General features: G+C 42.1%; 57 protein-coding genes and 6 pseudogenes (1 of these 63 running past the window's edge). 19 read left to right on the top strand and 44 right to left on the bottom strand.

The annotated features are described in order from the left end of the window. The 3 genes from B6A27_RS00785 to spoIIID form a co-directional block, all read right to left on the bottom strand. Nucleotides 1–720, bottom strand: partial view of a flagellar hook-basal body protein gene (locus tag B6A27_RS00785; protein ID WP_080859587.1) — the 5' portion only. It extends 117 nt beyond the left edge of the window; the window shows 720 of its 837 coding nt (coding positions 1–720); the start codon lies at nt 718–720; its stop codon lies off the left edge, out of view. A gap of 116 nt (nt 721–836) precedes the next feature. Next, the gene (gene mreB / locus B6A27_RS00780) at nt 837–1,838 is read right to left on the bottom strand and encodes a rod shape-determining protein (protein WP_066150848.1); all 1,002 of its coding nucleotides are present in this window, start codon (nt 1,836–1,838) and stop codon (nt 837–839) included. A gap of 116 nt (nt 1,839–1,954) precedes the next feature. Next, nucleotides 1,955–2,212, bottom strand: coding sequence for a sporulation transcriptional regulator SpoIIID (gene spoIIID / locus B6A27_RS00775; RefSeq protein ID WP_027407999.1), 258 nt, complete (start codon nt 2,210–2,212; stop codon nt 1,955–1,957). Nucleotides 2,213–2,469: 257 nt separating this feature from the next. Here spoIIID and B6A27_RS00770 point away from each other — a divergent pair, with 257 nt between their 5' ends. Beyond that, the gene (locus tag B6A27_RS00770; RefSeq protein WP_080859585.1) at nt 2,470–2,943 is read left to right on the top strand and encodes a BsuPI-related putative proteinase inhibitor; all 474 of its coding nucleotides are present in this window, start codon (nt 2,470–2,472) and stop codon (nt 2,941–2,943) included. A gap of 122 nt (nt 2,944–3,065) precedes the next feature. Here the strand turns inward: B6A27_RS00770 and spoIIQ are convergent, their stop codons facing one another. The 27 genes from spoIIQ to upp all read right to left on the bottom strand — a co-directional run bounded on the left by spoIIQ (nt 3,066) and on the right by upp (nt 27,214). Further along, entirely contained in the window at nt 3,066–3,992 is a 927-nt protein-coding gene (gene spoIIQ, locus B6A27_RS00765; protein ID WP_044741570.1) for a stage II sporulation protein SpoIIQ, read from the bottom strand. A 238-nt stretch (nt 3,993–4,230) separates the two neighbouring features. Next, complete coding sequence (gene spoIID / locus B6A27_RS00760) at nt 4,231–5,265, bottom strand: stage II sporulation protein D (RefSeq protein ID WP_066150580.1); 1,035 nt, start codon at nt 5,263–5,265, stop codon at nt 4,231–4,233. Between the two features lie 196 nt (nt 5,266–5,461). Further along, the gene (gene murA / locus B6A27_RS00755; protein ID WP_044741568.1) at nt 5,462–6,766 is read right to left on the bottom strand and encodes a UDP-N-acetylglucosamine 1-carboxyvinyltransferase; all 1,305 of its coding nucleotides are present in this window, start codon (nt 6,764–6,766) and stop codon (nt 5,462–5,464) included. A gap of 31 nt (nt 6,767–6,797) precedes the next feature. Next, complete coding sequence (locus tag B6A27_RS00750; protein WP_044741567.1) at nt 6,798–7,550, bottom strand: YwmB family TATA-box binding protein; 753 nt, start codon at nt 7,548–7,550, stop codon at nt 6,798–6,800. Between the two features lie 123 nt (nt 7,551–7,673). After that, nucleotides 7,674–7,910, bottom strand: a complete 237-nt coding sequence (locus tag B6A27_RS00745) for a DUF1146 family protein (protein WP_044741566.1) — start codon at nt 7,908–7,910, stop codon at nt 7,674–7,676. 279 nt (nt 7,911–8,189) lie between these two features. Continuing rightward, nucleotides 8,190–9,698 (bottom strand): NADH-quinone oxidoreductase subunit NuoN, encoded by a 1,509-nt coding sequence (nuoN, locus tag B6A27_RS00740; RefSeq protein ID WP_080859583.1) that lies wholly within the window; start codon nt 9,696–9,698, stop codon nt 8,190–8,192. Nucleotides 9,699–9,703: 5 nt separating this feature from the next. Further along, entirely contained in the window at nt 9,704–11,236 is a 1,533-nt protein-coding gene (locus B6A27_RS00735) for an NADH-quinone oxidoreductase subunit M (RefSeq protein WP_080859580.1), read from the bottom strand. Next, the gene (gene nuoL / locus B6A27_RS00730; RefSeq protein WP_080859578.1) at nt 11,236–13,092 is read right to left on the bottom strand and encodes an NADH-quinone oxidoreductase subunit L; all 1,857 of its coding nucleotides are present in this window, start codon (nt 13,090–13,092) and stop codon (nt 11,236–11,238) included. The genes B6A27_RS00735 and nuoL overlap by 1 nt, the downstream gene beginning before the upstream one ends. A 95-nt stretch (nt 13,093–13,187) precedes the next feature. Then, complete coding sequence (nuoK, locus tag B6A27_RS00725; protein ID WP_044741562.1) at nt 13,188–13,502, bottom strand: NADH-quinone oxidoreductase subunit NuoK; 315 nt, start codon at nt 13,500–13,502, stop codon at nt 13,188–13,190. Then, nucleotides 13,499–14,011 (bottom strand): NADH-quinone oxidoreductase subunit J, encoded by a 513-nt coding sequence (locus B6A27_RS00720; protein ID WP_080859569.1) that lies wholly within the window; start codon nt 14,009–14,011, stop codon nt 13,499–13,501. Before B6A27_RS00720 ends, nuoK begins: the two co-directional genes overlap by 4 nt. After that, the gene (nuoI, locus tag B6A27_RS00715; RefSeq protein ID WP_044741560.1) at nt 14,008–14,427 is read right to left on the bottom strand and encodes an NADH-quinone oxidoreductase subunit NuoI; all 420 of its coding nucleotides are present in this window, start codon (nt 14,425–14,427) and stop codon (nt 14,008–14,010) included. The genes B6A27_RS00720 and nuoI overlap by 4 nt, the downstream gene beginning before the upstream one ends. 30 nt (nt 14,428–14,457) lie before the next feature. Next, complete coding sequence (gene nuoH, locus B6A27_RS00710; RefSeq protein ID WP_066150594.1) at nt 14,458–15,462, bottom strand: NADH-quinone oxidoreductase subunit NuoH; 1,005 nt, start codon at nt 15,460–15,462, stop codon at nt 14,458–14,460. Next, entirely contained in the window at nt 15,459–16,559 is a 1,101-nt protein-coding gene (locus B6A27_RS00705; RefSeq protein ID WP_080859566.1) for an NADH-quinone oxidoreductase subunit D, read from the bottom strand. The genes nuoH and B6A27_RS00705 overlap by 4 nt, the downstream gene beginning before the upstream one ends. A gap of 3 nt (nt 16,560–16,562) precedes the next feature. Next, on the bottom strand, nt 16,563–17,552 hold the full coding sequence (locus tag B6A27_RS00700) for an NADH-quinone oxidoreductase subunit C (RefSeq protein WP_080859564.1): 990 nt from the start codon (nt 17,550–17,552) through the stop codon (nt 16,563–16,565). Nucleotides 17,553–17,555: 3 nt separating this feature from the next. Next, nucleotides 17,556–18,068 (bottom strand): NuoB/complex I 20 kDa subunit family protein, encoded by a 513-nt coding sequence (locus B6A27_RS00695; protein WP_080859562.1) that lies wholly within the window; start codon nt 18,066–18,068, stop codon nt 17,556–17,558. Further along, nucleotides 18,059–18,427: an NADH-quinone oxidoreductase subunit A gene (locus B6A27_RS00690; protein WP_044741595.1), complete on the bottom strand. Its 369-nt coding sequence runs from the start codon at nt 18,425–18,427 to the stop codon at nt 18,059–18,061. The genes B6A27_RS00695 and B6A27_RS00690 overlap by 10 nt, the downstream gene beginning before the upstream one ends. 386 nt (nt 18,428–18,813) lie before the next feature. Continuing rightward, nucleotides 18,814–19,215 carry a F0F1 ATP synthase subunit epsilon gene (locus B6A27_RS00685; protein ID WP_044741555.1) on the bottom strand — a complete coding sequence of 134 codons (402 nt, stop codon included), beginning with the start codon at nt 19,213–19,215 and terminating at the stop codon, nt 18,814–18,816. 25 nt (nt 19,216–19,240) lie between these two features. After that, nucleotides 19,241–20,662, bottom strand: a complete 1,422-nt coding sequence (atpD, locus tag B6A27_RS00680; protein ID WP_044741554.1) for a F0F1 ATP synthase subunit beta — start codon at nt 20,660–20,662, stop codon at nt 19,241–19,243. Nucleotides 20,663–20,723: 61 nt separating this feature from the next. Next, the gene (locus B6A27_RS00675) at nt 20,724–21,578 is read right to left on the bottom strand and encodes a F0F1 ATP synthase subunit gamma (protein ID WP_066150606.1); all 855 of its coding nucleotides are present in this window, start codon (nt 21,576–21,578) and stop codon (nt 20,724–20,726) included. 85 nt (nt 21,579–21,663) lie between these two features. After that, nucleotides 21,664–23,172 carry a F0F1 ATP synthase subunit alpha gene (atpA, locus tag B6A27_RS00670; protein ID WP_066150609.1) on the bottom strand — a complete coding sequence of 503 codons (1,509 nt, stop codon included), beginning with the start codon at nt 23,170–23,172 and terminating at the stop codon, nt 21,664–21,666. A gap of 25 nt (nt 23,173–23,197) precedes the next feature. Next, entirely contained in the window at nt 23,198–23,734 is a 537-nt protein-coding gene (locus B6A27_RS00665; protein ID WP_044741551.1) for a F0F1 ATP synthase subunit delta, read from the bottom strand. Next, nucleotides 23,731–24,252 (bottom strand): F0F1 ATP synthase subunit B, encoded by a 522-nt coding sequence (gene atpF / locus B6A27_RS00660; RefSeq protein ID WP_066150851.1) that lies wholly within the window; start codon nt 24,250–24,252, stop codon nt 23,731–23,733. The genes B6A27_RS00665 and atpF overlap by 4 nt, the downstream gene beginning before the upstream one ends. Nucleotides 24,253–24,389: 137 nt before the next feature. Beyond that, the gene (gene atpE / locus B6A27_RS00655; protein WP_017436872.1) at nt 24,390–24,602 is read right to left on the bottom strand and encodes a F0F1 ATP synthase subunit C; all 213 of its coding nucleotides are present in this window, start codon (nt 24,600–24,602) and stop codon (nt 24,390–24,392) included. Nucleotides 24,603–24,658: 56 nt separating this feature from the next. Beyond that, complete coding sequence (gene atpB, locus B6A27_RS00650) at nt 24,659–25,372, bottom strand: F0F1 ATP synthase subunit A (RefSeq protein WP_066150612.1); 714 nt, start codon at nt 25,370–25,372, stop codon at nt 24,659–24,661. Nucleotides 25,373–25,399: 27 nt separating this feature from the next. Next, entirely contained in the window at nt 25,400–25,756 is a 357-nt protein-coding gene (locus B6A27_RS00645) for an ATP synthase subunit I (protein ID WP_066150614.1), read from the bottom strand. A gap of 4 nt (nt 25,757–25,760) precedes the next feature. Then, on the bottom strand, nt 25,761–25,982 hold the full coding sequence (locus B6A27_RS00640) for an AtpZ/AtpI family protein (RefSeq protein ID WP_044741546.1): 222 nt from the start codon (nt 25,980–25,982) through the stop codon (nt 25,761–25,763). Nucleotides 25,983–26,584: 602 nt separating this feature from the next. Continuing rightward, nucleotides 26,585–27,214, bottom strand: a complete 630-nt coding sequence (gene upp, locus B6A27_RS00635) for a uracil phosphoribosyltransferase (RefSeq protein ID WP_044741545.1) — start codon at nt 27,212–27,214, stop codon at nt 26,585–26,587. 275 nt (nt 27,215–27,489) lie between these two features. Between upp and B6A27_RS00630 the strand changes: the two are divergent. The 3 genes and pseudogenes from B6A27_RS00630 (at nt 27,490) to istA (ending at nt 32,812) form a co-directional block, all read left to right on the top strand. Then, nucleotides 27,490–29,176 (top strand): annotated as a pseudogene (locus tag B6A27_RS00630) (IS1182 family transposase). A gap of 724 nt (nt 29,177–29,900) precedes the next feature. After that, nucleotides 29,901–31,072: pseudogene (locus B6A27_RS19315) on the top strand (ISL3 family transposase). A gap of 849 nt (nt 31,073–31,921) precedes the next feature. Further along, on the top strand, nt 31,922–32,812 hold the full coding sequence (gene istA, locus B6A27_RS18935) for an IS21 family transposase (protein ID WP_080859558.1): 891 nt from the start codon (nt 31,922–31,924) through the stop codon (nt 32,810–32,812). A 530-nt stretch (nt 32,813–33,342) separates the two neighbouring features. On the opposite strand, the pseudogene B6A27_RS00610 reads toward istA, so the two are convergent. From B6A27_RS00610 to B6A27_RS00600, 3 genes and pseudogenes are all read right to left on the bottom strand, one after another. Next, nucleotides 33,343–33,761: pseudogene (locus B6A27_RS00610) on the bottom strand (transposase). A gap of 625 nt (nt 33,762–34,386) precedes the next feature. Next, nucleotides 34,387–35,236 (bottom strand): annotated as a pseudogene (locus tag B6A27_RS00605) (tyrosine-type recombinase/integrase). 716 nt (nt 35,237–35,952) lie between these two features. Continuing rightward, nucleotides 35,953–36,576 carry a YhcN/YlaJ family sporulation lipoprotein gene (locus tag B6A27_RS00600; protein ID WP_369824116.1) on the bottom strand — a complete coding sequence of 208 codons (624 nt, stop codon included), beginning with the start codon at nt 36,574–36,576 and terminating at the stop codon, nt 35,953–35,955. 167 nt (nt 36,577–36,743) lie between these two features. Between B6A27_RS00600 and B6A27_RS00595 the strand changes: the two genes are divergently transcribed. Beyond that, nucleotides 36,744–37,019 carry a YutD family protein gene (locus tag B6A27_RS00595; protein WP_044742343.1) on the top strand — a complete coding sequence of 92 codons (276 nt, stop codon included), beginning with the start codon at nt 36,744–36,746 and terminating at the stop codon, nt 37,017–37,019. Between the two features lie 317 nt (nt 37,020–37,336). On the opposite strand, the gene B6A27_RS00585 is transcribed toward B6A27_RS00595, so the two are convergent. Then, on the bottom strand, nt 37,337–37,612 hold the full coding sequence (locus B6A27_RS00585; RefSeq protein ID WP_369815525.1) for a cytosolic protein: 276 nt from the start codon (nt 37,610–37,612) through the stop codon (nt 37,337–37,339). 128 nt (nt 37,613–37,740) lie between these two features. Beyond that, a complete protein-coding gene (locus B6A27_RS00580; RefSeq protein WP_066148842.1) occupies nt 37,741–38,007 on the bottom strand; it encodes a DUF3055 domain-containing protein in 267 nt (88 codons plus the stop codon). A 115-nt stretch (nt 38,008–38,122) separates the two neighbouring features. Between B6A27_RS00580 and B6A27_RS00575 the strand changes: the two genes are divergently transcribed. From B6A27_RS00575 to B6A27_RS00560, 3 genes are all read left to right on the top strand, one after another. After that, nucleotides 38,123–38,560: a DUF86 domain-containing protein gene (locus tag B6A27_RS00575; RefSeq protein WP_080859552.1), complete on the top strand. Its 438-nt coding sequence runs from the start codon at nt 38,123–38,125 to the stop codon at nt 38,558–38,560. 83 nt (nt 38,561–38,643) lie between these two features. Then, entirely contained in the window at nt 38,644–39,282 is a 639-nt protein-coding gene (locus B6A27_RS00570; protein ID WP_236631753.1) for a helix-turn-helix transcriptional regulator, read from the top strand. Between the two features lie 332 nt (nt 39,283–39,614). Further along, nucleotides 39,615–40,385 (top strand): TIGR01457 family HAD-type hydrolase, encoded by a 771-nt coding sequence (locus B6A27_RS00560; protein WP_080859609.1) that lies wholly within the window; start codon nt 39,615–39,617, stop codon nt 40,383–40,385. Between the two features lie 252 nt (nt 40,386–40,637). On the opposite strand, the gene B6A27_RS00555 is transcribed toward B6A27_RS00560, so the two are convergent. Then, on the bottom strand, nt 40,638–41,123 hold the full coding sequence (locus tag B6A27_RS00555; RefSeq protein ID WP_066148845.1) for a phosphatidylglycerophosphatase A family protein: 486 nt from the start codon (nt 41,121–41,123) through the stop codon (nt 40,638–40,640). 438 nt (nt 41,124–41,561) lie between these two features. On the opposite strand from B6A27_RS00555, the gene yutH reads away from it, so the two are divergent. The 5 genes from yutH (at nt 41,562) to thrB (ending at nt 47,291) form a co-directional block, all read left to right on the top strand. Next, nucleotides 41,562–42,566, top strand: a complete 1,005-nt coding sequence (gene yutH / locus B6A27_RS00550; protein ID WP_080859541.1) for a spore coat putative kinase YutH — start codon at nt 41,562–41,564, stop codon at nt 42,564–42,566. 267 nt (nt 42,567–42,833) lie between these two features. Next, nucleotides 42,834–43,829 (top strand): 2-hydroxyacid dehydrogenase, encoded by a 996-nt coding sequence (locus tag B6A27_RS00545; RefSeq protein WP_066148848.1) that lies wholly within the window; start codon nt 42,834–42,836, stop codon nt 43,827–43,829. A 176-nt stretch (nt 43,830–44,005) separates the two neighbouring features. Further along, the gene (locus tag B6A27_RS00540) at nt 44,006–45,304 is read left to right on the top strand and encodes a homoserine dehydrogenase (RefSeq protein ID WP_066148924.1); all 1,299 of its coding nucleotides are present in this window, start codon (nt 44,006–44,008) and stop codon (nt 45,302–45,304) included. Continuing rightward, entirely contained in the window at nt 45,304–46,365 is a 1,062-nt protein-coding gene (gene thrC / locus B6A27_RS00535; protein ID WP_066148851.1) for a threonine synthase, read from the top strand. Before B6A27_RS00540 ends, thrC begins: the two co-directional genes overlap by 1 nt. Continuing rightward, nucleotides 46,362–47,291: a homoserine kinase gene (gene thrB, locus B6A27_RS00530; RefSeq protein ID WP_080859538.1), complete on the top strand. Its 930-nt coding sequence runs from the start codon at nt 46,362–46,364 to the stop codon at nt 47,289–47,291. The genes thrC and thrB overlap by 4 nt, the downstream gene beginning before the upstream one ends. 44 nt (nt 47,292–47,335) lie before the next feature. On the opposite strand, the pseudogene B6A27_RS00525 reads toward thrB, so the two are convergent. Then, a pseudogene (locus tag B6A27_RS00525) lies at nt 47,336–47,637 on the bottom strand (NifU family protein). A gap of 28 nt (nt 47,638–47,665) precedes the next feature. On the opposite strand from B6A27_RS00525, the gene B6A27_RS00520 reads away from it, so the two are divergent. Continuing rightward, nucleotides 47,666–48,001: a YuzD family protein gene (locus B6A27_RS00520; RefSeq protein WP_066148855.1), complete on the top strand. Its 336-nt coding sequence runs from the start codon at nt 47,666–47,668 to the stop codon at nt 47,999–48,001. A 167-nt stretch (nt 48,002–48,168) separates the two neighbouring features. Here B6A27_RS00520 and B6A27_RS00515 read toward each other — a convergent pair whose 3' ends face one another. Further along, on the bottom strand, nt 48,169–49,143 hold the full coding sequence (locus B6A27_RS00515) for a DMT family transporter (protein WP_236631751.1): 975 nt from the start codon (nt 49,141–49,143) through the stop codon (nt 48,169–48,171). Between the two features lie 449 nt (nt 49,144–49,592). On the opposite strand from B6A27_RS00515, the pseudogene B6A27_RS00510 reads away from it, so the two are divergent. The 3 genes and pseudogenes from B6A27_RS00510 to B6A27_RS00500 all read left to right on the top strand — a co-directional run. Next, nucleotides 49,593–50,008 (top strand): annotated as a pseudogene (locus B6A27_RS00510) (tyrosine-type recombinase/integrase); the annotation flags it as partial. Between the two features lie 245 nt (nt 50,009–50,253). Further along, nucleotides 50,254–50,646 carry a GntR family transcriptional regulator gene (locus B6A27_RS00505; RefSeq protein ID WP_080859534.1) on the top strand — a complete coding sequence of 131 codons (393 nt, stop codon included), beginning with the start codon at nt 50,254–50,256 and terminating at the stop codon, nt 50,644–50,646. Further along, nucleotides 50,639–51,733, top strand: coding sequence for a DUF1648 domain-containing protein (locus B6A27_RS00500; protein ID WP_080859532.1), 1,095 nt, complete (start codon nt 50,639–50,641; stop codon nt 51,731–51,733). The genes B6A27_RS00505 and B6A27_RS00500 overlap by 8 nt, the downstream gene beginning before the upstream one ends. 180 nt (nt 51,734–51,913) lie before the next feature. Here B6A27_RS00500 and B6A27_RS18370 read toward each other — a convergent pair whose 3' ends face one another. The 6 genes from B6A27_RS18370 to B6A27_RS00475 all read right to left on the bottom strand — a co-directional run bounded on the left by B6A27_RS18370 (nt 51,914) and on the right by B6A27_RS00475 (nt 55,947). Next, entirely contained in the window at nt 51,914–52,162 is a 249-nt protein-coding gene (locus tag B6A27_RS18370; protein WP_161491011.1) for a transposase, read from the bottom strand. Nucleotides 52,163–52,562: 400 nt separating this feature from the next. Continuing rightward, nucleotides 52,563–52,928 (bottom strand): transposase, encoded by a 366-nt coding sequence (locus tag B6A27_RS18365; protein ID WP_139788025.1) that lies wholly within the window; start codon nt 52,926–52,928, stop codon nt 52,563–52,565. Between the two features lie 142 nt (nt 52,929–53,070). After that, on the bottom strand, nt 53,071–53,415 hold the full coding sequence (locus B6A27_RS00490; protein ID WP_236631750.1) for a transposase family protein: 345 nt from the start codon (nt 53,413–53,415) through the stop codon (nt 53,071–53,073). Nucleotides 53,416–53,638: 223 nt separating this feature from the next. After that, nucleotides 53,639–54,268 carry a sporulation delaying protein family toxin gene (locus tag B6A27_RS00485; RefSeq protein ID WP_080859529.1) on the bottom strand — a complete coding sequence of 210 codons (630 nt, stop codon included), beginning with the start codon at nt 54,266–54,268 and terminating at the stop codon, nt 53,639–53,641. Between the two features lie 162 nt (nt 54,269–54,430). After that, nucleotides 54,431–55,408 (bottom strand): sporulation-delaying protein SdpB family protein, encoded by a 978-nt coding sequence (locus B6A27_RS00480; protein WP_080859527.1) that lies wholly within the window; start codon nt 55,406–55,408, stop codon nt 54,431–54,433. Continuing rightward, nucleotides 55,393–55,947: an SdpA family antimicrobial peptide system protein gene (locus B6A27_RS00475; RefSeq protein WP_236631749.1), complete on the bottom strand. Its 555-nt coding sequence runs from the start codon at nt 55,945–55,947 to the stop codon at nt 55,393–55,395. Before B6A27_RS00475 ends, B6A27_RS00480 begins: the two co-directional genes overlap by 16 nt. Before the next feature lie 457 nt (nt 55,948–56,404). On the opposite strand from B6A27_RS00475, the gene B6A27_RS00470 reads away from it, so the two are divergent. Further along, nucleotides 56,405–56,797, top strand: coding sequence for a thiol-disulfide oxidoreductase DCC family protein (locus B6A27_RS00470; protein WP_161491010.1), 393 nt, complete (start codon nt 56,405–56,407; stop codon nt 56,795–56,797). Between the two features lie 220 nt (nt 56,798–57,017). After that, entirely contained in the window at nt 57,018–57,344 is a 327-nt protein-coding gene (locus B6A27_RS19310; RefSeq protein ID WP_080859523.1) for a YolD-like family protein, read from the top strand. The last annotated feature ends 327 nt before the right edge of the window (nt 57,345–57,671 follow it).

Here is a 57,671-nt window from a genome sequence, read left to right as displayed (position 1 = left end):
AGTGACATCAACATTTGACCGTTCGAGGAAACGTTGCTTCAGTTCATATGTAACATTGGGATTGTCGACAGCGCTTGGCAGCGGTCCATTATCGTTGCGGAATAATCCGTTTCCTTCTTTCACAACCGTATTCGGATTAGCAGCAAAGGCCACATTCAAGCGAGCGACACGAGCATTATTTTCCGTAATCGTTCCATCGGGAGCGACTGCAAAATCCGTTCCGTTTAAACGAATACGCTGATTATTTTCACCAAGAACATAATAGCCTTCATTTGTCGTTAAATAGCCTTCGGCATCAAGCGTAAAATTGCCGTTTCTTGTATAACGGATGTCGCCATTGGCGTTTTGAACAACGAAAAAGAGCGCACCCTTCATCCCCGTTTGCGCATCGATCGGAACCGTCCCATCCACTAACGCGATATCGGTAGGCTGCCCCGTTTCTTTCACATCCCCTTGCAAAAAATTCGGAATGAGTTCCTGCATATAGACGCCTGTATGAATAGAGCCGACCGGAGAACGATGAAGCCGTGAAGCGGGATCGCTTGTTGGCGTCGTCGTTTCCTGCACCCGTGAAAGCAACAGCTCTGGAAAAGCGCGCAATGCGGCCTCGTCTTCCTTGTACCCCGGCGTATTGGCATTGGCGATATTGTTTGTTAGCATCTCCACTCGACGCTGCTCAGCTAGCATGCCGGCAGCGGCTGTATAAAATCCGCGCAACAACGATTGTCACCTCATTTGTTCAATGTCCATACTTACCTCCTATTATACGCCAAACCAATGAAAAAGCGAATAGGTACCGTGAAGAAAAACACTACCTATTCGCGTATAGCATGCCGTTATACAAAGTTTCGCTTCGGCACGCGATCGATATTGTCGAGCATAATACCGGTTCCGATGGCTACACAATCCATCGGATTTTCGGCCACTAATACCGGTATCTTTAATTCTTCGGATAACAGCTGATCGATTCCGTGTAAAAGCGCGCCTCCGCCCGTTAAAATCACTCCGCGGTCGATAATGTCCGCCGACAATTCAGGCGGCGTACGCTCTAAAACACTTTTGGCCGCTTGGACAATGACAGCAACCGGCTCATGCAGCGCCTTTTCAATTTCAGCTGAACGAACCGTAATCGTACGCGGCAATCCTGTAACAAGATCACGGCCGCGAATATCGATTTCTTCTGCGCGTGCACCTGGGAATACAGTTGCTACTTTCATTTTAATTTCTTCAGCCGTGCGCTCTCCGATTAATAGCTTGTACGTCCGTTTGATATAGTTTAAAATTTCGATATCAAACTTGTCCCCCGCCATCTTAATCGAAGAGGCGGTGACGATATCTCCCATCGAAAGAACGGCGATATCGGTTGTGCCACCGCCAATATCGACGACCATATTGCCGTACGGCTGGAAAATATCCATGCCGGCGCCAATCGCCGCGACTTTTGGTTCCTCTTCCAAATACACTTTTTTGCCGCCGCTTTTTTCTGCCGCTTCTTTAATGGCCTTTCGTTCGACAGAAGTAATATTCGTCGGGCAGCAAATTAAAATGCGCGGCTTCGAAAAAAATCCTTTTAAATCAAGCTTGTTTAAGAAATGTTTTAGCATCGCCTCGGTAATGTCAAAATCGGCAATGACACCGTCTTTGAGCGGCCGAATGGCAACGATATTCCCAGGGGTACGCCCTACCATTCGTCGTGCTTCCTCCCCAACCGCCAATACCTTGTTCGTATTCGTATCAATTGCCACAACGGACGGCTCGTTCAGCACGATCCCTTTGCCCTTTACGTAAATTAATACGTTCGCTGTACCGAGATCAATACCGATATCTCTCGCAAACATCATTAGGTTCCTCCTTGCTTCAATCCATCGAATTGCTCCTAATTGATTATTTTATCATAGGAAGATAGGAAACTGATACTATTTTTACGAAATTTGAAAGCAAGGAAGACCCAGATTTATTGAATCGTTTCTTTCTTATATTTTTTCTTCGTTGCTTCCCCCCCACGCAAATGACGAATCGATTTATGATAATCGAGAATTTCTTTGACTTCATTGGCAAGCTCCGGATTAATTTCTGGAAGCCGCTCCGTTAAGTCTTTATGAACAGTACTTTTGGAAACGCCAAATTCTTTCGCGATGACGCGAACGGTTTTTCTCGTCTCCACGATATACTTTCCAATCTTGATAGTACGCTCTTTGATGTAATCGTGCACACCACTCGCCCTCCCTAAATTGGATGTGAGAAGTGTGAAATGAGACTCGCTTCGTGGTTGATCAAAAGCACTTCTTCTTGTTCAATTCGAAAGCATCCTAGGCTTTATTCCTGCTGTTATGGACGATCCCCACCTCAAACACTCCCGTTAGTTGATAAGTTTGTAACATTTTATTAAGGAAATGGTACAGATATGCTATTTTTTTGCAATAAGATGGGGAATAACATAATTAAATCAACTAAAAAGGCGGTGAAAAGATGAATCTGCAGAAAAAAGCCGTTGGTGTGCTGCTGTCCATCCTGATCCTAAGCATCGCATGGACGCCTTGGAATGAGACAATCCCCTCTATCGCCAAACAGCGAGAGGAAAGTCCACAGCATCGCATCGTCGCCGGCACACTTGAGCCATCGTTGACTTATCAAAAACAAAACGGGCGTTATCTTTTCATATTTAGCGTCAAAAATCAAACAGAGCGTGAACAAAAGGTGACCTTTACAAGCAGCCAAACATATGATTATATCTTGTATCGCAACGGAAAAAAATTTTTCCAATTCAGTGATAGGAAAATGTTTACTCCCGTATATGAGGAACGCATTCTCAAGCAAGGGGAAGAACTATCATTTCGCAACCTATTGCCTCCGCTTCCAAAAGGACAGTATACCATTACGTGGTGGCTGACTGACCCGCAATGGCCTGAGGCGAAAGCGACCATGTCTTTTTCTGTCAACTAAAAAGCGGTACGGCGATTTCATCGCTCGTACCGCTTATTTCGTGCCATCTGCTCGCTTCCTCTTCGACGCCCATGATCGTGGTTTCATAGAATCAAAAGAGAGCGGTTCAGACGGCCTTTCCCTTATGTTCGCGCCATTCCGATTGAGGAATCAGGCGTTTTGTAAGAAGAATCTTGATTCGTGCTATTCTCATCTGTTGTTGATTGGTCATTAGATTGTGATTGTTCGCTTTGGTTTTGTTCACTTGGTGCCTGATTATTTTGCTGGTCGCTTTGAGATTGGTTATTTAGTTGATTGTTTTCCGATTGATTTTCTGTTTGCTGTTTGTCATTTTGTTCCGCTGCGTTGGATTCCGTTAAGGATGTCACAGGCTTGTCTACATAGTCAAGCGGATTAACCGTTTTTCCATCTTTACGAATTTCGAAATGAACGTGAGTGCCCGCTTCTTGGTTAAACTGGCTTTGTCCGGCCTTCCCAATCACTTCACCTTGCTTCACGGTGTCGCCTTCTTTTACTTGTAGATCGGCTAATGATTGATAAACCGTTACCACGCCATTATCATGATCGATTTCTACCACATAGCCTAAAATCGGATCCTTTTTCGCTGTTGTCACTGTCCCGCTTAAAGAAGCGGTCACCTCAAACTCTTTTCCGTCTTTCATTACAAGGTCAATGCCGTGGTTTGGATAATACGTATTATTATAAAAGACGAGAGCTGCTTCTTGTTCTTCTTTCGATGCGGCATAATCATAAAAAGGCGTTTTGACTTCGACAGCGTTCGGATCAAGGACTGGCATTGAGATGTGTTCGACAGATTCGTTGACCGGAATGGAGTCGTTCTCGTTATAAGAAGTTCCTGGAGCATCTTGGCTGTATTCATATTCATCTTTTTGCGACTGCTCATCATGATTGCTTTGGAACCAAAGCACTCCGGCTAGAATCACTGCGGCACTCGTTAAATATACAGCAGGAAATACCCAACGCTTGCGCAACACGCGTTTTAAACTTGGTTTCATTGGAGAAGGTTGTTTCTTTTCTTCCTCTCTCATTGTTCATCACCTCAGCAACCATTTTGAACAGAAAGAGGAAAATCTATACATCAAAAAACATTTTTTTCGTTTATTTTTTGAAAAGAATCGCTTTTTATACATAAAAAAAGAAGCTCTGTAAACCTGAAGCTGAAACCGTTTCGGCTATGCGATCAACCCCAAAAAGAAAAGACCCATTCACCCATGAATGAGTCGCAAATGAATGGATCTTTTTAGGCTTTGAATGCGAATCGATGGTTTATTTTTTCGCGGTTAATTTGTTTAAAAAGGCAGTCGCAGAAGAAATGCTTACCCCGCGGTAGTAATATTTGATAATTTCATCATATGTTTTCCCTGTTTTCGCCATAAAATTAGCCCCATATTGGCTCATGCCTACTCCATGTCCATACCCTTTCGTGGTAATGATAATCTCGTTTCCTTTGCGCATCCACGTAAAGTCGGTTGATTTTAATCCTAATCTCTCTCGCACTTCTCTTCCTGTCAGTTTTTTTCCATTGATTTGAACAGCCTCGACTCGCTTTCCTGGTGTACGTCCTAGCAAATTACCGACTGAACCGTCTTTCGGAAGCGTCACACCTAGCTTTTGTTCAAATTCGGAAACGGACATCGCTGTTTGATTATAAAATTTTGGAGAATCTTTATCCCAGGGACTCGCTACGCTCTTTAAGTACGGAAAAGCATTCCCCCAATAGGCTTCTGAGTTTTCTGTATACCCGTTACTTGTGGAAAAAAAAGACGCCTCGATAGGAACGTTATTGTACGTGACAATCTGTCCTTCTGTCGCTTGAACAGCTTCTGTGATTTTCTTGATTTTCCAATTATAATCGGCTCCCCATAGCCGTTTAAGTTCATCGTCGCTGTAATAAACTTGGTGCATCACCGTGTCCGTCACATTTGCTCCCTTTGGCAGGCTAATCGGCTGATCGTTCAACATCTGCTTGACAATATACGTTCTTGCTGCCAACGCCTGCGCCTTGAGTGCTTCTAATTCAAAATCAGCAGGCATTTCAGCTGCGACAACACCGATGACATACTGTTCAAGCGGAATATGCTCGATTTGTTTCTCCTTGCTCCGATATACCGCTACCTCCACATGAGGACCTGTTGTACCTTTCGGCTTTTCTTGCTCTGTAGAAATGGACTGCTTTCGAAGCTCCTCCGCCAACGTTCCGTCTACCTTGTCGGTAAATGGAATGACGAGCAGTGTCGGGATCAGCAGAACCACAATCAATAATAGAGAAGCTAGTACGATTAGTAGTTTTACACGTTTCATTTTCCCGAGCCCTCCAATATCCAATTTTCAAGCGCAAGCAGCTGCTTGCGTGCTCGTTATTACATAATGTATGGGCTTGGACAAGTATATATGACAAATTGTTTGAACGAAGCTGACAACAGTCCGATGTCGATTTCCGTCAAAAATAAAAACGACCTTTCACTACGTAAGCTGTAGCTGACGGTCGTTTTTTGCTTCAAATATTCAAGTCCGTTAGCTTCTCTTCATTCACTGTGGACTCCTGTTCACGAACACGCTCGATGTCTGCGCCAAGAGCCGCCAGCTTTTCATGGAAACGGACATAGCCGCGGTCTAAATGCTTTAACTCCGTCACACGCGTATACCCTTCAGCCGCAAGTCCTGCCAAAATCAACGCAGCGGCAGCGCGCAAATCAGTCGCCGCTACTTCTGCCCCTTGCAAGCGGCAAGGGCCATTCATAATGACCGAGCGTCCTTCAATTTTGATGTCCGCATTCATCCGGCGAAATTCTTCTACATGCATAAAACGATTTTCGAATACCGTTTCGGTAATCATGCTCGTGCCTTCGGCTTTCAATAATAAGGCCATCATTTGCGATTGCATATCGGTCGGGAAACCTGGGTGCGGCATGGTTTTAATATCAACTGCTTTCAGCTTTTCGGGACCGATCACACGAAGGCCATTTTCTTCTTCGATAATGGTCACACCCATTTCTTCCATTTTCGCTATTAATGAGCTTAAATGCTCTGGAACAGCTCCTTGCACCAAAACATTTCCACCTGTAATCGCAGCAGCAACCATAAACGTACCTGCTTCAATCCGATCCGGAATCACTGTATGCACAGCCCCTTGCAATTCAGAAACTCCTTCAATTCGAATCGTTCCGGTACCGGCTCCTCTTACCTTTGCGCCCATCGCATTCAAAAAGTTAGCTAAATCGACGATTTCCGGTTCCTTCGCACAGTTTTCAATCACTGTGGTTCCTTCAGCCAATACGGCGGCCATCATGATATTTTCCGTCGCTCCAACGCTCGGAAAATCCAAGTAAATTTTCGCTCCGCGCAGCCGCCCGGTTACCTCTGCATCAATAAAGCCATTGCCAACCTTGACAGAAGCGCCCATCGCTTCAAATCCTTTTAGATGCTGATCAATCGGGCGCGAACCAATCGCACAGCCGCCCGGCAACGCGACGCGAGCCCGGCCGTTTCGCGCAAGCAGCGGTCCCATCACAAGAACAGAGGCTCGCATTTTACGCACATATTCAAACGGGGCTTCTAACTTGAGCTCTCGGGATGCATCTACAGTCACTTGATTTCCTTCCATGCTGACTTCTGCGTTTAAGTAACGCAGCACCTCATTGATTGTATATACATCGGAGAGAGCAGGAACATCATGAATTACACTTTTGCCTTCACTTGCTAATAAAGTTGCAGCGATAACAGGCAAAACGGCATTTTTTGCTCCTTCTACTCGCACAGTGCCGCTCAACCGGTTCCCGCCACGGACGATGATTTTTTCCAAGGTATTCCCCTCCGCGTCCAATTTCTCTATATTAATATTCAATTGTAATAATTGGGGTTCCAACGACAACAGTCGTCTGACCGCCCAATCCTGTCTGTCTGAGAGCTAGCTGAATATTCATTGGATGTGTTTTGGTTGGAAGAACGTTCTCCCACTGCCCAGTATATGCAGATACGGAAACAAACGTCCCTTCCTTAAGCGCCTCAACAGGCGTTGCGTTGAATTCATGTAAAAGATGGTAAGCTTGTTTTAACAAAACACCTTCCATCTTATCATTGAATTCCCCTTTTACACAAGAGAAAAATACCGGCTGTTTCATAAAGAGTTTAGATGACTTTTGTCTGATGCTGCTACTGATTTTTTCCCATACTTGTTCGCTCCAACCAAATCCTTTTAGCTCATAGAGGATATACGTTTGGGGCTTTTCATTTGCAACGGTAGTAACGAGTTGAATTTTTTCTTGCATGGAGGAATGTTCATACGTGCCTGTCACTTTCTGAACATGCTGATCTGATTCCATCACCCAGCGAAACGCTGGGAATTTTCGCTTTAATTCATTGGCTTTTTTTAAAAACGCTGAATCATTTTCAATAACTTGGGCATACTCCCTTGTGTAAATGGTCCACTGTTGGATCGACGCACCATTTTCTTGTAAAACATGAGCCATTGTTCTTATTTCTTGTAGCGGCTCATTCCCCTTTGCTTCACCGATAGAATATTGATACATGATCATGAGTACGGCAAATGCCATTGCCAGCATGATCATATTTTTTCTCTTTATCATCCCGTTTCACTTCCTCTCCTTAGCTTTTATTGTTGCCAGATTGGAAGTGAACATACACAAAAACGGTCGACAAAATCACAAAGAGATTTTTTCCTTTTTGACAAAAAACGCAACGCCTCTTCTTTATTGAAAAAGGAATGGCAGTTGCTTCGACCAAAGAAAATAATCAAGGAAAAAATTGCTGACAGTCGAACCGATCGCAATGGTCAATAGTATGTAAAATAAGCGAGCTTGAATGATGCGATTCGGCTTCAAGAGCTTTTCAATATGTACTCCTTGCAGTACCCACCATGTAATAGCCATAAACACAAGATGGGAAATAATGCTTAACAAAGCTTGTTGTCCTACTCCTACCATCATCTCCAGTTACTCCTTTCTCATATATAAAAGCGAAAAGCGCCCGCCTGTGCGTGTAAAGCTTGACAGTTCCTTACTTCTAACCTCTCCAGACTTGTTGACAAACGCTTTTATCCTGCGTCATAGGCCGCGATCGTCCGCTCATGAACTCCCCTTCTTCACTCAGCTGCGTTCCTTGCCTGTCAAGCGTTCCATCCATGAAGAAGATTAAAATGATTGTAGACAAAGTCTATGTTGACTTTGTCTACAATCTCAGGGAGTACATCCTCCTTTATTGTAATATTAATGCAAAAAATCATCAAAATGTTGAAACTGGTCTAAAAAGTGATAGACCATCCCCGGCAGCACGCCAAAAACGAGCGTGCCAACCGCGCAAATAAGGGCGACAAGAGCAGCGCCAATCGGCAGCTTGATCGGTTCGTGAACAGCAGCCGGGCGAAAGAAGATTTGTGTAAATAAACCGAAATAATACACGTAGGAAACAACCGTGGCCGCCACCATCACGGATGCTAAAACATAGTGAGCAGGATCCGTCGCAAATGCTCCTAAAAAGATATGCACTTTTCCAATGAAGCCGGCCGTTCCAGGGATTCCAGCCAGAGATAGAATAAAAATCCCCATCAATACCGCCAAAAGCGGATGACGCCGATATAAGCCCGCAAACTGGCTAATATCTTCCGATCCCGATTGATCTGTAATGATCTGCAACACGGCAAACGCCCCTAAATTCATCAGCAAATAAGCAGCTAAATAAAACCAAATCGAGTCAATCATCACCCAAGACATGGAAGCAAACCCCACTAATATATAACCTGCATGGGCGATGCTTGAGTAAGCAAATAACCGTTTGATATTACGCTGTTTTAAAGCGATCACATTGCCAATCACCATGGTCGCTCCCGCCAAAAAAGCGATATAATCCTGCATCGACAACAGCATAGAGGATGGATCTTTTCCTTGTGCAGGAGCAGCAGCAAATATGGTAATAAACAAACGCAAGACGATGACAAACCCTGCCGTCTTCGAGACAACGCTTAAAAAAGCAGTGACTGGCGTTGGCGCTCCTTGATAGACATCAGGAGCCCACATATGAAACGGAACGGATGACAATTTGAATGAAAGACCGACCAACAGCAACAAAAACGCAAGAGCCAATACATATTGATGGCCGCTATCTTGCAGTGTACTGAGCTGCATTCCGATTTTCTTCAAATTCGTGGAGCCTGTTAGACCAAATACATAGCTCATCCCAAACAGGGTAATGGCAGTAGAAATCCCGCCATTAATCACATATTTGAGCGCTGACTCGTTGGACAAAGAATGCGCCTTTCGCAATCCGGCCAAAATATAGGAGGAAATCGATAAAAGCTCCAAGCCGACAAACAATGTGATCAAATCGCCGCTTGATGTCATCACCATCGCACCGAGCAAAGCGGTTAAGAATAAATAATAGAATTCGCCATAGTATTTCATGCCCTCGCGCGGCTGATAATCAATGGATAACAGAAGCACGAACGCTGCGCCAAACAATAAAAGCAACTTAAAAGCCTTGCCGAACGAATCAAGACGAAACGAATCATTCAAAATAGTGGTTGTATGAACAGGAAGGAGAGCCACAAGCGACACGATCGCTACGATCACCCCAACAAACGCAAACCAGCCAAGGGGCCGACGGCTTTTATCATTCGGCATCAATAGGTCGATGAGCGAGAGAGCAATTCCCACGCCAAGAATGATCCATTCCGGCGTCATGATTCCCCATTTGTATTGCATAAGTGTGTCCCAACTCATGTCTCTCACCCTCCTAACCCATTCATCATCAGTTGAATCGGCGCTTTAAGCGGCTGCGCTAAAATATGGGGGTAAATGCCTATTAAAATAATGCAACCAAGCAATATAAGGACAGGAATAAGCTCTATCGCATGAATATCTGACACGTTTGCCTCCGCCACTCTGGACTGTGCTTTTCCGTAAGTGATATTCAGAACGGCTCGCAATAAATAGACAGCGGTCATAATTATTCCGAGCGTACCGATGGCAGCCAGGATGGGCGCTGACTTAAATAAGCCTAAAAACGCCATAAATTCACTAATAAATCCAGACATGCCAGGTAAGCCAAGCGAAGCCATCGCTCCTGCCAATAAAAAGCCAGAGGCCAGTGGCATTATTTTGGCTGTCCCCCCTAAATGGCCAAGCTGTGTCGTCTGAACACGTTCATATAAAATACTAATTAACAAGAAGAGAAGCGCTGAGATCAGGCCATGAGAAACGACTTGAAAGATAGCGCCTTGTATCCCTGCTTCATTCAAAGCGCCCAGCCCAATCAAAACAATTCCCATATGCGAAATACTAGAATAAGCCAGCACCATTTTAAAATCTTCTTGGACAAAGGCTAAAAAGGCCCCATATAGTAGATTAATAACCCCCAATAACGCAATCACGGCCGCCAGCCGATAAAATTGCTCAGGAAATAATCCCATGCCAAAACGAATCAAACCGAACGCGCCAATTTTCAGTAGCACACCTGAATGCAGCATGACAATCGCTGGAGGCGCCTGCACATGGACTCGCAACATCCAGCTATGAAGCGGCACAATCGGCAATTTAACGCCAAAAGCGACGAGCAAGGCAATCAATAAGCCGTATCGCAAATCCGTCGAGATCGGCGCAATCATCTGGGCTGCTGCCTGCGGATTGTGAAGCATTTCTTTTAGTAGCGCAATGTTGGATGTCCCTGTGCGCGCAAATAAAATTAAAATGACAAGCAACAAAATGGCCGAGCCGATTCCGTTATAGATCAAATAGCTGTATGCGGCTCTTTCTTTTTCGAAATAGCCCCATTTCCCGATTAAAAAGAACATCGGAACAAGCGTCAGTTCGAAAAAAATAAAGAACAAGATTAAATTTCCGGCAGCAAATACACCTAGCATGCCGATCTCAAGCAATAGAAACAGCATAAAATAGCCTTTCCATTCTTTTTTTATATGAATGGAGGCAATGGCCGCCAGCGTTGCTAGCAGCGCGGTTAGCACCATCATGACAAGCCCTAAACCATCAACCGTCAGCTCGTAATCCACGGTAAACGTTGAGCTGGACAGAAAAGCAAACTTCCCGAACTGAATCCAGGCATGCTTTTCCGCTAAACGGTTTAAGTCATATCCACCTAAGTATTGACTAAAAGCAAACAGTGCTAAAATAAGCGATGGCAATGTCCCCAACACACCAAGCCATTTGATCGTTTGCTCCTGCTCCTTTGGTACAAAGGCTAGTAAAATCATGCCAAGCAATGGGGAAAAAATAAGCAATGACAGGAAGTACGTCTCGTTCATTATAGATACCCCCCCGTAAACGCGAGAATGACGATCAGAACCGTCAAGCCGATAAACGTAACCGCCCCATACCATTGAACCTGTCCATTTTGCCATTTCGATCCCGCTGTGCCAATCGCCCGTATGAAAGCAGCCAACACATTGGCGAAGCCTTCAACAATAAAGCGGTCGAGATACTGCAAAAACAGGCTCAATACTTTCACCATATAACCAACGGTCATACGATAAAACTCGTCGACATAATACTTATTCAGCAGTACGTTATATGTAAGCGAATTTTTGGAGCTAAGCCAATCCCGTGCCAGCGAACGCTTTCCGTACATCAGCCATGCGAGATAAATGCCGGCGAGCGATACAGCTGTGGCAACGATCATGATCCATAAAGGAGCTTCTTCATGCGAAGGAGCGGATTCACCTGTTAAAAAGTCGCCAAGGAATGGGCCAAACCACGGTGTATTTACATATCCAGCGGCAATGGACAGGATGCCGAGAACGATCATAGGCCATGTCATCGTTGCCGGAGATTCATGAACATCGCCCGCTTCACTGCGCCCGTCACCGCTAAACACAAGGAAAAAGAGGCGGAACATATAAAAGGCGGTGAAAAAGGCGGCGACTACAGCAATCCAAAATAATACGACATGCCCATGCATCCATGCAGCCGCTAAAATCTCATCCTTACTAAAAAACCCAGACAATAGCGGAACTCCGCTAATGGCTAGCGTTCCAATCAAAAACAATGGCGCGGTCAACGGCAGCTTGCGCCAAAGGCCACCCATCTTCTCAATATCTTGCGTGTGCACAGCATGAATGACACTACCAGCAGCAAGAAACAACAAGGCTTTAAAAAACGCATGTGTCGTTAAATGAAAAACTCCCGCCACATATCCCTCAGAGCCAAGCGCCAGCATCATATAACCGAGCTGGCTCACGGTTGAATATGCGAGCACTCGTTTGATATCTGTTTGTACAAGGCCAATAGACGCGGCAAAAATAGCGGTAAAACCGCCAACAACCGCCACGGTAAGCATCGCTGTTTCACTTGCTTCATAAAGCGGGAATAGCGATGCTACGAGATACACACCAGCTGCCACCATCGTAGCGGCATGGATGAGCGCCGATACAGGCGTCGGACCTTCCATGGCATCCGGCAGCCATGTATGAAGCGGAAACTGGCCAGATTTACCGATCGCCCCAATAAAAATCAGAATGGCACATAACGTTATCATCGTTGCTGAAACGTTGCCTGCTTGAACGGCAGCAAAGATATCATCATATTGAAAGCTTCCCGTTTGCCAAAACAATAAAATCATGCCAATCAGCAAACCTACATCGCCAATACGCGTCATAATAAACGCTTTTTTGGCAGCTGCTTTTGCTTCTTCCTTGTAAAAATAAAAGCCGATAAGCAAAAAGGAACCAAGACCAACCAGCTCCCAAAAAATATACGTTTGCAACAAATTGTCAGAAATGACTAAGCCGAGCATGGCAAACGTAAACAATCCAAGATAAGCATAAAACACCGAAAAGCGGTCGTCTCCATGCATATAGCCTTTGGAATAAACATGAACAAGAAAGCTTACAAGCGAAACAACAACAAGCATAAGCGCGTTTAATGCATTAATCTCAAAGCCCATGGCTATGCTGACCTTACCGATTGCAAGCCATTCCCGGTGCAGCTGATAGGTTGGTTCATGAAATCGTTCGATCAGCACCATTGCTGCGCTGATAAAGGAAAGAAGCGTGGCAGCTATTCCGATATAAGCGCTCCTTTCCTTCATGCTCTTTCCGGCCACGAGCAAAATCAGGAATGAAAAAAGCGGGAAAAGCGGTATGATCCAAGCGTTTTCCATCATTGTATCACAATCCCCTTTATCAAAAGGGCCCATAGCCCTTTTTTCATTTTCAACATGCCATCCACTGATGGTATCGGAACACTTCCCTTGTTTCACTAATGCTTCATCGAATCCATTTCATCTATATGGACCGTCTTCCGATTGCGGTAAAGCGCCATTAAAATCGCTAATCCAACAGCCGCCTCGGCTGCCGCAACCGTGATCGTAAATAAAGCGAAAACTTGTCCTGTGATGCTCGGATTCACGCCATATTTACTAAAAGCAACTAAATTAATATTCACCGCATTCAGCATTAACTCAATACAGATTAGCACAATGACCGTATTGCGCTTTGTTAATGCCCCATATAACCCAATACAAAACAAAATTAATGCAAGCACAAGGTAGGCAGACAAAGGAACGGTACTCATGATTTCGCCTCCTCGTCTTCTTTTTTCGCTAATACAATCGCTCCCACAAGTGCCACTAGTAAAATCACAGAGGTAATTTCAAATGGTATCACATATTTTGAATAAAGCGCGATCCCGATTTGCTCTGCATTTTTTTCATGAAGATGCGTCGCTTGCTCGCCGAAATCTAAACGATAAATACCAGCATATACCGCTGCGCCAAAAGCAAAGACAGCAAGCGCCGTTAACACCTTTCGCCAAAATCCTCCCGTTGTCGTTTTCCCTTCATCCTGATGGCGCGTCAGCATAATGCCAAACAGCATAATAATCGTAATGGCCCCTGAATAAATCAGCACTTGAACAGCAGCCACAAATTCCGCAGATAAAAGAATGTATATTCCGGCGATGCTGACAAAAGTAAAAATCAAGGAAACAAACATATGCATCACTTTTATCACATTTAGCATGAGCACACCACCAGAAATGGCAACAAGCGCAAGGACCAAAAATGCGAAATATTCACCGCTCACGGTTTATTCCCCTTTCGCACATTTTCATCATTTTCATCAAGCCATTCCAAGTTTTTAAACAAGGCGTCACGACTATATTCCGCCAGCTCGAAATGATTGGTCATGACAATAGCTTCGGTTGGACAAACTTCCGTACAGAGATCACACAAAATACAGATCTCAAAATTAATATCGTACGTATCAATAATTTTCCCTTTTTTAGTGGGATCCGGATGCTTCTTTCCGGTCAGCTGAATACAGTCCGTCGGACAAATAGCCGCACATTGATTACAGACGATGCATTTTTCTGGATAAAATTTTTGAATGCCGCGAAATCGATCCGGAAGCGCCAATGGCTCATTCGGATAATCATACGTTACCTTTTGTTTCGTTAAATTGGAGAGGGTATACTTTAAACCTTTCGCTAATCCTAGCACAACGGACACCCCTTTTTCCGGTTATTTTCGTTACGAGAAGAAAATCGTTTTTATCAGCGCCGTTATAAAAATGTTGGCTAATGCAACAGGAAGCAATACCTTCCATCCAAATTCCATCAGCTGATCGGCTCGCAGTCGCGGAAATGTCGAGCGGAACCAAATAAGCACAAAAACAACGATGCTAAATTTCAGTGAAAACCAAATAGCTCCAGGAATAAAACCAAGGAACATCACAGGCTGCCAACCGCCCAAAAATAAAATAGTGGTCAAGGATGCCATGGCAAAAAGGTATACATATTCTGCGAGCATAAAGAACGCCCAACGAAAACCAGAGTATTCAACATGGAAGCCGGCAACAAGCTCGGATTCGGCTTCGGGTAGGTCAAACGGCGTTCGATTCAACTCGGCGACGGAAGCAATAAGAAAAACGAGAAACCCAATTGGCTGAATAAAAATGTACCATACATGCTTCTGCGCTTCCACAATATCGTTTAGATTTAAGCTTCCCGTTAATAAAATAATCCCAATCACTGACATCACAAGTGGAATTTCGTAGGAAATCATTTGTGCGGCTGCCCGCATGCCTCCAAGGAGCGCATACTTATTATTGGACGCCCAAGCTCCCGTCAAAACGCCAATCGTTGATAATCCAGACACAGCAATGTAGTAGAGAAGTCCAACACCAATATCAGCAAATTGAAGTGAATCGGTAAAAGGTAGTGTAGCTAATACCATAAAGGCTGGAGCAAACGCAATAACGGGAGCTAAAATGAATAGTGGCCTATCAGCTGCTTTCGGAATGGTATCTTCCTTGATGAGAAGCTTTAAAACATCCGCTACCGTCTGTAAAAGCCCCCATCTTCCCCCCACTTGATTCGGACCAATTCTCCCTTGCATAAACCCCATGACTTTTCGCTCCGCTAAAATACCATATGTAACAAACCCTAATACAACGAGGAGCAAAAGAACACCAAGTCCGAAAAAGATAGCAAGATTCGTCCAGCTAGGCACAGAACGCAGCAACTGCTCCATCAGCCATCCACCTCCCCAAGTACAATATCAATCGCGCCAAGAATCGCAATTAAATTCGCAATGTTTTCTCCCTTTAAGAGCTTTGGAAGGATTTGCAGGTTATAAAACGATGGCCGACGGAACTTAAGACGATACGGTTCTTTTTTTCCATCACTAGCAATATAGCAGCCTATTTCTCCTCGTGGGGATTCAATGCGGACAAATGCTTCTCCTGGCGGTGTTTTAATAATGCGCGGCACTTTCGCCATAATCTCCCCTTTTTCCGGAAACTGTTCACATGCTTGTTCAATGATTTTTAATGATTCTTCAATTTCGGCAAGGCGGCATTCATAGCGAGCAAAGCAGTCGCCATCTTCACGGACTGGAATGTCAAAATCAAATCGGTCATAGATAGAGTAAGGCTCGTTTTTGCGCAAATCCCATTTTACCCCTGTACATCGAAGATTCGCACCGCTTAATGAATAGCTTAGCGCTTCTTCTTTTGTATATCGCCCTACGCCCATTACGCGATGACGAAAAATTTCATTTCCAGTGACCAGTTCATGATATCCTGCCAGCTGCTTCCGCATATATGGCACAAACTCTTTTACTTTCTCGATCCATCCATCTGGAGCATCCCACTTTACACCGCCGACACGCATATAATTGAACGTGAGACGCGCGCCTGATAATTCATTTAATAGATTAATAATCATCTCCCGCTCACGAAATGCATATAAAAACGGGCTAATGGCGCCAATGTCTAATAAATACGTTCCCCACCATACTAAATGGCTGGCAATTCTGCCGAGCTCCATAGCCAATACCCGCAAATACTCCGCGCGATCTGGCACTTTCATTCCCATCATCGTCTCCACAGCATGACAAATGACATAATTGTTGGTCATCGCCGATAAGTAATCCATTCGATCGGTATATGGGATAATTTGTGTATATTGTAAATTCTCAGCTAACTTTTCCGTTCCTCGATGAAGATAACCGATAACGGGTGTAGCTTCTTGAATAATTTCTCCATCGATTTTAAGTACGAGACGAAATACGCCGTGTGTGCTTGGATGCTGCGGGCCTACATTAAGAAGCATTTCCTCTGTTCGAAGCATCGGCTACACCTCCACATCATATGGCTCATAATCTTTTCGAAGCGGATGTCCGACCCAATTTTCCCCTAAAAAGATGCGAATTAAATTAGGATGTCCTTGGAAGCGAATACCTAACAAATCATACGCCTCGCATTCCGGCCAATTCGCGCCTGGCCAAAGCGGAACAAGCGACTCAATTTCAGGATGATCGCGATCCAGCTTCACTTTTAATGCGACTGGCTGATCGTTTTTATAAGAATAAAGATGTACATACACCTCCATATGTGTTCCAAAGTCCGTTCCATGGAGCTCCGACAAATAATCGAAGCCTAGTTGCTCATTATATTTTAAAAACTGGGCGACTTTGTAATAGGTCGTTCTCTTGGCAACAAGCGTCGGCACATCCTTGGAAAGTCGGTTAATATAGGCAGCTTCTAAGACATCTTCCCCAAGATGCTCATGAATTACCTTTATATACTTATCAAGAAGCGGTTGATTCGGCGATGGAGTTTCCTCCGGCTTGGCGGTTTCGGCTGCTCCTGCCGCCGCTTTTGCCTTCGCTGCTGCCGCTGCTTTTGCTTTCGCTGCAGCAATCGCTTTTGCCTTTTCTTTGGCAAGATCCTGTTCATGATCACTGCCATCGCCTTGCTGTTTCGCCAACGCCGCCGCTTTTGCCTTCGCCGCTGCCGCCGCCTTTTGCTTCGCTAGCTCTAGGGCGTCTCCCCCTGGCACTTCCGATGACGGCTCTTGTGCCTTTTGTTTCGCCAACGCCGCCGCTTTCGCCTTCGCCGCTGCTGCCGCCTTTTGCTTCGCTAGCTCTAAGGCGTCTCTTTCTTCAGATATAGGCTTGCCTTCTTCCTCATGTGATGGAAGCTTTTCTAAGGGAAGCTCTGCTGTATCTTCTTTAGATGTTTTCTCCGCTTGCTCCTTTGCTGCCATCCGTTCACGCGCCAATCGTTTGGCCCGTTCCGCTGCTTCCTTTTTAAGCTGCTGTAAATCTTTCTCATCGCTCATCTATTACAGCACCTTCTTCCCCATCTTTGCTTCGTAGCGAATCTTTTCTTTTAATTTATTAATTCCGTAAATTAATGCGGCCGGATTTGGTGGACAGCCCGGGATATACACATCTACCGGAACAATCTGATCCACGCCTTTCACTACACAGTAGGATTTGACATAAGGACCGCCCGCCGTCGCACAGGACCCCATGGCGATCACCCATTTCGGTTCCGGCATTTGGTCATATAAGCGGCGAACGATCGGCGCCATCTTTTTCGTTACGGTTCCCGATACAATCATGACGTCAGATTGGCGGGGAGACGTACGGAAAAAGGAGCCAAATCGATCCAAATCGTAATGGGAGGATCCTACTCCCATCATCTCGATGGCACAGCAAGCGAGCCCAAAGGTTAGAGGCCATAGCGAATTGCTGCGCGCCCAAGCCTTCAATTGCTCAAGGGTTGTTAAAAAAACATTTCGTCTTAATTCTTCCATTTCCTCTTCTGGAACATTTAACAATTTTATGTCCATTTTAACACCTTCTTCTTCCAAGCATATGCAAGTCCAATCACAAGCATGGCTACAAAAATAAGCATTTCAATCAACGCAAATAAACCAAGGCGATTGTAAGCAACAGCCCAAGGATACAAAAATACCGTTTCTACATCAAAAATGACAAACAACAGAGCAAAAATGTAGTAGCGTACATTAAATTGAATATGCGAATCGTGAAAGGGTTCAATTCCACTCTCATAAGTAGTCTGTTTTGCATCGTTAGGAGCATGGGGACGCAAAATTCGCCCTGCGGTCAAAGCAACCATTGGGAGCAAAATTCCAAGACATAAAAACACAAAGACGATTAAATAATTATTCAAATAGACATTGAGCAATGCTTCATTCGCCTCCTTTTTTTCTGATAAATAACAATTGAACAAAAATATAAAAAAATGAAAATTTGTAATCGTTATCATTATAACATTTATATCCAGAAGTGTCGACAGACCGCCCAGTCTTGCCAATAATAAATATTTTTATTTTTCAAATAAATAAAAACAGGAGAAAATCTCCTGTCCAAACTTTCGCAAACGCTTTCATTTCGCGTTACTGAACTCGCTCATCCGCTCATGAATGTTTTGGTTCGATTTTGCATCTTCACTCGGTTTCATTCTTTGCCTGCCAAGCGTTTTCAACCTTGAATGAATGATGGATAAAATGTTTGTAGACAAAGCCAACGTTGGCTTTGTCTACAGCCTAAAGGCAGGGAACTCCCCTGCCTTTAACGTTTTCCAGCTATCTCTAACCGATTGATCGCTCGTCTTAAAGCAAGCTCGGCGCGTTTGAAGTCAATATGATCCTGTTTGGCCTCCAAACGTCTTTCTGCCCGTTCTTTTGCTGCTTGTGCGCGAACTACATCAATGTCTTCCGCTTTTTCTGCTGCTTGCGCGAGCACGGTTACTTTGTCGGGACGAACTTCTAGAAAGCCGCCGCTGACTGCGATAAGTTCTGTTTTTCCGTCTTTTTTTAAGCGTATTGAACCGATCTCAAGCGGAGCAACAAGCGGAATGTGCCCCGGCAGAATGCCGAGCTCTCCGCTTTTTGCCTTCGTGCTGACCATTTCAACGTCCGCTTCATACACCGGGCCATCAGGAGTAACTACATTGACTTTAATCGTCTTCATCACAAAAGCCTCCTATGTCCCTAAATTAGACTTCTACGCCCATTTGTTTCGCTTTTTCCACTACTTCCTCAATGCGGCCTACAAGACGGAACGCATCTTCTGGAAGATGGTCGTATTTTCCTTCCAAAATTTCTTTGAAACCGCGAACGGTTTCTTTTACAGGCACGTAAGAACCTGGCTGACCTGTAAATTGCTCCGCAACGTGGAAGTTTTGCGATAAGAAGAATTGAATACGGCGAGCGCGCTGAACCACAAGTTTATCCTCGTCAGAAAGCTCGTCCATACCAAGAATGGCGATAATATCTTGCAATTCTTTGTAGCGCTGCAACGTTTGTTGCACTTTACGTGCCACTTGATAGTGCTCTTCACCAACGATTTCTGGCGAAAGCGCGCGAGATGTCGAAGCAAGCGGGTCTACCGCAGGATAAATCCCCATCTCAGACAATTTACGCTCCAAGTTCGTTGTCGCATCTAAGTGTGCGAACGTGGTTGCTGGAGCTGGGTCTGTATAGTCGTCCGCTGGTACGTAAATCGCTTGAATCGATGTTACTGAACCAACAGCAGTTGATGTAATTCGCTCTTGTAATTGGCCCATCTCTGTCGCAAGCGTTGGCTGATAACCTACCGCAGACGGCATGCGTCCTAATAGCGCCGAAACCTCGGAACCCGCTTGCGTGAAACGGAAAATGTTATCAATGAAGAACAACACGTCTTGCCCTTGCTCGTCACGGAAATATTCCGCCATTGTCAAACCTGTCAATGCTACGCGCATACGCGCACCAGGCGGCTCGTTCATTTGTCCGAACACCATCGCCGTTTTGTTAATAACGCCGGAATCCTTCATTTCATGATAAAGGTCGTTACCTTCACGAGTACGCTCACCGACGCCCGCGAATACCGAGATACCACCGTGCTCTTGAGCGATGTTGTTGATAAGCTCTTGGATTAATACCGTTTTACCTACACCGGCACCACCGAACAGACCGATTTTTCCACCTTTGATGTATGGTGCAAGAAGATCGACAACTTTAATTCCTGTTTCAAGGATTTCTACTTGAGTGGAAAGCTGTTCAAATTTTGGTGCTTGTTTATGAATGGAATCGCGACGTGCATCCGCCGGAATTTCTCCATCTAAATCAATTGGCTCTCCCAATACGTTGAATACGCGGCCAAGTGTCACATCACCGACAGGCACGGAAATTGGCGCCCCTGTGTCAATGACTTCCATGCCACGAATGAGACCGTCCGTAGAAGCCATCGCAATCGTACGAACAGTATCGTCGCCAAGGTGAAGGGCCACTTCTAATGTTAAGTCAATATCGACTTCATTTTCGTTGCGCGCTTTATGTTGGATTTTAAGGGCGTTGTAAATCGCAGGAAGATGTCCGCTTTCGAACTTTACGTCTACAACTGGACCCATAATTTGAAGAACGCGTCCTTTTGTCATCCGTTTTCCCTCCTAACTTGCTACTTGAACGTCTCTCTGACGCATGCACCGACGCAGCTGGTTATTGCAGCGCATTAGCTCCTGCCACGATTTCCGTAATTTCTTGCGTAATCGCTGCCTGACGGGCACGGTTATATGAAAGTGTAAGCGTACGAATAAGTTCTTTTGCATTATCAGTCGCATTTTTCATTGCCGTCATGCGCGCCGCATGCTCACTTGCTTTGGCATCTAACAATGCCCCATAGATCAAACTTTCGGCATATTGCGGCAAAAGCACTTCCAAAATTTCTTCTTGTGACGGCTCAAATTCATAAGATGTTCGTTTTTTCTCAGCCACTAAATCCGTAAGCGGCAAAAGCTTTCTTTCCGTTACATCTTGTTGAATCGCGCTTACGAAATGGTTGTAATACATATATAGCTCGTCAAACGTACCGTCAGCAAACATGCCTACTGTTTGGCTGGCAATTCGCTTTATATCAGCAAATGATGGCTGATCTGGCAATCCGGTAATGTTTAAAACAACCGGGATATTGCGCTTTTGGAAAAAGTTCAAGCCCATACGGCCAATGGCAATGATCGCATATTCATCTGTCGATTTATGACGCTCCTGAATGGTTTGATAAACCGTTCGAAGAATGTTGCTATTGTATGCACCAGCTAATCCGCGATCAGATGTAATAACCAAATAGCCCGTCTTTTTGACAGGACGTTTCACTAGCATCGGGTGATTGACTGAACTGCCTAATGAAATGTTTGCTACAACCTCTTGAATTTTTTCCATATAAGGAACAAACGATTTCGCATTGGTTTCAGCGCGATGCAGTTTTGAAGCGGAAACCATCTCCATCGCCTTTGTAATTTGGCTTGTTTTCTTCGTCGAGTTGATTCGCGTCTTAATATCGCGTAATGATGCCAAAGGTTTTCACCACCTTTTTTGCGCTGAATCTATTGATAGAGACAAGGAACAGAAGGCTTCACGCCCCTTCTGCTCCTGCCGCCTTTTATTCAGAAACAACAAATGTTTTCTTGAAATCTTCGATCGCTTTGTTGAGATCTTCTTCGCTTGGAAGATCTTTTGTCGTGCGAATATGATCAAGAATGTGCTGGCCGTTTTGATCAAGCCATGTAAAGAATTCTTTCTCAAAACGACGAATATCTTCAACCGGAATATCATCTAAGAATCCGCGTGTTAATGCGTAAATGATAGCCACTTGTTTTTCTACTGGAAGCGGTTCGTGCAACCCTTGCTTTAACACTTCAACTGTGCGCGCACCACGAGCAAGCTTTGCTTGTGTCGCTTTGTCGAGGTCTGAACCGAATTGCGCGAATGCTTCAAGCTCACGATACGCAGCTAAGTCAAGACGAAGCGTACCCGCTACTTTTTTCATCGCTTTAATTTGCGCAGAACCACCTACGCGAGAAACGGAAAGACCCGCGTTGATTGCCGGACGCACACCAGAGAAGAATAAGTCAGATTGCAAGAAAATTTGTCCGTCTGTGATTGAGATAACGTTCGTCGGAATATAGGCAGAAATGTCCCCTGCTTGTGTTTCAACGAACGGCAATGCAGTTAAAGATCCTGCTCCTTTTGCATCGCTTAATTTCGCCGCACGCTCTAAAAGGCGAGAATGCAAGTAGAATACGTCCCCTGGATACGCTTCACGGCCTGGAGGACGGCGCAATAATAGGGAAAGCTCACGGTAAGCGGCCGCTTGCTTCGATAAATCATCATATACGACAAGCACATGCTTTCCTTTATACATGAAGTATTCTCCCATTGATACCCCAGCGTATGGAGCTAGGAATAGCAATGGAGCCGGTTGCGAAGCAGAAGCAGTGACAACGATTGTGTACTCTAACGCGCCATGCTTGCGCAATGTTTCAACAACGTTACGAACCGTTGATTCTTTTTGTCCGATTGCTACATAGATACAAATCATGTTTTGGTCTTTTTGGTTCAGAATCGTATCGATCGCAACCGATGTTTTACCTGTTTGACGGTCTCCGATAATTAACTCGCGCTGACCGCGGCCGATTGGAACAAGTGCGTCAATCGCTTTAATACCTGTTTGTAATGGCTCATGTACTGATTTACGATCCATAACCCCAGGTGCCGGGCTTTCGATTGGACGAGTCTCCGTTGTTGCAATCGGTCCTAATCCGTCTACCGGCTGTCCTAATGGGTTGACGACACGGCCGATCAATGCTTCACCAACAGGAACCTCCATAATACGGCCTGTCCGACGAACTTCATCGCCTTCTTTAATATCTGTATACGGACCTAAGATAACGATACCAACATTGTTTTCTTCAAGGTTCAGTGCCATTCCCATGACACCATTTGCAAATTCAACGAGCTCCCCTGACATGACATTGTCAAGGCCATGTGCGCGCGCGATACCGTCACCAACTTGGATTACTGTACCTACATCGCTCACTTTGATTTCAGACTGATAGCTTTCAATTTGCTTTTTTATCAGCGCGCTAATTTCTTCAGCTCTGATGCTCATGCATTTCACCCCTATCTATAAATCTTTAGCCAATAAGCTGACGTTGAAGTCGTTCTAATTTTCCGCTGACGCTTCCGTCATAAATGCGATTGCCGATACGCAGCTTCACACCGCCAATTAAGCTTGGATCAATGATGTTTTGAATGTGAAGGGTTGCTTTGCCCACCTTCGCTGCAAATACTTGCGAAAGCGCCTGTTTCTCATCTTCCGTTAGCGGTCGGACAGAATATACCGTTGCTTCTTCCGCGCCGCGCGCTTCATTTGCAAGTGCAATAAATTCATCCGCCAGTGACTCGACAATGTCGATACGATGGCGATCAAGCAGCAACTGAAGCGTATTTTGCAAAGGCGTTGACAGTGTAGCAAACACTTCTTTGATTAATGCCTTTTTCTTGTCTATCGAGAGCTTCGGATGAGTCAATACGGACAGAAATTCCGGCTGTGCAGCAAACACTTGCTGAATCACACGGATTTCTTCTTCAAACTGATCAAGGAGCTGCTGTTCATTGGCGATTTGAAAAAGAGCTAACGCATAACGCTTTGCTACGACTTCTTTGCTCATCGCCCTTCTCCTACCTCTTGGATATATTCATTGATCAGCTTCGCTTGATCTTGCTCGCTTAATTCTTTTTCAATGACTTTTGATGCAATCAATACAGATAAAGATGCCACTTGCTCACGCAACGCAGCAACCGCCTGCTCTTTTTCGCGCTCGATTTCTTTTTTCGCCGCTTCTTTTAAACGCTCGGCTTCCTCACGAGCCGCTGCGATAATTTGCTCTTTTTGCTCTTCGCCAAGCTTGCGAGCATTTTCAATTAATGCTTGCGCTTCCTGACGCGATTGCTTCATAAATGCCCGCTGCTCTTCCGCAAGCTTTTTCGCCTCTTGATGGTGTTTTTCTGCTTGTTCAATTTCATTAGCAATATGCTCTTCGCGTTGTTTCATAATGCCCATTAATGGACCAAACGCAAATTTCCGGAGCAATGCTAATAAGATGACAAAGATAAGCAATTGGAAAATGATATCACCTGTGTTGAGTCCTGTATGATGCTCAGCAGCACCCAATAAAAACATGTTCATGCTTATTAACACCGCTTTTCACTCCCTTCAGCCGCTAAACTTTTTCATAAAATGGCAGGGTTTACATGTAATGTACATAAAGGAATGGCGAAGGTGATCGTCTGCACGAACTTCGCCATCACATAAGGAAATATTGATTATCTGTTCATAACGATGAATGAGATAACTACGCCGATAATCGGTAACGCTTCGACTAACGCTACCCCGATGAACATCGTTGTTTGAAGTACAGGACGCAATTCCGGCTGACGAGCGATTCCTTCCACTGTACGACCTACGATTAAACCGTTACCAATACCAGCACCAAGTGCTGCCAAACCTACTGCAATAGCAGCTGCAATTAAATTCATGTTAAATATCCTCCTTCTATTTATGTCATATAATTTTTTTGGATAAAAGTTTATCATTAATGGTCTTGGCTCACCTTATGTGCCATATAAACCATTGTTAACATAGTAAAGATAAATGCTTGAATACAGCCTACGAAAATACTGAATGCTTGCCAAACCATCATCGGAATGGCAGCGCCAAGCGCGCCAAACACGCCGCCGTTTGTGGCAAGCCCCGCCAACAGCCCCAGCAAAATCTCTCCGGCAAAAATGTTACCGTAAAGACGCAAGCCCAATGTTAAAGTATTAGAGAATTCCTCAATAATTTTCAACGGGAATAGAAAGGCCATTGGCCGTAAGTAATCACGACCATATTCTTGAACACCTTTAAGCTTTACGCCATAATAATGCGTGAGGCCGACGATCATGACTGCAAGAGTCAACGTAATGGTTGGATCGGCAGTTGGAGACTTCCACCAAAGCGTATCTCCGAAACGGACAGAAAACGGCAGACCGAGCATATTCGCTACAAAGATGTACATAATGAGCGTAACACCTAATGTTAAGAAGCGGCCGCCCGTTTGCCAGTCCATAGTACTGTTAATGATTCCCCTCACAAAATCAAACACCCACTCCAAAAAATTTTGCATTCCCCGAGGGCGAAGCTGAAGAGATCTTGTTGCAGCAATAGCAATAATAAACACAATGAGACTTGTAATGGTCGTCATTAAGATGTTGGACAAATTAAATGTCAGTCCCAACCATTCAACAATCGGTGCTTTATGTTCCAACTTTTTTCACCTCTCTTTCCATTTATGTTATTTATTTTTGTGCAAAAGAAAATCTATTATAATGACAGTATAGGATGTCATTAATCCTATCGTAACAGGAATGATGGAGAAATATTGCGGATATTCGATGGCAATCGCCGCAGCCAAGACAGCGGCCGCTAAGCGCGAAAACGTTCCGAGCGAGCGGGCTTTTTTGCCTTGAGCGACCGCTCGTCCGAATTTTTCGACTTTCCGGACTAGACTCCACAACAAAAACAGACTGATCACCGTTCCTAAAATCAAGCTTAAGAAAACGGTTTTATAGCTTGTAAAGCCCCAGCCTAGCGTGTAAAGAGACAATAGATAAAATATGTATTTTTGCTGTCTTAAGAACATTTGCTGCATGCCTTTACTCCTCTGGGAAATATTGACGAATCAAGCGAAACATCGCATATATGCCTGCCGCAAGACCAATCAGAAGCCCTACAACAAGAAAGATGGGCTCCGTGCCAAGCTTTTCGTCAATCCATTTCCCGCCAAAAATCCCTATCAAAATCGAACCAACTAGCTGGGATACGATCCCGGACATGAGACCGATCGCTTGAAGGGGATGGCGCTGTTTTGGACGCATACACATACATCCTTATGGTAAAAGTTTTTGTAGATAAACCTCGTGAAAACCTTATCATTATATCCCCTGTAAGCATACAATAGGCATCGTCCAATGTCAACGTGTTTAGCCAATAAATTCAAATAAATTATTAATATTTTGTGACATTTCCTCATTTATTTTTCATATTGTTATTGTATAATATAATATTTATATTTTTCACTATCAAATTTTTCCTTCATTTCTGCGAATCTGCTCCCTTTTCACGCGGAACCTGAGGGTTTGTCGTTCCTCTAAAACCATTGCGAAAAATGCATTTCTTGCAAAAGCGATTAGACCCTTCTTCCATATTAAACTTGGTGATGGAAGGAATCTCCTCATAGAAAAAAGCGACAAATCATCTGGATGGGCGCTTGCCTCCGACCTTTAAAAAATGAGGATTCTACTTTTCAATCGGCTATACGGCCGCTCTTTTCATTGTATTCCCCTAAATAAGCGAGCATTGAAGCCAACTAAATCGAAAATTCGTTTATAAAAGTAGAGCAATTCCCGCGTCACTTTTGCTTCATATGAAAAAAACGCCAAGCACCCATGTTAGCATGCTCAGCGTTTAACAAAATATACTATTTCGTTCCAAATAGTCGGTCTCCTGCATCTCCAAGCCCTGGAACAATATAGCCGTGATCATTTAATTTTTCATCAAGTGCGGCAATGTAAATATCAACATCCGGATGCGCCTTTTTGACCGCCTCAACCCCTTCAGGAGCAGCGATTAAACACATGAACTTAATGTGTTTCGCTCCGCGCTTTTTTAATGAATGAATGGCTTCAACGGCTGAGCCGCCTGTTGCCAGCATCGGATCCACGACAATAAAATCGCGCTCTTCTACGTCTGTCGGAAGCTTGACATAATACTCGACCGGCTTTAATGTTTCTGGATCACGATACAGCCCAATATGGCCGACCTTTGCAGCTGGGATTAGCTTTAAAATGCCATCCACCATGCCAATTCCCGCGCGCAAAATTGGGATAATCCCCAACTTTTTCCCGGAAATAACTTTGGATTTCGCTTTGCTGACCGGCGTTTCGATTTCCACTTCCTCCAGCGGAAGATCGCGTGTAATTTCAAAAGCCATCAATGTCGCTACTTCTTCGACTAATTCACGAAACTCCTTTGTACCTGTTTGCTTGTCCCTGATATATGTAAGTTTATGTTGAATAAGGGGGTGATCAAATACGTATACTTTGCCCATAGTCTCTTCTCCTCTTTTTTTCATGTTGCACTTCTTTATATTTTACCGAAAAAATGACATCTGTTCAATAACAGTCATGAATGATTAAAAAATTGGGGCTGTCCAAAAAGTCAGGGTAACTGACTTTTTGAAGCCCCTCTCATTTTTTTCATTTTTTAAAAAAGTACACAAAAAAATCGTCCTATCCTGTAAAATGAAGGTACCACCACAACATTCCAGAAAGGACGATTTTTATGAGCAATCAAATGATTACTACTGAAAATTATAACACGCAAATGACACTTTTTCCAGAGACAGAGGAAAAAAAGCCCTCTAAAAGACCATTAGCCCCTACTTTTAAACCCTATGACAATCGTCAAACTCAAGTGATTTTTGATATTGAAGCCCTTATACCAGAACATCACGTCGCACGAGTAGTGGACGAAATGGTGGAATCTGTACCAGATGAGCTATTGTTTTCTCATTATAAAGGCGGTGGCAGAAGTTCCTATCATCCCAAAATGATGCTTAAAATCATTCTGTATAGTTATTCCCAAAAGGTTTATTCCTGCCGTGGAATCGAAAAACTAATAAAAGAAAATCTTCCTGCCATATGGTTAGCTGCGATGCAACAACCCGATTTCCGCACGATCAATGAGTTCCGTGGAGAACGGATGAAGTCCTTGATGGATGAGTTATTTGAAGCGATGATTCTGAAATTGATTGAAGAAAATTACATCACGATGGAAAACTACTTTTTGGATGGTACTAAGATGGAAGCCAATGCCAATAAGTATTCTTTCGTGTGGAAAAAATCAACCTCGAAATTGGAAGCGAAGTTAAGAGAAAAAATTCAAGAAACACTTCAGTACATTCAAGAATTAACCCAATTAGAAGCAGGAACAGCACAAAAAGAGGCGAACGAAGATCCAGAAATCACGGAACAGAACTTGGAAGCCATCGCTCAAAAATTAGAAGAAAAAGTCGAAATCCTAACAGAGGAAATCGAACAGGAATCCGATACAAAAGTTCGGAAGGAAAAACGAGCAGAACGCAAGAAATGGAAAAAACCTTTAAAACTGATTCGAGAAAATTTTTTACCTCGACTAGCCAAATACAAGGAGCAGAACGAAATCTTTGGCGATCGTAACAGCTATTCAAAAACGGATAAAGACGCAACTTTTATGCGAATGAAAGAAGATCATATGAAAAATGGTCAACTGAAGCCAGGGTATAATGTGCAAATCGGGACAGAGAATCAGTTTATCTTGTTTTATACCATTCATCAACGACCAACCGATACACGTTGCTTTATCCCACATTTGGAGAAGCTAGCGTCCACTTCATTACCGATGCCCAAAACAGTCATTGCAGATGCAGGATATGGCAGTGAAGAAAACTATGTATATGCGATTGGTGATGAGAAAGAGCCTCGATTTGATTTTCTCATTCCTTATGGATCCTATGTACAAGAACAGACACGCAAATACAAAAAGGACATTAAAATGCGAAAAACTGGACCTATTGTGAAGAGGATGATTGTTTTATTTGCCCGAATGGAAGAAAAGTAACGTTTAAAAAATATCAAAACAAAAGAATCCGTCTGGTTATGAGCAAAGCTTCAAAATATACGAATGTGAAGATTGTACAGATTGTCCATTAAAAGCGCAGTGCACGAAAGCGAAGGGCAATCGTCAAGTTCACTGGAATACCGTCTTCGAAGAAATGAAAGCGAAGGCAAAAACAGCCCTTGAATGTGAAGAGAAAGCCGCCATCTATGCTCGACGCAAAGTCGAGGTGGAAAGTGTGTTCGGTCACATCAAGGGCAATCGGTCGTTCCGCAGATTTTCATTGCGGGGTCTCGACAAGGTACATGTCGAGTTTGGAATTGTGGCATTAGCCCACAACATACTGAAAGTAGCAGGCATCCGCCAGCTACTTTCGGAGAAAAATCGAAAAAATACAAAAGGGGCTGTCTCATAAGGGTCTGACCTCACGTGCGTTTAACAATATATAGCTCATTTATCCAACATTATGTCATATATATTGTGTTGTGGGGGCTGACTCTTCGATTTTGAGACAGCCTCTTCATTTTAGGGACTTATCAGACAGCCCCATTTTTTTGCATAAAACAAAATAGGTATAGTTGTTGAGTGACAAAAAAGTTGTTTAAATTACATAAATGTTGTTTAAATGCAAAAAAGTCGTTTAATTTTCTTTTTGTACCAACGAAGCAGGATAGAGAATAAGGTAATGAATGGTTAAACCTAAATAAAAAGGTTATTTATTTGCTAATGTCGAAACTCTAAATAGGGAAAACAATATAAGAGACTTGCTTCGATAAATTAATTAAGAGGGGTGGTTTTTAAATGACTTTTTTGTTCGTAAACATAAAATAAAATAATCTAATAAATTGGGAGTTTTTACCGAAAAGATAACGCACTGAAAAGGACATTTTTACTTTGAAAAAACAGGATATAATTTTTTTAGGAAAGTGCGAGATGTAAAGTGATAAAAGGGATGTTTAAATTGTAAAAATATTTAAAAAACACAGTTTGCGGATTAAAATGGAAGTAATATAAAACTTTGGCTCTTCACCACAAAATGTACTTGACAATTAAATTTTTTTGTACATAAAGATACAAAAAAAGCGAAATTTCCTGTATGATAAAGGTGACCAAACCATCAACCATGGAGGAAATTTCGCGTGCATTCTCAGTTGATCAAAGGTTTTATCGATTTACCAGACTTTCTTATTCAAGGAGAACGAAAAGAGGGAGATCGCTGGATTTTCGAACTGTCTCTTCCTCCGCATTGCCCGGTCTGCCTCGTTTGCTTCGGACGTACAACGAAAGTGTCATCCATCCAAACGGAAGCAATGGATCCATGGCTATACTCATACAATCGGTCTATTTTGTATTGAACTCCCTGTTGACAGAAGACGTTGCTCCACTTGTTCCCTTACGTTTACCGTTTCCTATCCGGGACTTCCATCTCACAGTATCGTAACGGAATCGTTTCAACAGTGGGTCGCTCAGCTCTGTATCGAAAAAACGATTCAAGAAGTCGCTCACTTTTTACAACTTGCTTATACAACGGTAGAACGTTGGTTTTATCAATATACCCCGGCTTGTTTGTCAACTTCGGATTCGACCGTTGTATGCGTGGATGAATTCGCTTTCCGTAAAGGACAAGATTATGGAGTAGCCGTAGATGGATGCTCAAACTCGGCGTGCCCTGTCTATGGCTTCAGGAAAGAATGAAGAAGCGATTGCAGAGGTCCTTCAACCTGTCGCTTCAACGGCGAAGTATATCGTCAGTGATTTGGCTCCAGCCATGAGAAAAGCCATTCAAAAAGTGTGTCCAAGATCCATGTTCTCGATCACTTCCATGTCATTCAGTTGTTCACCGATGCACTCAAGCGTTGCCGTAAATACCTTGCTAAAGGTGGAACGAAACATGGAAGCGTTCGCCGTGTTTGCCGATTATTGAGCCAACGGCCAGAAAAGTTGACAGAAGAAGAGAGACAGAACGTTCGACAATGGTGTCAAGAAAGTTCGTATTTACGCCATGTCTATCAAACTCTTCAGCACTTCCGTTACGTATCGAAAAGTCCAACAAGAAAACAAGCCGAAACTCGTTTGGCACAATGGTTTGATCGCCACCTCTTTAGTGAATGTGCGGCTGTGCGAAAGTATTACCAAGGCGCTGCTCGCTCGAAAAGAGGCGGTGCTTTCTTGCATCGTTTTTCCTTATTCCAATGACCCAATGGAAGGAATCAACAACAAAATCAAGTTGATCAAAAGGCGGGGATATGGATACCGAAATATCCAACGCTTTGCTTTGCGTGTGCGTTTAGAGACTGCTATCATATGTTAACGTAAAAATCAAGTACATCTTTTGGTGATGAACCGAAATTTTGTTTTTTACGGTGGTGACTTGAAATGCGTGATTCTAATGACATTTATGCTAATGATAGTGTAGTGGATTATATGACACATCCAAATTTAATAATCATTCTTATCGTTGTAAACATGATATTGATGGCAACAGCTAAAAGAACATTTCCTTTCATAGCTTTCTGTGGTTTATTGCTTTTGTATTGGATTGGATTCGTTTATGATTATAGTTTTACTATGGAAAGAACTCCGCATGAAATACTTAGTAACCTCATGAATATCTTATACATAATATTTCCTTGGATGGTTTGGTGTTTCTTTGTTTACAGTGTCTATTCGAACGTTATAAAACTTTTTAAGCGTAATAAATCTTAAATATAGTGTGTTTAATGAACGAGTGCGTTCGTGTAATAGTAATAGAAGAAGAAAACACCTAGCTTTTACAAGACGAATTTTTTATGTCCTAAAATCAATATTGAATGATGACAGAACCAAATATTTAATAGATAAGGAAAAGATTTATATGAATTCTAGCTAGCTTACAATTTATTGGAGGAATTATTGCTGTAATAATTTTTCGGGTACTATAAAAGGATGAAACTTGTAATTATAGCGTCAATTCTGCTTTTCCCCTCCTATTACTCTCATTCTAGTTTTGCTTTTAGATACATCAGAAAATTCAGGTAACATTTAATATTTATGGTTTGTAACTGCTAAACTAAACTGGACAGTTTCCGACAAATAAAATTGGACACTTATTTACCAAAAACGCTCTTAACAGCTAAGATAGATATTGACATTCTACTTAGTTGCTAGGAGGAAAAGAAAGGTGGATAAGTGGGAAGTGTACATGGAAATTTACCAACTGTTAAAGCAGGGATTTAGTAAAGTTGCAGTAGCTAAAAAGCTAAACATATCCCGAACAACTTTATATCATTATCTTCAGCGGTCACCAGAAGAGATGACGAGGTGGTTAGCTTCCACAAAGCAAAGGCAAAGGAAATTAGATCCGTATCGAGATATGATTTTACAGTGGATTCAGAAACATCCAGACATCTCAGCGTCCCAGATACAAGATTGGTTAGAGGAACGTGATCCAAACCTTTCGGTTGGAGAGAGTACCGTACGTCAATATGTCCGGCATTTACGTGAAGAATGGAAGATACCAAAAGAACTATGTCATCGTCACTATGAAGCTGTTCCGGACCCACCGATGGGAGAACAAGCACAAGTGGATTTCGGTCAAATACGTGTAAAAGATCAACGAGGAAAAGAAGTGCAGTTGTATTTTATCGCTTTTGTTCTGTCCCACTCGCGTTACAAGTATAAAGAATGGTTGAATCGCCCTTTTACGACAAGGGATGTGATCGAAGCACATGAACGAGCTTTTCAATGGTTTGGAGGCATGCCACGCGAACTCGTTTACGATCAAGACAATCTGATCGTTGTGAGCGAAAATGCAGGAGATCTCATTCTGACGGCGGAGTTTGAAGCGTATCGTAGACAGCGAAACTTGACGCTTCATGTGTGCAGAAAAGCAGATCCAGAAAGCAAGGGAAAAATTGAAAATGTAGTGGGTTTTATTAAGCACAACTTTGCCAAACATCGTACCTTTTTGCATTTGGATTTATGGAATGAACAAGGGTGGGAGTGGCTGAACAGAACAGGAAACGGGAGGATTCATAATACAACAAAAAAAGAGACCGGTCGATGTGTTTGAACAGGAAAAAACACACTTACGCCCCATCTCTCTCGCTTTAGATTCGGCACGCGCCGAAATATCTACCCTAGCCAATAGTATAACAAGAACGGTAAGAAAGGACAACACGATTTTATATCGATCCAATCGATACACGGTTCCGCTTGGGACGTATACTCCTTTTGGGAAAACGGTACAGGTCGTCATGAAAGAAGAAACAGAGTTGTGGATATACGATCCTAAAACAGAAAGATGCATAGGAAAACATCGCATCGCCGAAGGAAAAGGGAAACTGATTCAAAACCGTAATCACTTGCGTGATCGTACAAAGGGAATCGATGCTTACATCGAACGAGTAGCCCATCAATTTGAGCAACCGGAGGTGGCGAAAGCATTTTTAGCCCATATTCGAAAAGCCTATCCGCGATATATGCGAGATCAATTACAACTCATCCAGACTCAGCTGGCTCAACATCCTGCATGCATTTGTAGCCAAGCTCTGCAACAATGCATGGAACTACGGTTGTATAGTGCGTCAGAGTTTACAGACGTCATCGGTCACTTGCAACGCCAGGTAACGTTGCACACAACCCATCCAGATATAAGACCGAATATCGCTTTTGTAGAGGACGTGTGTGCCATTTCGCAATGTCTTCCTTTACCACATCCGTGATATGACTAATCGTTGTTGGTGAGTAGGCATTTCCTAAAATTCGTTCAATAAACTTGCCAATCTCACGTGTACTCATGCCACTTTGATACATCTTGATGATGGCTTCCTCGAGCCAGCCGGTATGGCGTTGGTAAGGGGGAACAACTGCGTTTGAAATTCCCCGTTTCGGTCTCTTGGGACCAAAAGTCCTTCAATACGACCATACTGCGTATCTAGATTTCGTTGATAGTAGCCGTTTCTCATATTCGATGTTCCGGCTTGTTCTATTTCGAGGAAATTTTTTATTTCTTCCCGCATGATCCGTTCTAGTTTTTCCTTTACAAACTGACGAATGGCGTTTTCCAGTTGATTGACCCAGTCTACATTCGGTATACTTTTAGACATAGGTAGGGTTCTCCTTTCTCTAAGATTTTTGGCCAAATCAGAGAATACCCTACCTTTTTCTTTTGGTCTAGTAAAATGCTTTACACAAAATTTTATACATCATCGTAACTAGAGATGTATATTTATAAATTTATCCAAAAGTTATAATCTGACAGTAATATAACATAAATTGCAAAAAAAATATAATACAAATTATACCAAAAAATACAACAAAATAACACATTATTCGACAAATATTTTTGATAACCCTTGAATTCATAGCCAGTATACCTTTATATATTTCTTAATATTTCAAATTTTTTATTTTAAATACTTGTACAGTATCATATTAGATAAAATTAGACACATGGCTTTACATGGAGTGACGGACATGTTTTATCACATGTATTTACGACGGCAATCGACATGACGAATCTGTCGAACCTGGATCTCTGCCATCTTTATCTAAATGGAATATTGAATTTGCGTTGCGTGATGCGGCAGATGATAGTAAATCAATTCGTCAAGCCATGGCAAGCAACCATAGCCGACCTTCCCATCATAACTGATTCATTTTTTGAATGAGCTCGTCTTTTGTTGGATTCGTGTATAAAAGCGTAGTATGAATGTTCGAGTGTCCTGTTGATTGGCCACTTCATGTACACTCAATCCTCGGCTAATGGCGTGAGAACAAAAAAATGTCGCAAATCGTGAGGAGTTATCCCTTTTCCGATGTGTTCCGAGTACTCTTTAAACAGCTTATTGATCGTCGTGCGGTTTAACGGTTGATTGCGGTTGCTAATGAAAAGGTACTCACTCTCAATCCCTTTTTCTTTTTGTTCCTTTAACCATAACTCGAGAGCGGATTTAACCTTGTCGTTCATAAATACTACTCGATACTTATCTTCTTTGCTACTTCTTATCGTGATTTCCCTAGAAACAAGGTTGCAATCGCTCATTTTCAGGTTCAGCGCTTCAGAAATTCGCAGTCCAGCATACGCCAAAAGGGTAACTAACGCATAGTTACGCTTATTTCCGCTATCCAGTACCAGTTGACGGAATTTCTCAACGTCTTTCAGCTCCACTTTGGCCAATGAAGCGTATTGTGGCTGTACCTTCATATAATCCTTTTTGGTTAATACCATATCCCGCTGTACTTTCGTTTCGAGCAGAAACTCATTGAATTTGACCAAGGCGTTTAATTTTGTGTTAATTGTTGGTTTTGCTTTCTTAACGGTTCGTAAAAAAGAAATATACTCTTGAACATTCTCACGATGAAGCCGTTTAAACTCTACATCTTTGGATTCATCAAACCATTTCAAAAATCCTGCGACCGACTGCAAATAGCTTTTAATGGTATTTTCGCTTTTCCCTTCTTCCCATAAATATCGTTCGAATTGTTCCAGCATTCCTCTCACCACCTATAAACTATGTTGAATTTTACACTTAAATATTGCCACCATCATCATTACTATTCAACATAGTTCATATTTTATGTTGAATGAAAATGACATTGCAGCAAACTAAGCTACTTCCTAACGATCTACGAACTTATAAAAACGATAATCAATTTTAAGCCACTTATTAATCCCGTAGAGCGTTTTTTAAAGCAAGGGGAAAACCATTACCCTGCCATTTAAAATGCGTTATACGCCAATTTTAGCGGCCATTTTTTTGTTCAGGGATAAAAATGGAGTATTTTTTTATTTTTGAAAAAAAGAGTAATAAAACATGCAGTAAAGTTTGTTTATCCCATCATGTTTTATCCTTCAATTTTTTCTTGGCCTTTAAAGGAGTGGACGAATTATCCATCCCCCTTGCGTTTTGCGAGGTCATCCATATGAGCGGAGCTTAATTCTGGTCATAGACACAATCGGGTACAGCGTAGGGTGGCCCAATTGTAACTACCCAGCCGTGGGTATGTTTAATGGGGTATAGCCGAACACTGAATTTTCCTAGCTTCGCCGCATTTTTTGCTGCACTTAGAATGACACAAAAAAAACTCCGACCATATATGTTTTTACGCCCATTTTTACGCAATAAAAAATGCCTACCAAAGTAGGCGAAAGCTTGTCGACTTTGTCGAAAAGCTGAGGTCCTGTTTTTTGTAAACAGGACCTTTTCGTTATTTTGCTTTTGTTTCTTTTGGTGTGCCATCGCGAAAATCACGATCGAGACGATCGTTCATTTCATGAATCATTTCGCCATTGGCATTTTCTCCGTCACTCAGCTTCCGACCTTGCGGATATTTAAGCATGTCTTTAATCGTTGTGTCGAGAATTTGGTCAATATTTTGGCTGTTCGAATCTAAACGCCCAAAGCGTTCAATTTCTTTCATCATTCGCGGGTCATCCGCTACATAGACATGATAGTAGCGCGGTACGACAGAAAGGGCGGTTTTTTTCACTTGATCGGCTGTCTCCAATCGGTTTTTTGTATCTGTATCGTAAGCAATGAGCACTTCCTCATCCGTTACCAGCGTCGCCGCATCATTCACATTTGGCAGCTGTACACATAATTTGCTAATTAAATCGGCGACCCGTTCGCGATTTAATGTTGGCAGCGCCCCATAAGATGTTCGATCTCCCATAATTGGGCTTTTTTGATGGCGGACGTAACCGAAGTTATTCAGCCTTGAATCATTGCCGTTTGGAACGCCTTCGACATTATATAAATCATTTCGATCGGTGACATTAATCGTATTTCCATTTCGTCTATATAAATCCCCGTTGTTGTTATCCTCTGCCATTTGCGCACATCCAGTGAGAGACACGACGGCGCCAATGGAAAAAGCAAGGACCGTTTTCTTCACTATAAACACCTCCTCGTTTTCATCATTCCTTTCTATGCAAACTTTCATAACAGTAATTGATTGGGAGTGCTTCATCATTTATGATAAAGGATGAGGTGAAAGAAATGATTTGTATTAACAATACATGCTATGAGTTAGTTGAAAATGTGAAAAACGGGTTCAATGAAGAAGCCTTTCGCACACGCTATGCCGATATTTTGAATAAATACGATTATATTGTTGGAGACTGGGGATATAATCAGCTACGGCTGCGAGGCTTTTTTGACGATCATAATCAAAAAGCGACATATGATACAAAAATTAGCACATTATCCGAATATTTGTATGAATATTGCAATTTCGGCTGTGCTTATTTTGTATTACGAAAAGTTAAAAAATAAGCATGGCTGAGATGGTAGGCAAATACAGTTTACATGATGCCTTCTTTCTAACAGGTGATCATTTAACACCCTCCATGGAGAAGTCTCCCACCTTTACACGAAGGGAAGGTGGGAGGAAGGGGTTCATGTATAGAGTGATGGCGCCTTTTTCTGCTTCAGACGGTCTTAAAGACGCTTGCCAGATAAAGATAACCGAGCAAAGATAAGAATGAAATAAAGAAGTTCATGAGCGGATGGGTGAAAAGAGGGGCTTAGAATGAAGGCGTTCGTCAATAGGATGGCTATCTCAAGAGATATGAGATAGCCATGTTTTTTCGTTAGTCATTAAGCTGATCATACGGAGGCTGTTCATCCCTCGCCGGATCATCATGAGGTGGATGGGCTCCTGGATATTGGCGTGGAATATTTTGATGGAACGCTTTATATTCATAATTAAAGCTGCTGTAATAGCGTTGCCCTTCATGCCAAGGTGTACTTTTATTTTGGACAGGTTCCTCTTTCCTGATGGGAGATCCGTATGGACCATCGGGAAATTCTTCAGATGTAAGAAAGTCTCTCCGTTTTTCGACACTGGAAAAGTCCGTATAAGGCATTTTGTTCATCCTCCTTCATCTAAGGGGATGTTTATAATATGCCCCTAAAATGAACACGATATGAATAACGGGAGCAAAAATGGCTCTCTCCGCTTTGTTACAGGCAGGAGACTTCTCGGTGGATGGTGTTAAATCACCTCAAATAAGAAAGAACGCAAATCGTTGGCATCTTCTTCACTTAATTGGTAAGCATGCTCTAAATAGCCTGGCTCTTCAAGATCATCCTGCCCGATAATGGCAAACCGATTGCCTTGCATATCAAGAACGAGATATTTTCCATAAAAGCGGTCGGTTTGAACGATCGCCAAGTCAAAGCGCTGCCGCTGGCCAAGGAAGCTAACAAATCTTGTCTTGGATTCAACGGCATCATCATATAAAAAAAATCGTTCACTCATGCGTTGCACCTCCAAAAAAGTCGATACATTCATCTTACCAGACGTTTATGCGATCTGTCTCCGTTTGTTATAATACACTATAAAGGGGTTTAATTGAAAAGGGAGGCAGGATGACATGTATTTTGTTGATCGCGCTAAAATTGAAGCAACCTTATGTTATATGGAACGGCTATTAAGGATTTATGAACAACAGGCGGAATGGGAGGAAGAAATTGCCCAGCTCGCATTTGAACGTATTGCCCATCTTTGTATTGATGCCGTGCTTGATGTGGGAAATGCGATGATTGATGGCTTTATTATGCGAGATCCAGGCAGTTATGAGGATATCATTGATATTTTAACAGATGAGAAAGTCATCACAAGCGCTCAAGCTCGAGAGTTAAAAGCCATTATTCAATACCGGAAAATGCTTGTGCAGCAGTATACAGAACAAAATCATTCCGAGCTGCTTGCAATATTCCGGCGGGCGCTGCCAGCTTTGCAGTCGTATCCAGCTTCGATTCGCATATACTTAGAAAATGAACTTGGGCCTGTTTCAGCGTTTCGCAATTGATCATTGATTTTTGAAACTTTTTTGTTTAAAAATTGTGTAAATGTCAGAAATAACGTAAAATGAGGGAGAGGACGGTGAATGAGATGAATAATCAATCCTCTTCCACGAAACAGCAATTGCTGCAGCTGTTGAAAATAGAAAAACGGCTGACCGCGGGTGAACTAGCCAAGCGGCTAGAAGTGAGTGAGATGGCTGTGCGCCGCCACCTTCATACATTGGAGCGCGACGGTCTTGTTCAGGCAACGCTTGTTCGCCAAGCGATGGGAAGACCAACGAATGTATATGAGCTGTCGGAGAAAGGGGAAGAACGTTTTCCGCAGCATTATAAACAGCTCACGATGGACTTGCTCAGGGAGCTGGAGCATGTAGCGGGAGCCGAAATGCTGGAACGGCTTTTTCGAGCGAGGGCCGAACGGCTCAAAGCAACATATGAGCGTGATTTTCAGAAGAAAACATTTGAACAAAAAATGAAGCGGCTCTTAAAGCTGCAAAATGAGCAAGGATATATGGCGAAAGTCAAGAGGGATGAAGACGGAACGTACCATCTCATTGCGTATCATTGTCCTATTTCTGAAGTGGCTAAAGAATATCATTCTGTTTGTTCGTGCGAACAGCAGCTTTTTCGCCAGCTTTTGGACACTTCCGAAGTTGTTTTACGCACTTGTATAACAAAAGGAGACGACAGGTGCCACTATCAAATAAAAGAACAGACAGGTGAATGATAAAAAACAAGAACGCTCTATTTATGCAATAAAGGGCGTTTTTGTTTTTGCGTTCAGGCTCTTGATCGAATGGATGTTAGTATAAGTGCCGCTGTTTCATAAGGAGCATATATTTTGTCATTCCAGCGGGTTTGTTGTTAATATAACCTTGTTTTACGGTTGTAACGTTTCCTGCAACCCAATCCCTATATCAAGGAGTCACAAATGGAGTGCCAACGGTTTTCTCCATGTCCTTATGAACATCATGCAAAAAAGAAAGGAGGAAGGCGCATTCCTCTCCCCCTTACTCCCTTTAGTCGTTGGAGCGGGGGGGCTCCTGCGCCAAAAATATGATGAAGAAATATAAAGGCTATTTAATTGATCTGGACGGAACCATGTACCGTGGAACAGAATGTATTGCAGAAGCAAGAGAATTTGTAAAAGAGCTGCATCGGAGAAATATTCCTTATTTATTTGTTACCAATAATTCCTCACGCACACCCATACAGGTGGCTGAAAAGCTGAAGTCATTTGATATTCCAGCGACTGAACAACAGATTTTCACAACAAGCCAAGCGACAGCGAACTATATTTTTGAACAAAAACCGGACGCTTCGGTCTATGTCGTTGGTGAGGACGGAATTCGTGAAGCCTTAAAAGAGAAAGGATTTACATTTGCAGCAGAGGATGCTGAATTTGTTGTAATGGGCATTGACCGCACGATTACATATGAAAAACTGGCCATCGCTTGTTTGGCTGTGCGCAATGGCGCTACATTTATTTCGACTAACGGTGATATCGCGATTCCTACAGAGCGCGGGCTGTTGCCTGGGAATGGATCATTGACAGCTGTGGTCGCCGTTTCTACGCAAGTGTCCCCTATTTTTATTGGTAAGCCCGAAAAAATCATTATGGAACAGGCATTAAAGGTTCTAGGAGTGCCGAGAGAAGAAACATTAATGATCGGTGACTATTATGATACGGATATTAAGGCAGGAATGAACGCAGGAATCGACACATTGCTTGTACACACTGGCGTTACTACAAAAGAATTGCTAAAGCAATATGATCAGCAACCAACTTACACGGCAGATTCGCTTCAAGAGTGGCTGGAAAGGCTTTGATGTGCCGATGCTCCATTCATAGCTTAACAAGGTTCGAGAGAAGAAGTATACCATGAAAAAGGGTGCCTGCTCATTCAGGCACCCTTTCCGATGAAAGCAGAAATAGGCAATGGATAGCCCATATGAAGGTTCGTCCCCATCACTTTGTTTAGAGGCGGGGGAAAAACATCGTCTACGATGATCACCTAATAATAGGCATTGTCTTTTGTTTTGTATAAACATCAAGAATGGAATGCTCGGCTAACATTCGCTTTATTTTTTTTCATGGGCGGCACGGTGTGCCAAACGGCTTGAAGCTGCTGCTGCGATGGCTCCGACAATGTCATCTAAAAAGGTATGGCATTTTCCTGTTGATTTATCATTCAAATATTGGAGAATTCCCGGTTTTTGTTTATCAATGTAGCCGTAATTGGTGAAGCCAATCGATCCGTATACATTCACAATCGATAAGGCGAGAATTTCATCTACTCCGTATAGCCCTTCATCTCGATGGATGATGGATTGAAGAGGTTCTTCCAGCATCCCTTTTTCCGCTAATACATCCAGCTGTATTCCTGTAAGAATCGCATTTTGAACTTCACGTTTGGAAAGAACACGATTCACATTTTCAATGCATTCTTCCATTTTTAAGTTTGGATGGTATTTGGATTGTAGATAGTATACTAAGTCAGCAATATCTTCGATTTTGACGCCACGTTTTTCTAACCAATTGCGAGCGGTTTGTTCGAGATTTTCCATTGATTTCACCTATTTCTTTTATAAAGTGTTTTGTATTGTATATGTTTGCTGCCGTGTAAACGTGTCTAATTTATGCATGATATCACGGGTGTTGATAGTTAGACCGCTTCATTGCAGCCTGTCTGCCAGCCGGACATCGATGATTAGCTGCCTTTTTGAAAATAAACAGCGATGGCTGTCTGCTTTGCTTGTATTTTGATCAATGAAAGCATCGCTTTGTTTTTTCCTGATCAAGCCTTGTCAATAGCGATCATGCCTATACCATACTGTCGCAATGTTTTAGCAAAACAGAGGAAAATCCATCTCCATTGAATTTGTTAGTATTATACTCAAAAAGCGAAATAGGGCGCAAATATTTTATGTTTATGCTGGCTCGACAGATTATACAAATTTTTCTTATGCTCTCCTCATATACTTTGTTGAAGGAGGATGAGAACTGTGCGTGAGGTCATTAACGATGAATACGGGCTAAGTATAGAGCAGACAGAGAAGATGGGAGAGTATGATACATTTCTATTCAAAAATGAACGATATATGATTGTTCCTGTTGAACAGCGAACGGGTGAGGAAGTTAATGAGTTGTATCAGATGGGAATGTACTTACACGCAAAAGGAGATCTGTCAGTCGCTTCTTTTGTACAGACCAAAACAGGTACGATCATAGCTTATCATCAAGACCGGCCTTTTGTTGTTCTGCGCATTTATCCGCATGTATATACGCGAACGATTCCAATTGGCAAGGAATTAGCAAAGATGCATGAACAGGGGCGGCATTTTCCAGCCTATATTGCCCACTGTAAGCGAATTGGTCGATGGAAGGAGTTGTGGGGGCAAAGGCTTGATCAGATGGAAGATTTTTGGAGGGAAAAAGTAAAGGTGCCACGAGAAACAGAGTTTGAGCAGCTATTTATTGAATCCTTCCCATATTATATGGGACTTACGGAAAATGCTATTCAATACATCACGGATACGGAACTGGATGAACAGCCGTATTTTGTTGATTCGGCTACCATTTGCCATGAACGAATTGCCCACACCCTTTGGGCTGAAGGAAGAGAAGTCAAGCTACCGACAGATTGGGTATATGATCATTGCGCGCGCGATTTGGCAGAATGGGTGCGAGCCTTATATATGAAAGAAGGAAGAAGCGATGATGAGCAAATTCGCCGCTTTTTCCGTGAGTACGAACGTTTGACGCCGTTGTCCGCTTTTGCTTGGCGGCTTATCTATGCCCGTTTAGTATTTCCGCTTCACTATTTTGAATGCATTGAAGGCTATTATTCCGCCAATAAAGAGGAAGAAAGGCATGGACGGGAACAGATGCTTCGCACCATTTTGGCCAATACAAGAAACTATGAGCAGTTTTTAGCCACTTTTTATGACCGGCTTGAGCTTGTTCGCCGCTTCCGGTTGCCAACCATTAAATGGCTATCGCCTGCCTAGCCTTTTATATATGTGAAGAGCATCCTATAGACATGCACGGTCGGCAAGCCAATCGGCTTGCCGACTTCAGCAGAAAAGCGAGAACCCCAGCCCTGTTCATTGATTTGTTTTGAATCATCAATACCTATGCTTTTATAAAAATGTGATGTATTTAATTGGCTTGCTTCTGTGATTGTAAGGCCAATCGATCAAGAGAAATCTTTTTTTTCGTTTTGTTTATGATAAGATGAAAAAGAAAGATGATCGTATAAGGAAGGAGACGGGGCAATAGTGAAGCCGTATGTTTTTATTACGAGAAAATTGCCAGATGAAATCATTGCACCTCTCAAGGAATATGCGGAAGTGACGATGTGGCCTTACGAAGATGTAGCTGTATCAAGAGAAGTTTTGTTGGAGGAAGCGACGAAAGCGGATGCGCTATTAACGATGCTTTCAGAGCAAATCGATAGGGAAATAATGGAAGTTGGGAAATCGTTGAAGGTTGTCGCCAACTTAGCTGTCGGTTTTGATAATATTGATGTCTCACTGGCAACGGAGAAGGGAATCGCCATTTGTAATACACCAGATGTATTAACGGATACAACCGCGGATTTAACCTTTGCGTTATTGTTAGCTGCTGCGCGTCGTATGGTAGAGGCTGCTGAATTTATCAAAAGCGGCGAATGGAAAAGCTGGAGCCCTTTTCTATTGGCGGGAACGGATGTTCATCATAAGACGATTGGAATTGTTGGAATGGGAAAAATCGGCCAAGCGGTGGCCAAACGCGCTGCAGGGTTTGACATGAACATTTTATATCACAACCGGTCGAGAAACGAGCAGGCGGAAGCGCAGCTTGGCGCAGTCTATTGTTCTTTTTCCGAGCTTTTGCAGCAATCTGATTTTATCGTTTGCTTGACTCCTTTAACGAAGGAAACCCGGCACCTCTTTAATCGTTCCGCTTTTCAAATGATGAAGCGTTCCGCGATTTTTATCAATGCGTCAAGAGGGGCGGTTGTCGACGAAGATGCCTTGTACGAGGCGCTTGTTCAACAAGAGATTGCAGGTGCAGGATTGGATGTGTTTACAAAAGAACCGATTGATCCTTCTCATCCGTTGCTTTCCTTAAAAAATGTCGTGGCCTTGCCTCATATTGGCAGTGCAAGCGTTGAAACGCGCTGTAACATGATGGAATTATGCTGCCAAAATATACTGGCTGTCTTAAAGGGCGAGACGCCAAAAACGCTTGTAAACAAAGAATGGTTACTCAACCGCCACAATGCGTAATTCCCCGCATAGCGGGGAATTTTTATGAATAAAAAATTATCTGAATTTACTTGATGTTAAGCGTTTTCAGAATATATGATAATAAAATAATCATTGTAAAAGAAAAGTATATCTTTTATAATGTCTACTATAAAAGAACAAATGTACATATAGGAGAAACAAAAGGGGTGGAAAATGTGGCAAAACCGATTGCAGTAGGCTTATTAGGATTAGGAACAGTGGGGAGCGGTGTAGTTAAAATCATTGAAAACCATCAGGATCAGCTTATCCATCAAGTGGGTTGCCCTGTTGTCGTGAAAAAGATTCTTGTGCGCGATGTATATAAGGAACGTGATGTTCAGGTGAACACTTCATTGCTGACGACCCGTGCTGATGAGGTGATCAACGATCCAGAGATCGATGTGATTATTGAGGTAATGGGCGGAATTGAAGAAACGAGAAGGCATCTTTTGCAAGCATTACAGCAAGGAAAGCACGTGGTAACGGCTAATAAAGATTTAATGGCCTTATATGGTTCGGAATTGCTGGCCACAGCAACAGAAAACGGATGCGATTTATTTTATGAAGCCAGCGTTGCAGGGGGCATTCCCATTTTGCGAAGCCTTGTCGAGGGATTAGCTTCTGACCGCATTACAAAAATGATGGGGATTGTCAACGGAACGACTAATTTTATTTTAACGAAAATGTGCAAATACGGGATGCCTTATGAGCAAGTGCTTGCAGAAGCCCAGGCTCTTGGCTATGCGGAAGCCGATCCGTCCGCGGATGTTGAGGGATTGGATGCAGCCAGAAAAATGGCAATTTTGGCCCGTCTTGGTTTTTCTATGAATATCGATTTAGAAGATGTACAAGTAAAAGGCATTACGGATATTACGGAAGAAGATTTAGATTATAGCAAACGTTTAGGTTATACGATGAAATTAATCGGCATTGCCCATCGTGATGGCGATAAAGCCGAAGTCAGCGTGCAGCCGACGCTGCTTCCTGATTCACACCCGCTTGCTTCTGTGAGCGACGAGTACAACGCTGTATATGTATACGGGGAAGCCGTTGGAGAAACGATGTTTTATGGACCCGGAGCAGGCAGCTTGCCAACCGCGACCGCTGTCGTATCGGATTTGGTGGCGGTGATGAAAAATATGCGGCTTGGCGTCAACGGTAGAAGTGCAGTCGCCCCGCAATACGAGAAGCGTCTAAAATCACGTTCAGAAATCTTTTCTAAATATTTTGTACGCATCCATGTGAAGGATGAGGTGGGGGCATTTGCTAAAATTACCGCAATTTTTGCTGAGCAGGGGGTAAGTTTTGAAAAAATTCTTCAGCTTCCGCTTAAAGAAAAAGGGCTGGCCGAGATTGTCATTGTTACTCACAGGGCCTCACAGCAGGCTTACGAAGACATTTTGCAGCGTTTAAGGGATCTTGAAATTGTTCATCAAGTCAAAAGCTCGTACCGCGTAGAAGGGAATGGAAATTGATGATGTGGAAGGGATTATTGCATGAATATCGTCATTTTTTGCCGATTACAGAAAAAACCCCGCTTCTTTCACTAAATGAAGGAAATACTCCGCTTATTCGTTTGGAGCGTTTATCGAGGTTGCTTGAAATCGATCTTTATGTAAAGGTCGAAGGGGCCAATCCAACGGGTTCATTTAAAGACAGGGGAATGGTTATGGCTGTCGCCAAGGCGAAGGAGGAAGGAAGCCATACGATTATATGCGCTTCGACAGGAAACACCTCTGCGGCAGCGGCTGCGTATGCGGCCAGAGCAGGATTGCGCTGTATTGTTGTGATTCCGCACGGGAAAATTGCAATGGGCAAGCTAGCTCAGGCCTCGATTTATGGAGCAGAAATTTTCGCCATTGAGGGCAATTTTGACGAGGCCTTGAAAATGGTGCGCCGGCTTAGTGAAATGGCGCCAATTACCCTTGTTAACTCGGTCAATCCATATCGAATCGAAGGGCAAAAAACAGCGGCCTTTGAAATTTGCGATCAACTGGGAAAGGCACCGGATGTACTAGCGATTCCTGTTGGTAATGCGGGAAATATCACCGCTTACTGGAAAGGGTTTAAAGAGTATCATGAAGCGAAAGGCACGGGTCTTCCAGAAATGCGCGGGTTTGAAGCAGAGGGTGCGGCAGCGATTGTCCGCAACCAGGTCATTACTCAACCAGAAACGATTGCAACCGCGATTCGCATCGGCAATCCGGCAAGCTGGAATCAAGCGGTGCAGGCCGCTAGCGAATCGAAAGGGAAAATTGATGAAGTATCCGATCAGGAAATGGTGACGGCTTATAAGCTTCTTGCCAGAGAAGAAGGCATTTTTGCCGAGCCAGCTTCATGCGCATCCCTGGCAGGGGTCATCAAGCAGAGAAATAACAAGGAAATCAGCAGCGGAAGCACAGTCGTTGCCGTGCTTACTGGAAATGGATTAAAAGATCCGGCGATTGCCATCGATGTGGCAGAAATCAAGCCGCTTGTTCTCCCGAATGAGGAGCAGGTCGTATTTGAGCATATTCAAGGGGCTGTTCGCCAATGAAAGAAGGAGAGATGCTAAAGATCGTTGTTCCAGCCAGTACGGCTAATCTAGGACCTGGATTTGATTCTCTTGGTCTTGCCGTTTCTCGTTATTTAGAATTGGAAGTGCATAAAGGCGATGAATGGCGCTTTATTCCTCAAACGGCTGAAGTTCAAACGATCCCTCAAGGAACGGAAAATTTGATTTTTCAAGTGGCAGAACGTCTTGCCAGCCAGTATGGGCGTGCTCTGCCGCCTTGCGTTGTCAAGGTATCCAGCGATATTCCATTTACGCGCGGACTGGGGAGCAGCGCTGCCGCTGTTGTCGCTGGAATTGAATTAGCTAATGAGCTTGCGGACTTATCCTTGACAATAGAGGAAAAAATACGGCTGGCTGCTACTTATGAGGGGCACCCTGACAATGTTGGCGCTTCATTATATGGAGGACTGGTCATTGGCAGTTATCGTAATGAGGAAACGACGATTGTCCATCTTTCTGATATTGATCTCGATTTGGTCGCCGTCATTCCCAGCTATGAATTGGAGACAAAAAAAGCACGCAGCGTTCTGCCGCAATCGTTCACTAGGGCAGAAGCAGTAGAGGCAAGCGCTATAAGCAATGTTTTAGTCGCTGCACTGCTCATGAAAAACTGGGAGCTGGCCGGAAAGATGATGGAATGCGATTTATTTCATCAGCCGTATCGTCAAGAGCTGATTCCAGAATTACCGCTTGTCCTGCCGCTTGCGAAGGAATATGGAGCGTTTGGTGTAGCGTTGAGCGGCGCAGGGCCAACAATCCTTTGTTTTGTTGAGCCTGGAAAGGGAGAACATGTAAGAGAACGATTGGCTCCTCATTTTCGGCATTGCCAGGTTGAAACGTTAACCGTCGAGCCAAAAGGAAGTCAAGTGTATAAAACAACCTTAGAAGCACATGAAATGGATAGGTAAAAGAAAAGAAGGGCGTCCCGCTTAGGACACCCTTCTATTTATGTTTAGAATACTTGCTCTACTTCAACGACTCCTGGCACTTCTTCTAAAAGAGCACGTTCAATTCCGGCTTTTAAAGTGATGGTTGAGCTTGGGCAGCTGCCGCAAGCACCAAGCAAGCGCAATTTAACTACGCCGTCCTCAACGTCGACAAGCTCGCAGTCACCGCCATCGCGAAGAAGGAATGGGCGCAACTTATCTAACACTTCTTGTACTTGTTCTTTAATTTCCAAATCGCTCATTCTTATCGACTCCTTTCCTTAACTTTATTATAATCGGTATAAAGAAAAAAATCTAATAACTTTATTTGTCATAGAGAGGAAAGGTGGCCGCCTATGTCGTTGAAGCAAGTGGAAATATGCGTATATGGAGCAGAGGTCATATGTGCTTCGTGTGTTAATTTGCCCTCTTCAAAAGAAACGTATGAGTGGCTTGAAGCCGCCATTAAACGGAAATATCCGGATCAGCCGTTTCTTATCACATATGTCGATATTTTTAATCCGCCGGATGACCAGGTTAAGAAAGCGTTTGCGGAAAAGGTCATTGAAGAGGATTTATTTTACCCGGTTGTGGTTGTGGAAGGGGAAATTGTGGGAGAAGGAAATCCGAAGCTAAGGGACATTTATGAAAAAATGGAGCAATACGGTTATCAAGCAGTTGAGCAACTGTAAAAATAAAACACGGCCGTCAAAAGTTTTTCCTATAAACTTGGCGGCCGTGTTTTACATTTTTACACAAGTGTTGATGAACCATTATTTTACTAAACATATGGAATGATTGGGCTAGAAATCAAGCCAGTCAATGGGTTTTTATTGGAGCATCCACACAGCTGACATTTTTATGCATTCAGGCTTTGCTGACTGGAAGCAGAAGCATGCAGCCTTCGGGAAAAGTAGCTGTGCAAAATCATACCGATGACAATGGCTAGCATGCCGAACCATGAAAGGGCTGAAGGCATGGGAGCCGACAAGAGGAGGATTTCTCCGAACACGGCGAAAAGCACTTCCATTGATTGTGTTGCTTCAACAGCCGCCAGCTTATGCATATCTTTGCGCACCATGTCGGTAGCTTGAAAAAAAAGAATCGTAGCAATAATTCCTGAAAAGATAGCGACGAGCAGTGACTGGATGATTTGTTCCTTGCTTGGTGCGCCTGCTGTCAGCAACCCGTATAGCGATAAGAGCAGCCAAAATGGCAGGCTGGCCAACGTCATTCCAAGCGTTCGCTGATAGCTATCCAAACGGCCGCCGCAAATTTCCATCATTTTACGATTACCAAGCGGATAAGCGAAGGAAGCGACAATGACTGGCGCAACACCGAGCAGAACCGTGCGCCAAGATACATGGTTGGCTTGCTCAAGCTGCATAAGAATAATGCCGAAAAAAATGATCAATGAGATCGCCAGCCCTTTAATAGGAATCTTTCCCCGAACTTTTTTCAATCCTTGTGGCGTTTCGATGGTCTCGAAAAAAAGAGGAGCGAGCAACGACCCGGATATAATCGTAAATTGCCACGTCCCGGCAATCAGCCAGCCTGGAGCATACATGGCAGCAAAGCAAAGCGGGGCGTAAAACAGCCCGAATCCGACCAAGCTCCATACGAACCAAGAGCTAGGCTGCTTTCTCATTTCTTGAAACAAAACCCGCGTGTTTTTTCGTGAAGCGACAATAAGAAAAAGAAACGGTACCATAAAAATAAATCGCAGTGATGCGCTCCACACCCAACTTCCTCCAGATAATTCCATTGATCGATTAAGGATAAAAGTGGAGGCAAAGAAGAAGGCCGCACAAATTCCTAAGAAAATCGGACGCAATGAGCTCACCTCTTACATGTGATTGAATGATCTAAAACATACATGTGGATAAAATAGTTTCCCTCGCTTTCACTATTTGCATCAACTCACTAGATCTGGGCGGGGTATATGACTTATTTTAGCAGAGATGGAGGAGAAGGGGTATCGATAAATACAAGCTTGAAGATGGAAAGCCCTTTCTTTTGACCACCCATATGAGATGGTGTCAGAACCGCGTTAGATGAGGAACATCGTATTTGTAAACCTGTGAACGACTCACCACTTATGAAGTGAGAGACGATTTTCTAAGTCCCTGCCGTTTGGCAGGGATTTTTTGTTTTTATATATGAGGCAGAATAATGCAAACTCAAGGGAGGTTTCTTTGTTTCACAGGATGTTTCATGAATGCATCATAAACATAATAACTAATTATCGGCATTCAATCTATAGGCTAAGCTAAAAACTCCTAGCAAATGTTGAATCCAGCAGAAGGGAAAACGTTGGCCATTTCCACGATCAATCGGCGGTTCCATTCGCTGTGGAGTTTTTGTGCGTGGGCGGTCGAACATCATAAGAGCGAACAGAACCCGATGAAAGACATCGAGGATTTAAAATCGGCTGATGAAGATAACGAAAAAATTATGTGACTGATGGATGAAGAATTTGAGGACTTGTTGCATCGGATGTGTAAAAAACAGATACAAAGTCGGGGGCGATCTCAAGGAGAAATATCGCCACGACCATGCGTTTGTTTATCTGCTTACCTATGCGGGATTGCGTGTGGAAGAACTGTCGAATCTCAAATTAACAGACTTAGATTTGAAGTTAAAACGCATCCGCATCGTGGGAAAGGGCATAAAGGTCCGGACCGTTCCGATCTCATTTACTATGGCCACATTTCTAAAGCTTTCCGTAAAAAAAACGATTGTGCATATCTGTCTCGTACGTAGCGTTTTTTATGAGCATACGAGCGAGAAGGTTTCTTTGATATTTTATCTTCCGAAAACATTCCCTTTGTTTTACATTTCACTAGAACCTCTGTTGATAAAGTGAGAGGGTGCAATAAAAAATATTGTAAATTAATAACAAATGATATATTATATATATAACATTTGTTATTAGGTGGTTATTATGATAATACGAATTGATTTACAATCAGAAACTCCCATTTATCTACAACTAAGTAATCAGATTATTGAAAATATGGCTAATGGTAACTTAAAACCCGGCGAAGAAGTACCATCCATTCGCAGTTTAGCTGCGGATCTTGGTATTAATATACATACTGTGAATAAAGCATATTCATTATTAAAACAAAAAGGACTTCTGACAATGCATAACAGTAGGGGGATTGTTGCAACTAGATCACATACTGAAGAGGATGAAAAAAATATGTCCAGTGTTAAGAAAGCCCTGCGTCCAATTATAGCTGAAAGTATATGTTATGGATTTGCAAATATCCAATTAAAAAAGATTGTAGATGAATTGTACAAAGATATTAAAGGAGGGAAAATAAATGAATAATATACAGTTAATTTTCATCTTTATCCTTTGGATTGTGATTATTTTTATATCAAGTATTAGCCCTGTTTGGTTACGTTCTAGTTACAAATTTGGAGTTCCCCTTTCCGACGATCAATGGAAAAAAATAGAAATATCACAAATCATTAGAAAAAGCATTTTAATGAACATCATTGTAGGAGTGGTTTTAGCACTTTCAACATTTATGATCCAATGGTTCTCTCAATCACATTTTTATTTTAGCGCTATAACAGTGCCCTTATTTATTATAGCCAATATTTTCATACACATAAGAGCGCATGTACGAATAAAACGTCAAATCAATAGCAATATGGCTAACCAACCTGCAACACAAATGGTTGCTATTGATACTAAATTCAGAAGAGAATTATCTTTATTGCGAATGTGGTATCCTATACCATTTATCATGATTTTTCTAAATGTTTTTTTTATTGTTTGGTATTATAATGACATTCCAAATATATTACCTATTCACCATGATGCTTCAGGTAAAGTCGATCGTTATGGTGAAAAGAGTGTAGGAATGGTATTTGTTTTTAATCTCTCTCAATTGTTTGTAACAATCATTTTTATCATGGTTCAAGAAGCAATTATTCGTAGTAAACAAAATTTGAATATTAAATCCCCAAAAATTTCTAGTGAACAAAATAAAGTAATTAGATATAAGCAAGGCATTTTTGTCAATATCATTTCCATATTATTAGTTATATCTATATCTTTCATACAGCTTTCATTTATCCAAGTGATTGATTCAATGATATCGGAGATGGTTTTCTTTGGGGCAGTATTAATTGCTATATTAGGTGCGATTATGTTTTCTGTAAAGAAACAGTCCATTGAACGCGAAATTGAATCAAATATTGGTAAGAGCAAAATAGTAAACAGTGTCAATGATGAATATTGGAAAGGCGGGATATTTTATGTTAATAAGGAAGATCCGGCAATATTTGTGGAGCAGAGGTCAGGAAACGGTTTTACAATTAACTTAGGAAGCCCAACAGGCTGGTTCCTTTTACTTCTTCCTTTCATTTTTGGTTTCATGCTTTTCCTTTTTGCTCGGTTCGTGTAGGGATAAGGAGCCATTGTAGCCAATATTCAAAAAAAGACTACAGAAATTCATTCATAAAGGGCTTCGTTTTTCCAAATTGAACAATGTGTCAAGACCGATTATTTTTGGTTCTTACGTTCTTTTGGTGAATGATTACCTATCATCCTGTTGGAAATTTTTATTGTTTTATTAAAATAATGATTACAACCTATAGAGAACACGTTTTTCTAACAGAGCGAATCCAGCTCGGCCATCCATCCTTCGTTTAATCGTTTTCAATCGGTTGATTGGCCCTTCTAGTATTCCATTGCTGTATGGGAGAAGAAAAGCGTGTTTTACGGCCTGCCAATTGCTGCGCAAACGCCGAGCATATGGATAAAACGGCTGTTTTGAATCCAAAAGCTGATGACGCAGCCAAACAAGAAAACAGTCATAATCTCTTTGATCCACGACCTCCCGATATTCTTGCACCCCTTCCTAGACAGGGCGGACAGCTGGATCCTTTTTAGGCATTGTTCCAGATTCATTTTCTCTTTTTCTGAAAGTCGATGATACGGCGACCATATCCAATAGGACAACGGTTTTCTTGTGATACGATGTTCCAACATCGATGGATCCTTCCGCTTTCGATTCCGTCGAATCGTTTCTACCGTGGTTCGTACCGCCGAAAACGTGCCGGAATATCCTTCTTTGCGAAGAAAGGAGTCGATAGATGGAATGGTTTGACTTTGCGCTTCTAACTCGATGACACGGTTCAAAAAAGGGGAATCGGTGTTTTTCTTCTTCGTCGATGAATGAGTGGCGGAGTGGTCATCTGGAGGTGTTTTTTCACCGTTTTCCGATCCAGCTCCTATTCCTTCGCAAGCCTAGAAATGTTCTTCCTTGATGGATGAGCCGTTTGGATTTCTTGAATGAGTGCCCATTTTTGTTCCTGGCGCTCCTTTTTCCTCTTTTCTGCCTTTGTCCTTTCGATTTCACGAACAGATGGGTGAGGTTTACTCCATGTCATGACAGAGGGAACGAGGGATAAAAGAAGGAAATCCAGTCTCTTCTTCGCCTTCCCGATCAAATGCCATCGATCATACACATGAAGGATGGAAGGATTGGCATTGGCCATCCCTTGACGGAATGCTGTCAATCCATCCCTGCTCATCCCTTGTACATGGGAATCGGTTTTCAGCCATTCGGTAAGTGTTTGCGGGAGCCGATTTGGCAAGAGAGCAAAGGATGATGACGGCGGAGATCACAAATGATCGCTCCATACGTATGGCCTTTTCGAAAAGCAAAATCATCGACTCCGAGGAAAGGGAGACACCTCTACAGGAATAGGAGTTTTATGAATCATCGTTAACAATGAATCATGGGGGCAGATGAATCGCCTGTGCCATCTTTTCTGCAGCTAAACAACTCGTGGAAAAGGCCATTTGTCGCAAAGGGTGTTCTGCCCGAAGAGTACGGCGGCCATGCGGCGCCAGCCAGTCAAAACGCTCTGTAAACACTTGAACGGAACAGGAAGAATCATCACAAAACCATTTTCGAGAAATAAGCAGAAGAGAAACAGGCTGATCGGCGATAGGAAGATCTTGAATCACACGTGTATACCGACGATGCGGGCAGGAGGAAACATGATGACAGGCAGGACAGGGAGAAGACTCTCGGATGCTTTTTACCGTTAAACGTAAATGATCACCGGCATCAGACACATCTAGTCACTCGATAGTGGAATCAAGAGGAGACCAAGAAAGGTAAATCATCGTTATGAACCCCTTTATTTTTATTATACCCATGTAGTTAATAGAAAGTCATCTCCCCAAATTAGCGTATGAACCATTTTATCATCGACTTTAACACAATGATGTAAAGTGTATAAAGAAAGGGGTCAAATCGCCCCCTTTTGTTAGCTTAACCTAAATATTTGAAAACACTTTAATTAGCAAATCTCGTAGCAACTAGATTCACTAATTTTTCTTGTTGTAAGATGGCATCCTCTTTAGAAGTAGAAGATGTCCAAAAACTTTTCTGAGTTACAACATATAAATATGCTACTGCTCCTCCAGCAGCTGTTATAACTACTGCATGAGAGTAAGCTGCAACAAGACTAACAGCAGCAGCACCATAAGCTACGTAAAGTGCACAAGTAGCAGTTCCTACTTGTGATTTATCAACATTTTTAACGTTTTTGTTTTCTAATTGCTTACTTAACAGTTCTCCACCTTTATTTAAAGATGCTTGGATTTTAAGGTGTTCTCCACTATATACAGCTTCTTTTAGTTCATTAAAATAATTGGGATCAGATTTTTTAATCCCAGAAATTAAGATATTTGCTATTTGCTTAACTTCTTTTTTGTTTGCTTCTTTTAGCAAATCATTAGACCAAATTTCAGGAAAATACTTTGCCACTTCCCCTTGACCAAAAACTAGACCACGAAAAATTGTCTCACCGTCATACTGCTTTTGTAGTTTATTTTGTAGTTTAGTTTCTGAAGCAAAAGTTGAAGTTGTTGTGAAGATAATTGTTAAAACCATAAAAATTGATAATAATTTTTTTAGATTCATAACAATTTCCTCCCCTTTTCTTGATCTTTTATACAATTTAAATCAGTTTGTACTATGAAGCTATTGAACATAGACCACCTCCTTATAAAGCTTATTTATATATTCAAATTCATGGGGGAATATATTAACATATCTGTTGCTATAACATCATGAATTTTAGTATCAACGCTTAAGTATCATAGAAACAGATCCTTTTAATTGAGTTATATTGGATTTTTCATTATTTCTAAACAACATCGCCCACTTTTTAATGAAAGAAAATTCTTTTTCTACGGGTCTTAAATATAAAATGAGAGATGCAAACATCATCATTGAAAAGCTGATTAATCCTAAGAATAATGCAATCGTCTCATGAAATGTTATAGCCATAAATAGAAAATATTTCCAATAATTCTTCGGAGCAAATAAAGCTCCAAATAAACATAATTGTAATAAAATAGTTCCCCAAGTAGGAATGACAACTAAATTTGTAGTAAGTATGGGCTTGAATAGATTTAATAAGAAAGGAGGTAATCCAAGCATCGGATCATTTAAATAATAATAAACAGCTGTACCATTAATCCATTCAGTGTTGTAGAGTTTTGCGATAGTTGAATGCAAATATAAAATTGCTATTTGAAATCGAATGAAATATATTGATATTTTTGCTATAATTCGCCTAATTATTTCTCGTTCTGAATCTGGATCACTACAACGATAAGTTTCCCAATGCCACTTTCGGTTATCAGTTAATGTTACGGGTAGGAGTAAAAATGTAATTACTGCGTTAACTTGTTCTCCACCATCCAAAGTAATAGCAGAAACGTTTAAACTATATGCTAAATACCAATGAATAAATCCAGTAATTCTTGGTCTCCATCCAGAAGCAATAATTAATAATAAAATTACTGAAATCCATCTTAATAGATTTAAGTATATGTAATCATTTGGAACCATGCAGAAAAGACTAATAGAAGATTTTCCACAGTTAGGATAATCCATAGACATTGAGGAAGGACGAAGAAGAATTTCCGCTGGATTTATGGCTAAAGTTAATCCCATACTTAATGCCATTAGAGTCCTAGCAATTCCATATACGTTAGTCCATGGATTACTGTGAATTGCTATATTATAAGCATATGATCCTATTTTTTTGAACATTTTACATTCACCCTAGCTACTTTTGATGGCATTTCTATCTTTTCACTACTATTGCTCCATGCCCAAGGAACCGGTTCTTGAGATAAAAATCCAATATCGCCGCATAAGGTGGGAGTTGGTGATTTATTTTCCATTTCAATCGGTTTATTGTACCTATCTAAGCAATCGTATGGATTCTTACTACATTTTTTCCAATAATGTTCTGGGATTTGCGAATGTAATAATCCTGCTTCAATTCCTTGGCTTCTTCCTAGTCGTTTTAATCCAAAGATATTCTTAGGAATATTATTGGGCCAATTGGAGGCTAACTGTTTACTCTTTATATCAACTACCATAAAATATGGGTCTCTTGGATTTTTACTATAGAATCCCCATCCTTGAGGAAACCAAGTTGAAATTTGTAAGATCCTTTCAAATGGTAGACTGTCAATCGGATTATTAGGTAGTACAGCGTGAATAGAAATAATAAATATATACAACCAAAACATTGATATTAAAAGAAATGTAATACCAAATTTTGAAAGTCTATCAATATTCACATATAATCCCCCCTAAATTATCTATTTAAAAATTACAACGAATGTTTATGATCCATTTTTTACTGTTATAAAGTCGTAATAGCAGAGCAATATGCCTATATATCCAGTTAAAATGGGAAGGTAATCAAATTTTTCTGCTTTGTCTCCGAAACGCAATCGTTTATGGTTTGGGAGGGCATAGCATGTGAATGCCCAGTCGGAAACGGTAGATTGCCAACTTCAACAGAAAAAACATGAGTAGAGCAATGTTCAACTGGCTTTCATTTGATAACCTCTTTAGAAAATTACAAATTTTATAATTATATGATTGTTATTTATTAAAATTTTGTATATCATTAAATTTGTAAATTTATACAATTTTAACTATTATCAATCAATATTTTACATTTATTTAAATGAAATGCAAGTGTTTTTGTGAAAATTTAAAAAATATTAAAGTCGTTTGAGGTGTTGCTCTGTGAAAAAGCATGGCTCTAAAATTATAGTCTTTTACGATGGTTGGTGTCCTCTATGCATTAAGGTGAAGAATAACATTAAAAAAATTGATTTTTTCAATAACATTGAAATGGTAAATATAAGGGAACCTGGTATCGAGAGGTATGGCATTCCATTGTCATCATTAGAAAAACATATGCATGCAAAAATTATCCGTAATAATAAGATTGTTTTAGGAATTTTTGCTTTTATGGCTATAGCATCAAATGTTCCTTTACTAATGCCGTTATGGCCATTATTAAAATTGTCACAAATGATAGGTTTGGGACAAAGAGTATATGACTTCATTGCTAAAAATCGAATTATTATCCCAGTAGGAAATTGTGAGAGAAATTCATGTAATATTAATGAGTAGTATCCTAGAAAATCTAATGAACGAGGAAAATTTGCGGCTGTATTTTGTTGGAAACAAAACAAAAGAGAGAACCATTGCCAAAGCAATTAGACATGAGCTGGGACAAAAAAATCGGTTCGAATGACCTTTTGCGCTTTGTCAGCTACCCGCTTGGAAGTGTCGTCTTCCTACGTAATGGTTATATAGGAGGGCATCAAGCCTGAGTTACCGTGACTAGGGAATGATCAAATTCTCTCGGTTTTTAATGCCGGAACACCGCAAAATGCTAAAGGAGCTTCGTGAAAAAGAAAAGCGACTCCATCCTTCCTATCATGACGAGCAACAATATGAAGAATGGAATTGGATCATTTTCAAGGAGATGGAGTTTGCTTCTTATCTCTCGATCAAATACATATATAATTATCGTTTATGTTGCGTCATCGGTCGTGTCCATTACTACGATCAACCGAACCAAACATTGCGATTCAAGGAAAAGGACAGTGGGAAAATCCATTATATCCAAGTTTCATCTATTAAAGAAATAAAAATAGCCCCTTTCTCACTTTGAAAGGGGCTTGCCTACTCGCTTTGAGTAGGCTCTTTTTTTATCCATATCTCGTATTGATGCGGAATGACATTTATATCTTTTATCATTACCAAAAAACTTGGAAAAGAATATAGATTGATCGCCGACGCTTTTTTTCACGTATCATGAGCAGAAATATTTTTGGAAGTGGATATACAACAAAAAATGGTCGAGAACAAACGCAAGATCGAAAAGTTTCAAACGTGAAAAAGCTGCAGCTGGAGAAGTGGTGCAAGGAACACGGAGTGCAATGCGAAGTGATTCAGAAGGTGTGAGGGGAGGCGGGGTTTCTTACCCGCCCAAAACCCG

This window comes from Anoxybacillus sp. UARK-01, assembly GCF_002075365.1.
Taxonomy (GTDB): domain Bacteria; phylum Bacillota; class Bacilli; order Bacillales; family Anoxybacillaceae; genus Anoxybacteroides; species Anoxybacteroides rupiense.
The sequence above is the reverse complement of the archived record's forward strand: the minus strand, read 5'-3'. Positions and strand labels throughout refer to the sequence as shown.

Bases quoted from the DNA above. Each gene is read 5' to 3' on its own strand.
- mreB (WP_066150848.1), bottom strand. From the start codon at position 1,838: ATGTTTGCGAGAGATATCGGTATTGATCTCGGTACAGCGAACGTATTA.
- B6A27_RS00770 (WP_080859585.1), top strand. From the start codon at position 2,470: ATGAATCTGCAGAAAAAAGCCGTTGGTGTGCTGCTGTCCATCCTGATC.
- spoIIQ (WP_044741570.1), bottom strand. From the start codon at position 3,992: ATGAGAGAGGAAGAAAAGAAACAACCTTCTCCAATGAAACCAAGTTTA.
- spoIID (WP_066150580.1), bottom strand. From the start codon at position 5,265: ATGAAACGTGTAAAACTACTAATCGTACTAGCTTCTCTATTATTGATT.
- B6A27_RS00750 (WP_044741567.1), bottom strand. From the start codon at position 7,550: ATGATAAAGAGAAAAAATATGATCATGCTGGCAATGGCATTTGCCGTA.
- B6A27_RS00745 (WP_044741566.1), bottom strand. From the start codon at position 7,910: ATGATGGTAGGAGTAGGACAACAAGCTTTGTTAAGCATTATTTCCCAT.
- nuoN (WP_080859583.1), bottom strand. From the start codon at position 9,698: ATGAGTTGGGACACACTTATGCAATACAAATGGGGAATCATGACGCCG.
- B6A27_RS00735 (WP_080859580.1), bottom strand. From the start codon at position 11,236: ATGAACGAGACGTACTTCCTGTCATTGCTTATTTTTTCCCCATTGCTT.
- nuoL (WP_080859578.1), bottom strand. From the start codon at position 13,092: ATGATGGAAAACGCTTGGATCATACCGCTTTTCCCGCTTTTTTCATTC.
- nuoK (WP_044741562.1), bottom strand. From the start codon at position 13,502: ATGAGTACCGTTCCTTTGTCTGCCTACCTTGTGCTTGCATTAATTTTG.
- B6A27_RS00705 (WP_080859566.1), bottom strand. From the start codon at position 16,559: ATGCTTCGAACAGAGGAAATGCTTCTTAATGTAGGCCCGCAGCATCCA.
- B6A27_RS00700 (WP_080859564.1), bottom strand. From the start codon at position 17,552: ATGAGCGATGAGAAAGATTTACAGCAGCTTAAAAAGGAAGCAGCGGAA.
- B6A27_RS00695 (WP_080859562.1), bottom strand. From the start codon at position 18,068: ATGGACATAAAATTGTTAAATGTTCCAGAAGAGGAAATGGAAGAATTA.
- B6A27_RS00685 (WP_044741555.1), bottom strand. From the start codon at position 19,215: ATGAAGACGATTAAAGTCAATGTAGTTACTCCTGATGGCCCGGTGTAT.
- atpD (WP_044741554.1), bottom strand. From the start codon at position 20,662: ATGACAAAAGGACGCGTTCTTCAAATTATGGGTCCAGTTGTAGACGTA.
- atpA (WP_066150609.1), bottom strand. From the start codon at position 23,172: ATGAGCATCAGAGCTGAAGAAATTAGCGCGCTGATAAAAAAGCAAATT.
- B6A27_RS00665 (WP_044741551.1), bottom strand. From the start codon at position 23,734: ATGAGCAAAGAAGTCGTAGCAAAGCGTTATGCGTTAGCTCTTTTTCAA.
- atpF (WP_066150851.1), bottom strand. From the start codon at position 24,252: ATGAACATGTTTTTATTGGGTGCTGCTGAGCATCATACAGGACTCAAC.
- atpE (WP_017436872.1), bottom strand. From the start codon at position 24,602: ATGAATTTAATTGCAGCTGCTATTGCAGTAGGTTTGGCAGCACTTGGT.
- B6A27_RS00645 (WP_066150614.1), bottom strand. From the start codon at position 25,756: ATGCAGCAAATGTTCTTAAGACAGCAAAAATACATATTTTATCTATTG.
- B6A27_RS00640 (WP_044741546.1), bottom strand. From the start codon at position 25,982: ATGCGTCCAAAACAGCGCCATCCCCTTCAAGCGATCGGTCTCATGTCC.
- upp (WP_044741545.1), bottom strand. From the start codon at position 27,214: ATGGGCAAAGTATACGTATTTGATCACCCCCTTATTCAACATAAACTT.
- B6A27_RS00600 (WP_369824116.1), bottom strand. From the start codon at position 36,576: ATGGCAGAGGATAACAACAACGGGGATTTATATAGACGAAATGGAAAT.
- B6A27_RS00595 (WP_044742343.1), top strand. From the start codon at position 36,744: ATGATTTGTATTAACAATACATGCTATGAGTTAGTTGAAAATGTGAAA.
- B6A27_RS00585 (WP_369815525.1), bottom strand. From the start codon at position 37,612: ATGCCTTATACGGACTTTTCCAGTGTCGAAAAACGGAGAGACTTTCTT.
- B6A27_RS00580 (WP_066148842.1), bottom strand. From the start codon at position 38,007: ATGAGTGAACGATTTTTTTTATATGATGATGCCGTTGAATCCAAGACA.
- B6A27_RS00575 (WP_080859552.1), top strand. From the start codon at position 38,123: ATGTATTTTGTTGATCGCGCTAAAATTGAAGCAACCTTATGTTATATG.
- B6A27_RS00570 (WP_236631753.1), top strand. From the start codon at position 38,644: ATGAATAATCAATCCTCTTCCACGAAACAGCAATTGCTGCAGCTGTTG.
- B6A27_RS00560 (WP_080859609.1), top strand. From the start codon at position 39,615: ATGAAGAAATATAAAGGCTATTTAATTGATCTGGACGGAACCATGTAC.
- B6A27_RS00555 (WP_066148845.1), bottom strand. From the start codon at position 41,123: ATGGAAAATCTCGAACAAACCGCTCGCAATTGGTTAGAAAAACGTGGC.
- thrC (WP_066148851.1), top strand. From the start codon at position 45,304: ATGATGTGGAAGGGATTATTGCATGAATATCGTCATTTTTTGCCGATT.
- thrB (WP_080859538.1), top strand. From the start codon at position 46,362: ATGAAAGAAGGAGAGATGCTAAAGATCGTTGTTCCAGCCAGTACGGCT.
- B6A27_RS00520 (WP_066148855.1), top strand. From the start codon at position 47,666: ATGTCGTTGAAGCAAGTGGAAATATGCGTATATGGAGCAGAGGTCATA.
- B6A27_RS00505 (WP_080859534.1), top strand. From the start codon at position 50,254: ATGATAATACGAATTGATTTACAATCAGAAACTCCCATTTATCTACAA.
- B6A27_RS00500 (WP_080859532.1), top strand. From the start codon at position 50,639: ATGAATAATATACAGTTAATTTTCATCTTTATCCTTTGGATTGTGATT.
- B6A27_RS00485 (WP_080859529.1), bottom strand. From the start codon at position 54,268: ATGAATCTAAAAAAATTATTATCAATTTTTATGGTTTTAACAATTATC.
- B6A27_RS00480 (WP_080859527.1), bottom strand. From the start codon at position 55,408: ATGTTCAAAAAAATAGGATCATATGCTTATAATATAGCAATTCACAGT.
- B6A27_RS19310 (WP_080859523.1), top strand. From the start codon at position 57,018: ATGATCAAATTCTCTCGGTTTTTAATGCCGGAACACCGCAAAATGCTA.